The sequence below is a fragment of the Candidatus Tisiphia endosymbiont of Temnostethus pusillus genome, from assembly GCF_964264675.1.
Lineage (GTDB): Bacteria > Pseudomonadota > Alphaproteobacteria > Rickettsiales > Rickettsiaceae > Tisiphia.
This window is the reverse complement of record NZ_OZ183472.1, coordinates 864,181-921,851: the sequence shown is the minus strand read 5'-3', so window position 1 is coordinate 921,851 and position 57,671 is coordinate 864,181. Positions and strand designations below refer to the sequence as shown.

The 57,671-nt window shown below is 34.2% G+C and carries 43 protein-coding genes, 1 tRNA gene and 2 pseudogenes (1 of these 46 running past the window's edge); 26 read left to right on the top strand and 20 right to left on the bottom strand.

The genetic code is table 11. From position 1 onward, the window contains the following. The first annotated feature begins 68 nt into the window (after nucleotides 1–68). The 4 genes from ACFEL2_RS04375 (at nucleotide 69) to ACFEL2_RS04360 (ending at nucleotide 3,464) form a co-directional block, all read left to right on the top strand. Entirely contained in the window at nucleotides 69–500 is a 432-nt protein-coding gene (locus ACFEL2_RS04375) for a DUF2670 domain-containing protein (protein WP_375332343.1), read from the top strand. A 328-nt stretch (nucleotides 501–828) separates the two neighbouring features. Further along, nucleotides 829–1,356, top strand: a complete 528-nt coding sequence (gene petA / locus ACFEL2_RS04370; protein ID WP_341752008.1) for a ubiquinol-cytochrome c reductase iron-sulfur subunit — start codon at nucleotides 829–831, stop codon at nucleotides 1,354–1,356. A 6-nt stretch (nucleotides 1,357–1,362) separates the two neighbouring features. Beyond that, the gene (locus ACFEL2_RS04365) at nucleotides 1,363–2,559 is read left to right on the top strand and encodes a cytochrome b (RefSeq protein ID WP_375332342.1); all 1,197 of its coding nucleotides are present in this window, start codon (nucleotides 1,363–1,365) and stop codon (nucleotides 2,557–2,559) included. 134 nt (nucleotides 2,560–2,693) lie between these two features. Continuing rightward, a complete protein-coding gene (locus ACFEL2_RS04360) occupies nucleotides 2,694–3,464 on the top strand; it encodes a cytochrome c1 (RefSeq protein WP_375332384.1) in 771 nt (256 codons plus the stop codon). Between the two features lie 93 nt (nucleotides 3,465–3,557). Here the strand turns inward: ACFEL2_RS04360 and ACFEL2_RS04355 are convergent, their stop codons facing one another. The 3 genes from ACFEL2_RS04355 to ACFEL2_RS04345 all read right to left on the bottom strand — a co-directional run bounded on the left by ACFEL2_RS04355 (nucleotide 3,558) and on the right by ACFEL2_RS04345 (nucleotide 5,993). Further along, the gene (locus ACFEL2_RS04355; protein WP_375332341.1) at nucleotides 3,558–4,484 is read right to left on the bottom strand and encodes a S49 family peptidase; all 927 of its coding nucleotides are present in this window, start codon (nucleotides 4,482–4,484) and stop codon (nucleotides 3,558–3,560) included. Between the two features lie 3 nt (nucleotides 4,485–4,487). Next, the gene (locus tag ACFEL2_RS04350) at nucleotides 4,488–5,183 is read right to left on the bottom strand and encodes a TlpA family protein disulfide reductase (protein ID WP_375332383.1); all 696 of its coding nucleotides are present in this window, start codon (nucleotides 5,181–5,183) and stop codon (nucleotides 4,488–4,490) included. A gap of 183 nt (nucleotides 5,184–5,366) precedes the next feature. After that, complete coding sequence (locus ACFEL2_RS04345; protein ID WP_375332340.1) at nucleotides 5,367–5,993, bottom strand: dioxygenase; 627 nt, start codon at nucleotides 5,991–5,993, stop codon at nucleotides 5,367–5,369. 476 nt (nucleotides 5,994–6,469) lie between these two features. On the opposite strand from ACFEL2_RS04345, the gene ACFEL2_RS04340 reads away from it, so the two are divergent. The 13 genes and pseudogenes from ACFEL2_RS04340 (at nucleotide 6,470) to ACFEL2_RS04285 (ending at nucleotide 20,418) form a co-directional block, all read left to right on the top strand. Continuing rightward, nucleotides 6,470–6,994, top strand: a complete 525-nt coding sequence (locus ACFEL2_RS04340) for a DUF3576 domain-containing protein (protein ID WP_375332339.1) — start codon at nucleotides 6,470–6,472, stop codon at nucleotides 6,992–6,994. A gap of 38 nt (nucleotides 6,995–7,032) precedes the next feature. After that, nucleotides 7,033–9,552 carry a leucine--tRNA ligase gene (gene leuS / locus ACFEL2_RS04335; protein ID WP_375332338.1) on the top strand — a complete coding sequence of 840 codons (2,520 nt, stop codon included), beginning with the start codon at nucleotides 7,033–7,035 and terminating at the stop codon, nucleotides 9,550–9,552. A 16-nt stretch (nucleotides 9,553–9,568) separates the two neighbouring features. After that, nucleotides 9,569–10,588, top strand: a complete 1,020-nt coding sequence (locus tag ACFEL2_RS04330) for a DNA cytosine methyltransferase (protein WP_375332337.1) — start codon at nucleotides 9,569–9,571, stop codon at nucleotides 10,586–10,588. Beyond that, nucleotides 10,588–10,932 carry a hypothetical protein gene (locus tag ACFEL2_RS04325; RefSeq protein WP_375332336.1) on the top strand — a complete coding sequence of 115 codons (345 nt, stop codon included), beginning with the start codon at nucleotides 10,588–10,590 and terminating at the stop codon, nucleotides 10,930–10,932. Before ACFEL2_RS04330 ends, ACFEL2_RS04325 begins: the two co-directional genes overlap by 1 nt. Nucleotides 10,933–11,053: 121 nt before the next feature. Continuing rightward, nucleotides 11,054–11,455: a hypothetical protein gene (locus ACFEL2_RS04320; protein WP_375332335.1), complete on the top strand. Its 402-nt coding sequence runs from the start codon at nucleotides 11,054–11,056 to the stop codon at nucleotides 11,453–11,455. Nucleotides 11,456–12,376: 921 nt separating this feature from the next. Further along, nucleotides 12,377–12,490: pseudogene (locus tag ACFEL2_RS08435) on the top strand (AAA family ATPase); the annotation flags it as partial. Between the two features lie 951 nt (nucleotides 12,491–13,441). Then, the gene (locus ACFEL2_RS08430) at nucleotides 13,442–14,452 is read left to right on the top strand and encodes a DEAD/DEAH box helicase (protein ID WP_410521671.1); all 1,011 of its coding nucleotides are present in this window, start codon (nucleotides 13,442–13,444) and stop codon (nucleotides 14,450–14,452) included. Between the two features lie 323 nt (nucleotides 14,453–14,775). Continuing rightward, a complete protein-coding gene (gene thrS / locus ACFEL2_RS04310) occupies nucleotides 14,776–16,689 on the top strand; it encodes a threonine--tRNA ligase (RefSeq protein ID WP_375332333.1) in 1,914 nt (637 codons plus the stop codon). A 97-nt stretch (nucleotides 16,690–16,786) separates the two neighbouring features. Then, nucleotides 16,787–17,362 (top strand): translation initiation factor IF-3, encoded by a 576-nt coding sequence (infC, locus tag ACFEL2_RS04305; RefSeq protein WP_375332382.1) that lies wholly within the window; start codon nucleotides 16,787–16,789, stop codon nucleotides 17,360–17,362. A gap of 8 nt (nucleotides 17,363–17,370) precedes the next feature. Continuing rightward, on the top strand, nucleotides 17,371–18,618 hold the full coding sequence (locus ACFEL2_RS04300) for a pyruvate dehydrogenase complex dihydrolipoamide acetyltransferase (RefSeq protein WP_375332332.1): 1,248 nt from the start codon (nucleotides 17,371–17,373) through the stop codon (nucleotides 18,616–18,618). 57 nt (nucleotides 18,619–18,675) lie between these two features. Continuing rightward, complete coding sequence (gene prfA / locus ACFEL2_RS04295; protein WP_341752019.1) at nucleotides 18,676–19,743, top strand: peptide chain release factor 1; 1,068 nt, start codon at nucleotides 18,676–18,678, stop codon at nucleotides 19,741–19,743. Nucleotides 19,744–19,753: 10 nt separating this feature from the next. Beyond that, nucleotides 19,754–20,023 carry a hypothetical protein gene (locus ACFEL2_RS04290; RefSeq protein ID WP_341752020.1) on the top strand — a complete coding sequence of 90 codons (270 nt, stop codon included), beginning with the start codon at nucleotides 19,754–19,756 and terminating at the stop codon, nucleotides 20,021–20,023. Nucleotides 20,024–20,341: 318 nt separating this feature from the next. Beyond that, nucleotides 20,342–20,418, top strand: a tRNA-Ile gene (locus ACFEL2_RS04285). A 705-nt stretch (nucleotides 20,419–21,123) separates the two neighbouring features. On the opposite strand, the pseudogene ACFEL2_RS04280 reads toward ACFEL2_RS04285, so the two are convergent. From ACFEL2_RS04280 to ACFEL2_RS04230, 11 genes and pseudogenes are all read right to left on the bottom strand, one after another. Next, nucleotides 21,124–21,351 (bottom strand): annotated as a pseudogene (locus ACFEL2_RS04280) (recombinase family protein); the annotation flags it as partial. Continuing rightward, a complete protein-coding gene (locus tag ACFEL2_RS04275; protein WP_375332096.1) occupies nucleotides 21,332–21,820 on the bottom strand; it encodes an IS3 family transposase in 489 nt (162 codons plus the stop codon). The pseudogene ACFEL2_RS04280 and the gene ACFEL2_RS04275, both read right to left, overlap by 20 nt. A 43-nt stretch (nucleotides 21,821–21,863) precedes the next feature. Then, entirely contained in the window at nucleotides 21,864–22,232 is a 369-nt protein-coding gene (locus tag ACFEL2_RS04270; RefSeq protein ID WP_375331962.1) for a group II intron maturase-specific domain-containing protein, read from the bottom strand. 141 nt (nucleotides 22,233–22,373) lie between these two features. Continuing rightward, nucleotides 22,374–23,126, bottom strand: a complete 753-nt coding sequence (ltrA, locus tag ACFEL2_RS04265; RefSeq protein WP_375331963.1) for a group II intron reverse transcriptase/maturase — start codon at nucleotides 23,124–23,126, stop codon at nucleotides 22,374–22,376. Nucleotides 23,127–23,624: 498 nt separating this feature from the next. Then, nucleotides 23,625–24,374: an IS3 family transposase gene (locus tag ACFEL2_RS04260; protein ID WP_375331964.1), complete on the bottom strand. Its 750-nt coding sequence runs from the start codon at nucleotides 24,372–24,374 to the stop codon at nucleotides 23,625–23,627. Between the two features lie 48 nt (nucleotides 24,375–24,422). Continuing rightward, nucleotides 24,423–25,838 carry a hypothetical protein gene (locus tag ACFEL2_RS04255; RefSeq protein WP_375332331.1) on the bottom strand — a complete coding sequence of 472 codons (1,416 nt, stop codon included), beginning with the start codon at nucleotides 25,836–25,838 and terminating at the stop codon, nucleotides 24,423–24,425. 170 nt (nucleotides 25,839–26,008) lie between these two features. After that, entirely contained in the window at nucleotides 26,009–26,545 is a 537-nt protein-coding gene (locus ACFEL2_RS04250) for an SMI1/KNR4 family protein (protein ID WP_341755622.1), read from the bottom strand. Further along, nucleotides 26,535–28,238 carry an HNH endonuclease gene (locus ACFEL2_RS04245; RefSeq protein WP_375332330.1) on the bottom strand — a complete coding sequence of 568 codons (1,704 nt, stop codon included), beginning with the start codon at nucleotides 28,236–28,238 and terminating at the stop codon, nucleotides 26,535–26,537. The genes ACFEL2_RS04250 and ACFEL2_RS04245 overlap by 11 nt, the downstream gene beginning before the upstream one ends. Nucleotides 28,239–28,354: 116 nt before the next feature. Next, a complete protein-coding gene (locus tag ACFEL2_RS04240; RefSeq protein WP_375332329.1) occupies nucleotides 28,355–28,777 on the bottom strand; it encodes a hypothetical protein in 423 nt (140 codons plus the stop codon). Nucleotides 28,778–28,790: 13 nt separating this feature from the next. Then, on the bottom strand, nucleotides 28,791–35,837 hold the full coding sequence (locus ACFEL2_RS04235; protein WP_375332328.1) for a hypothetical protein: 7,047 nt from the start codon (nucleotides 35,835–35,837) through the stop codon (nucleotides 28,791–28,793). Between the two features lie 149 nt (nucleotides 35,838–35,986). Next, nucleotides 35,987–37,429 carry an ankyrin repeat domain-containing protein gene (locus tag ACFEL2_RS04230; protein ID WP_375332327.1) on the bottom strand — a complete coding sequence of 481 codons (1,443 nt, stop codon included), beginning with the start codon at nucleotides 37,427–37,429 and terminating at the stop codon, nucleotides 35,987–35,989. A 1,377-nt stretch (nucleotides 37,430–38,806) separates the two neighbouring features. Between ACFEL2_RS04230 and ACFEL2_RS04225 the strand changes: the two genes are divergently transcribed. The 3 genes from ACFEL2_RS04225 to ACFEL2_RS04215 all read left to right on the top strand — a co-directional run bounded on the left by ACFEL2_RS04225 (nucleotide 38,807) and on the right by ACFEL2_RS04215 (nucleotide 42,997). After that, nucleotides 38,807–40,618 (top strand): ankyrin repeat domain-containing protein, encoded by a 1,812-nt coding sequence (locus ACFEL2_RS04225; protein WP_375332326.1) that lies wholly within the window; start codon nucleotides 38,807–38,809, stop codon nucleotides 40,616–40,618. A gap of 190 nt (nucleotides 40,619–40,808) precedes the next feature. Next, nucleotides 40,809–40,991 carry a hypothetical protein gene (locus ACFEL2_RS04220; protein ID WP_341752025.1) on the top strand — a complete coding sequence of 61 codons (183 nt, stop codon included), beginning with the start codon at nucleotides 40,809–40,811 and terminating at the stop codon, nucleotides 40,989–40,991. 152 nt (nucleotides 40,992–41,143) lie between these two features. Beyond that, complete coding sequence (locus ACFEL2_RS04215; protein ID WP_375332325.1) at nucleotides 41,144–42,997, top strand: AAA family ATPase; 1,854 nt, start codon at nucleotides 41,144–41,146, stop codon at nucleotides 42,995–42,997. Nucleotides 42,998–43,222: 225 nt separating this feature from the next. Here the strand turns inward: ACFEL2_RS04215 and uvrA are convergent, their stop codons facing one another. Continuing rightward, nucleotides 43,223–46,087, bottom strand: a complete 2,865-nt coding sequence (gene uvrA / locus ACFEL2_RS04210) for an excinuclease ABC subunit UvrA (protein ID WP_375332324.1) — start codon at nucleotides 46,085–46,087, stop codon at nucleotides 43,223–43,225. 110 nt (nucleotides 46,088–46,197) lie between these two features. Here uvrA and ssb point away from each other — a divergent pair, with 110 nt between their 5' ends. From ssb to ACFEL2_RS04185, 5 genes are all read left to right on the top strand, one after another. Next, nucleotides 46,198–46,641: a single-stranded DNA-binding protein gene (gene ssb / locus ACFEL2_RS04205; protein WP_342260249.1), complete on the top strand. Its 444-nt coding sequence runs from the start codon at nucleotides 46,198–46,200 to the stop codon at nucleotides 46,639–46,641. A gap of 211 nt (nucleotides 46,642–46,852) precedes the next feature. Continuing rightward, complete coding sequence (locus ACFEL2_RS04200; RefSeq protein ID WP_375332323.1) at nucleotides 46,853–48,607, top strand: leucine-rich repeat domain-containing protein; 1,755 nt, start codon at nucleotides 46,853–46,855, stop codon at nucleotides 48,605–48,607. Between the two features lie 428 nt (nucleotides 48,608–49,035). Further along, entirely contained in the window at nucleotides 49,036–49,962 is a 927-nt protein-coding gene (locus ACFEL2_RS04195) for an alpha/beta hydrolase (protein WP_375332322.1), read from the top strand. Nucleotides 49,963–50,014: 52 nt separating this feature from the next. After that, nucleotides 50,015–50,722 carry a 7-cyano-7-deazaguanine synthase QueC gene (queC, locus tag ACFEL2_RS04190; protein ID WP_375332321.1) on the top strand — a complete coding sequence of 236 codons (708 nt, stop codon included), beginning with the start codon at nucleotides 50,015–50,017 and terminating at the stop codon, nucleotides 50,720–50,722. Continuing rightward, nucleotides 50,715–51,263 (top strand): GNAT family N-acetyltransferase, encoded by a 549-nt coding sequence (locus ACFEL2_RS04185; RefSeq protein ID WP_341752031.1) that lies wholly within the window; start codon nucleotides 50,715–50,717, stop codon nucleotides 51,261–51,263. The genes queC and ACFEL2_RS04185 overlap by 8 nt, the downstream gene beginning before the upstream one ends. 251 nt (nucleotides 51,264–51,514) lie before the next feature. Here the strand turns inward: ACFEL2_RS04185 and cysQ are convergent, their stop codons facing one another. Genes cysQ through ACFEL2_RS04170 form a run of 3 tightly spaced genes read right to left on the bottom strand, consistent with a single transcriptional unit; the run spans nucleotide 51,515 to nucleotide 54,000 of the window. Beyond that, nucleotides 51,515–52,276 (bottom strand): 3'(2'),5'-bisphosphate nucleotidase CysQ, encoded by a 762-nt coding sequence (gene cysQ / locus ACFEL2_RS04180; RefSeq protein WP_375332320.1) that lies wholly within the window; start codon nucleotides 52,274–52,276, stop codon nucleotides 51,515–51,517. Between the two features lie 10 nt (nucleotides 52,277–52,286). After that, nucleotides 52,287–53,120 carry a DUF2608 domain-containing protein gene (locus tag ACFEL2_RS04175; protein WP_375332319.1) on the bottom strand — a complete coding sequence of 278 codons (834 nt, stop codon included), beginning with the start codon at nucleotides 53,118–53,120 and terminating at the stop codon, nucleotides 52,287–52,289. Continuing rightward, nucleotides 53,104–54,000, bottom strand: coding sequence for a DUF2608 domain-containing protein (locus ACFEL2_RS04170; RefSeq protein ID WP_375332318.1), 897 nt, complete (start codon nucleotides 53,998–54,000; stop codon nucleotides 53,104–53,106). Before ACFEL2_RS04170 ends, ACFEL2_RS04175 begins: the two co-directional genes overlap by 17 nt. A 626-nt stretch (nucleotides 54,001–54,626) precedes the next feature. On the opposite strand from ACFEL2_RS04170, the gene ACFEL2_RS04160 reads away from it, so the two are divergent. Beyond that, nucleotides 54,627–55,007, top strand: a complete 381-nt coding sequence (locus ACFEL2_RS04160) for a DNA cytosine methyltransferase (protein ID WP_375332317.1) — start codon at nucleotides 54,627–54,629, stop codon at nucleotides 55,005–55,007. A 74-nt stretch (nucleotides 55,008–55,081) separates the two neighbouring features. Here the strand turns inward: ACFEL2_RS04160 and ACFEL2_RS04155 are convergent, their stop codons facing one another. After that, a complete protein-coding gene (locus ACFEL2_RS04155; protein ID WP_375332316.1) occupies nucleotides 55,082–57,031 on the bottom strand; it encodes a hypothetical protein in 1,950 nt (649 codons plus the stop codon). Nucleotides 57,032–57,331: 300 nt separating this feature from the next. Beyond that, a protein-coding gene (locus ACFEL2_RS04150) for a DNA polymerase III subunit delta' (protein WP_341752037.1) crosses the window boundary here: on the bottom strand, nucleotides 57,332–57,671 show its final stretch. The gene runs 461 nt beyond the window's last position; 340 of the gene's 801 nt are visible here — the last part of the coding sequence; its start codon lies beyond the right edge, outside the window; it ends in the stop codon at nucleotides 57,332–57,334.

Genomic DNA, 57,671 nt, shown 5'->3' with positions numbered 1-57,671 from the left:
AAATTGTTATTTTTTTATTATTCATGTAATTTAGTCGTAGTTTTTTAACCATTTTTTGGTAGTTATATATGTGGCAAGCTTTAAGAAGACTAATAGCAGCTAACCCTATGGGGGTGTTTTTATGGAGTATCATAGCTAAATGGTACTTTATGATAGCAGTTGCCTCTTTGATAGTATTATTTTGGGTAGCCAAGGGTCTTGAACAAATTGGATTTATAAAATATATGACCAATGCTACAATTGAAATTCTTGATACATCTAAATCAATTGCACAAAACTGTACTACAAAATTAGGTCCCAACTTTGAGAGCTTAACCAATTTTTGGAAATGTTTAGGAGACCCGCCAAAATACGAGATTAAAGAAGAAGAAACAGGTGAAAAAGCTTTAGAGGAGGGATTAAATAAGTTACTACCTAAAGACGGAACTGTACCGGAAATGCTTCCATATCGCAATCCTTATGATTCTCCTAGCGATTCTACAGATAGTGATGGTAAATAAACCAAATTAATATTTGGCTAAAATCATGTTTTTAGCTTTAGAAAGGTTTAAAATGCATTCGTGTTAGCCGCTTTAAGAATGCATTTTTCCTTATAAGCAAAATTAGGGTAATACTTCACTGTTAATTGTTGAAGCTGCCCTTGATTTTTTGTTACTTTTCCAGTAGTCTATTATATTAAATATAATAATAAATATCAAATTTGTGCAAAAAGTGAAAGCCACTACTATAGAACCTAGCTTCTATAGTTGCACTCATTATAAAATAATTCCCTACTTCAAGTAGTTGTGAAAACAACTATTGAAGTAGAAGAGGTATACTAGTCAGTTTATGTCAAATACTAATGATTATGATAAGGCAACTCGTAGGGATTTTATAACCTTAACTGCCAGCAGTATGGTTGTGGTTGGAGCTGCATGTGCTACCTACCCTCTTGTTGATTCATTCAACCCTTCAGCGGATGTTCTTGCCCTATCTTCAATAGAAGTGGATTTATCTCACATACAACCAGGTCAAACTCTTACTGTTAAATGGCAAGGTAAACCGGTTTTTATTACTAACAGGACTCCCGAAAAAATTGCTGAAGCAAGAAATGTAAACCTTTCCGAGTTAATAGATCCCGAACTTGATCAAGTACGAGTTAAAGCTGGACATGATAAATGGTTAGTAACTATTGGCATTTGTACACATTTAGGTTGTGTACCACTTGCAAACCAAGGAGATTATGATGGTTGGTTTTGTCCATGCCACGGCTCTCAATACGACTCATCTGGTCGTGTTCGTAAAGGACCAGCTCCTTTAAATTTGGCTGTCCCACCATATGAGTTTATTTCCGATACAAAAATTAAAATCGGATAGTTATTTATGAATGAAACTAATGATCCTAAAAAATCAAATCCCGTTATAGAATGGATAGACTATAGACTACCTGTTTTCTCGTTCCTTAAACATTTAGGCGAATACCAAACACCCAAAAATTTAAGTTACCTATGGAACTTAGGGTCAATAGCTGGTATCGCTTTAGTAATTCAGATAATCACTGGCATTATTTTGGCTATGCATTATACTCCCCATGTCGATTACGCCTTCGAGAGTGTCGAGAAAATTATGCGTAATGTCAATTATGGCTGGTTAATACGTTATATACATTCAGTTGGAGCATCAATGTTTTTTGCTGCAGTTTATCTACACATCTGTAGAGGATTGTATTATGGCTCATACAAAAAACCTAGAGAATTATTGTGGCATATAGGCATAATAATTTTTCTTACCATGATGGCTACTGCCTTCATGGGATATGTGCTACCTTGGGGACAAATGAGCTACTGGGGAGCAACTGTAATCACCAATTTATTTTCAGCTATACCTATTATTGGCAAATCGATAGTTACTTGGCTTTGGGGAGGATTTTCAGTTGATAACCCTACACTTAATAGGTTTTTTGCTTTGCATTATTTATTACCTTTTATTATAGTAGCTTTAGTACTACTCCATTTAGTAGCATTACATATTCATGGATCAAATAATCCCAAGGGTATCGATGTTAAATCACCTAAAGATACTATTCCTTTCCATCCATATTATACTGTAAAAGATTTTGTTGGATTCAGTGTTTACTTTTTAATATTTGCCTTTTTTGTCTTTTATCAACCAAATTATCTAGGGCATCCTGACAATTACATACCAGCTAACCCTTTAGTTACTCCGGCTCATATAGTTCCAGAATGGTATTTTCTGCCATTTTATGCCATTTTACGTGCAGTACCGTCAAAGCTAGGCGGGGTAATATTGATGTTTTCTAGTATTTTGCTATTATTTGTCTTACCTTGGCTTGATAGCTCAAAAGTTAGGAGTAGCAATTATAGACCAATATTCCGCATTGCTTTTTGGCTGTTCATATTTGATTGTTTGGTACTTGGATATCTTGGAGGACAACCAGCAGAAGAACCTTACATTACCTTAAGCAGGTTCGCTGCTACTTACTATTTTTTTCATTTTTTAATTGCTGTACCTCTAATTAGTAAATATGAAAAAACTCTGCCATTACCGGATTCTATATGAAAGACCAAAAAATTATGGCTAACCCAATTAACATTACTCCGTCACTGCGAGGAGCTACTTTAGTAGCGATGAAGCAATCCAAAGGAATGATTAGGAATGGATTGCTTTGTTGGCTTATGCCTACTCGCAATGACATTAGTATTAAGTTTTTCCTGTGTTTATTAATTTTGTTAATATCAAATATTGTCACTGCCAATAACGATGCACTACCTACAAAAAAGATTGCTTGGCCATTTGATGGAGTTTTTGCTAGCGTTGATAGGAAAGCTGCACAGCGTGGCTTCCAAGTCTATAAAGAAGTATGTAGCGTGTGTCATGGTCTTTATAATTTATATTACCGTAATCTTAAAGAGCTAGGATTTTCAGATGAAGAAATTAAAGAAATAGCCAAAAATTATACTGTACAAGATGGTCCAAATGATGCAGGAGAAATGTTTGAAAGACCTGCCCTACCCTCCGATCCATTTGTTCGTCCCTACCCTAATGAACAAGCAGCAAGAGCTGCTAACAATGGAGCAGACCCACCTGATTTATCGTTGATTATCAAAGCAAGACCTGATGGAGCAAATTATTTATATTCTATACTCACTGGTTATAGTGATCCTCCTGAAAATTTTAAACTAATGCCAGGATTAAATTACAACCCATATTTTCCACATAGTCAGATTGCCATGCCAGCTCCTTTGTCAGATGGACAAGTAAAGTATATAGACGGAACAAACTCATCAGTCGAACAAATGGCTATGGATGTTACGATATTTTTACAATGGGCTGCTGAACCTGAAATGGAAAACCGTAAATCCATGGGTTTGAAAGTGACGATGTTCTTAGTAATTTTTATAATTTTCTTCTATATCTCTAAAAATAGAATTTGGAAGAATCTAGAAACAGAAGAGTATAAATAACAAATCTTTAGGTTCTTATATCTTAAAACATGTTATAACTACTTATAACATGTTTTAAGATATAAGAACCTAGTTATCCTGAATTCGCGTAAATTACCGCATATTAAACCTATCATAAGTAATCTTATTCTCTACCGATTCAATCAATGTATCAGAGAATTCTTGCACGAAATCTTGCCTTACCATACCCAACCTCTTCTTAAGCCACGATTGTTTAGCAGATATATATTTAATAGTTACATCACCATATTTCTGTTTTATGAAACTATACATATCATCTATACCATCAATTAAACCAAAATCAACAGCAGTTTCCCCAGACCAAAATGCTCCATTAAATAAAATATCATCTTCTTGCGTTAACTTACCAATACGACGCTCCTTAACATGATCTATAAAATGCTCGTGAATCTGTTTTTGTATATGCTTAATAATTTCAATATCTTCTTCTTGCACTGGTTGAAATGGATCGAGAATAGATTTATTTTTACCTTCTGCATAAACCCTCCTTTCTACTCCAAGCTTATTGATAGCAACAGGAAAACCAAAACCAGCCGAAACCACCCCTATACTACCAATAATTGAACTCTTAGATGCATATATTTGGTCACCAATACAAGCCAGCCAATATCCACCAGATGCTGCTACATCTTCTACAAAACTATAAATTGGTATTTTCTTTTCCCCAGCTAATGACCTTATACGTTTACTAATCAGTTCAGATTGTACAGGTGAACCACCCGGAGAATTGATAGTTAAACACAAAGCTTTAAGATTTTTGATCTCAAAAGCTTTGTCAATTAACTCATGTAGCGATTCTATGCTAAGCCCTGATTTTACTGAGCTTACTTTACCTATAACCCCACTAAGGCGAAGAACAGCAATTACCGGCTTTGATGCCTTAGAACCTATTCTAGGTAGTAATGAAAGTAATTGATCTAACTTACCTATTTGACGTTTAGCAATTACCTGATCAAATTTTGCCTCAGCAATTAAACTTTTATTATGTTCTATGTACATTAGTTACTCCTTATTATCGTTTTTAGAAGCATTATTTTCCTCATTATTCTGTTGTATTTTTGGTTTTTCATCTTTGTTTTCCTGCTCTTCAGCCTTTAACTGTTTATTAACCGGTTGATTAAGCGTTTGTTCCCGGTAACTATTTTTAGGTTCTGGGTGGTTTCCAGGAATATTTGACAAAATAATATTGCGAATTTCTTCATCATACCAATTAATAGTACCAACAAAACTTACTAACATTTTTCCATCTGGATTAATTAGAATAGCAGTTGGTAGACCAACTATTGAAAAAGCTTTAAATAGTTGATTCTTAAAATCATGGTAAATTGGCAGATATCTTATATCATAATCTTTATAATATTTTTGGATAATTTCTATTCCTTGATAGTCTTGTGATACAGGGATTATTGCAAATGGCAACTTTCTAAAATCTTTTTGCAATACATCTAAATCCGGCATTTCTTTAATACAAGATGCACACCATGTTGCCCAAAATACCAATAATATCGTTTTTCCTTCAAAATTATCAAGAGAATATTTTTCTCCTTTATCATCAAAAAAAACCACCGTATCAGGAACACTAGATAAATCAAGCATTTTAACACCTAATTTGATCTGATCTAATGCAAAACTATTAGTGCTGATCAACAAATATGTTACAATCAAAAAAAATCGTTTACTATATTTTCTAATATGCATATAAATAACAAATATATTTCCAATTAATTTATTGATCATCATGAAAAACAATATTTTTTTACCTCTAATATTATTAAGCTGCTTAATCTTAACTTCTTGTGGATTAAAAAAACCATTAGAAAACCCACCTTCAGAAAATCCAATTGCACAAGATTGTTGCGGAGGATGTGAAAACTAAAAACATTAATATCTTTTTAAAGTTCGTCCCGGCATTACTACGTCAAATTCGTACGTTTTAATGCCATCTAGTGCAGTGAACAAAACATGGCTAACTTCTCCGCAATTTTCTAAATTAGCTCTTGAATCAGATAAATATAGCTTTGTTTGTAGCTGTCCAAGAACTAGGTGGTCGACTCTAATGTTTACATTAGGTGTTTCACGCAAAATTCCACTAGGATATATAGTAATAAAATAAAATTCTCCTTTATTATTAGTAGTAGCAATGCCAGATCCGGTAAAACTTGATTTACTTACAAGGTTTAGCATCTTTTTATTGATACGAGTACGAAGTGGTATGTATGGATATTTTCCGTCACTTCCAACCTGCCATAAATATATTTTTGCATCTGCTACTGGAACGCAATCTTGGTCTAATAATCTACCCTTTACTATAATTTTTGTACCACGATAGACTGCTTGTTGTCCTGTCTTTCTAAGTAAGTTATTGGATAATTGGAATTCTTCCGGTTCGTAATCATTCATTGCACTCTTACTGATCTTACAACAATTAAGCTTATTAGGGTAAAACTTAGATTCACTGGCTATAGCAATAGTGGAATACAAACAGATTAAAAATAACAAATTTTTCATTTTTTACCATTTATGTTTAATAACTTACCCCATTTGGGATAAGAATTAGTTCATTCTTATCCCAAATTCACGTAACTTCTATTAGAAGATGGATATTCTACATTTTCTTATAGAGATTTAAATTATCGTATCCTTTATTCTTTTACAACTATATTAACCTCAGTTTTGGATTAAAATTTTTAATTTTAATCCAAAACTGGCTGTAATATCAGAAAAATACATTCTTGAAGCACTTACTATAAATACATTTTAATCTATTATCGCTAATAAAATATTTAACAATCAGGCGTCAAACCGCTTTAAGCCTGATTGTTTACATTCTCATTCCAATTTCGGATTAATAAAATTAATCCGAAATTGAGGTTACATTATATTTATTTTGTTAATTTAAAGAACAGGGCTATCCTTTACATCACGTGGTTCTTATGGTACACTAAAGCTAAACTACTTGAAATAGTAAAAAAATAAAATCATTTATGAAAACACACTTAAAACAAACTATTATTGGCACAATGTCAGCTTTATTTCTTTTTCCAACTGCCACAATTGCAAAGAATAGAGACTATCCCAAAACTGTGCAAGAAAGAAAGATGGATGAAATGGGGTCAATAGTTGGAGGAGAAGGCTTGGTGTTTAGACCAAGTAGAATCAAAAATGAATCTACCAAAACTGTAGGCTGTAACGTTAATAAATATTTATGGCAAGCTTCTATAGAAACTTTAAGTTTTGTGCCTCTTGCTTCAACAGATTCAGTCGGTGGAGTCATTATTACTGAATGGTATAGTCCAAAAGGACAAACAAATTTTCGATTTAAAATAAATATTTTTATTAAAGATAACGTTATTAGTCCGGATGCCATCCAAGTAAAAATATTTGAACAAACACTTAAAAATGGTAATTGGCTAGACAATCATACTACTTCGGACCTAGCTAATAGCATAGAAGATAAAATTTTAAGAAAATCTAGAGAATTATATATTAGTGCTGAAAGAAAAGAATGATATACTTGCTACAATAAGGATAGTTTACGATACAAATTATGAGAGATATTGAAAAGAAATGGCAAAGAATTTGGCTTGAGGAAAAAGCTTTTGCTGCAACAAACGATAGCGACAAGCCTAAATATTATGTACTTGAAATGTTACCCTACCCTTCTGGAAAGATTCATGTCGGGCATTTACGTAACTATTCTATCGGAGATTGCATAGCTCGTTTTATGAAATCGCAAGGCTATAACGTATTACATCCTATGGGTTGGGATGCTTTCGGCTTGCCAGCAGAGAATGCTGCCATTAACAATAACTCTAATCCTAAAGATTGGACTTATTCAAACATCGCAACTATGCGAGATCAGCTAAAATCCATTGGCTTTTCATATGATTGGTCACGAGAAATAACAACTTGTGATCCGGATTATTATAAGCATGAACAAAAATTCTTTTTAGAACTCTATGAGAGAGGCTTAGCTTATCAAAAAGAATCTTTGGTCAATTGGGATCCTGTGGATAATACTGTGTTAGCTAACGAGCAAGTAGTAGATGGTCGTGGATGGCGTTCAGGCGCTTTAGTTGAGAAGAAATATTTAAAACAATGGTTTTTAAAAATAACTAATTATGCTGAGGAGCTATTAAATGAAATTTCGAAATTGGATTTTTGGCCTGATTCTGTTAAATCTATGCAGGAAAAATGGATAGGCAAATCGGAAGGAGTAAATTTTAGTTTTAAAATTAAAGATCATCAAGCTAGTATTGAAGTATTTTCTACTAGACTAGAAACTATCTTTGGAGCAAGCTTTGTTGCGATAGCCTATAATCACCCAATAATTGAGCAATTAGTAGATAAAAATGATGCTATAATATCTTTCATTGAAAAATGTTCGCAATTAGACACTAATGTTGTAGTAGATAAAGCTGAAAAAGAAGGGGTATTTACTGACCTTTTTGCTATTCACCCATTTGATCCTACAATTATTATTCCTGTGATAATAACAAATTTTGTACTAATGGATTATGGGACTGGAGCAGTTTTTGGATGCCCAGCCCATGATGAAAGAGATCATGCATTAGCCAAGAAAATGGGATTACCAATAAAGCAAGTAGTAATTAATAAGGATGTTCCAATAGACGTACACTCGGAATCTTACACTGGTGATGGTATCATGATCAACTCAGATTTTTTGAATAATCTTGCTATCCAAGATGCTAAGCAAAAATCTATAGAAAAACTTGAAAAACGTGGTTTAGGCAAACGTACCATTAACTACCGACTAAAAGATTGGGGCGTGTCTAGGCAAAGATTTTGGGGCTGCCCTATTCCGATAATATATTGTTTGACTTGTGGAATCACACCAGTACCTAAAGAACAATTGCCGATAACCCTGCCAAACGATGTTACATTTGATGGCCATGGCAATCCTCTTGATTCACACCCTACTTGGAAACATACTAATTGCCCAAAATGTCAGAAACCAGCTATTCGTGAAACTGACACGTTAGATACATTTTTTGAGTCTTCTTGGTATTTTACCCGTTATTGTAATGTAGATGCAAAAGATATGACTGACAAACAAGCCTGTGATTATTGGTTACCTGTTGATCAGTATATTGGTGGAATTGAACATGCAGTAATGCATCTTCTTTATGCAAGGTTTTTCACTAAAGTAATGAACGAACAAGGCTATCTTAATATTCGTGAACCCTTTACTAGTTTGCTGACTCAAGGTATGGTGTTACATGCTACCTATAAAGACGCCAATAATAATTGGTTGTATCCAAATGAGGTAACAAAACAATCTAATAAGTGGGTTCATAAGAATACAGGGGAAGAAGTATTTCAAGGGCGAATAGAAAAAATGAGTAAATCCAAAAAGAATGTCGTGGATTTAGAGTCAATATTGACCAACCATAGTGCTGATGCTATTAGGCTATTTGTTCTCTCCGATAGTCCGCCAGAGAAAGATTTTGAATGGTCGGCAAATGGTCTTGAAGGGTGCAGCCGTTTTATCAGTAAGTTAGAAAATATGGCTGAGATACTAATTAATAATAAAATAACAGAGACTCCTAGAAATAGACTGGATAAACTAACAAAGCTTACTCATCACACTATCAAACATGTTACCGAAGAAATAAGAGATTTTAAGCTAAATAAAGCCATAGCAAGGATGCGGGAACTATTTAATGCTTTGTCAGATGAAATATCTAAGGGTAAGGAAGCCAATATTACTAGCGTTAAAGAGGGTTTTAGTATCTTGATTAAGTTACTTAACCCATTTATTCCACATATTACAGAGGAAATTTGGCAAAAATTAGGCAATAAGGAAAGATTATATCAAACTTCTTGGCCTTCTTTCAACGAATCATTCTTAGAACTAGAATCTTATACTATGGCCATTCAAGTTAATGGTAAACTGAGGGCTACGCACGAATTTGCTAATGTAACGAGCAATATTGAAATTCAGAATATGGTAATGCAATTACCCGAGATACAGAAACATTTAAGCGGTAAAGAGCCTAAGAAAATTATCATAATACCCTCGAAAATAGTAAATATCGTGGTGTGAATAAGGATGAAAGAAAATGTTAATAAAAGATGCTACTGTTAAAACACCGAAACAAAAAGAATCTGCGTTAGACAGTACGCTTGTTTCGTTATTTGCCGGTGCAGGTGGTATGGATATTGGTTTTGCAAAAGCTGGGTTCAAGACAATTTGGGCAAATGAATATGACAAAACAATTGCTCCTTCTTATCAAAACTACTTTCCTGAATCAAAGTTTGATGGGCGTTCTATTTTGGATATTCCAAATGAAGATATTCCATTTGGTGCAACGGGTGTCATTGGTGGCCCGCCATGTCAATCATGGTCAGAAGCTGGTGCTAGGCGTGGAATTGACGATTTAAGAGGTCAATTATTTCATGAATATATAAGGATTATTAGACATGTACAACCAAAGTTTTTTGTTGCGGAAAATGTTCATGGAATAATCCATTCAAGAAATATTAAATCCTTTATGAATATCATAGATATGTTCAAAAAAGAAAACTATGAGGTTAGTTGGAAATTGTTAAAAGCAAGTGACTATGGTGTGGCACAAGATCGAGAGCGTGTTTTTATAATTGGCTATCACAAATCTTTGAACAAAAAATTTGAGTTTCCTAAACCTTTGGGAAACAAAGTTACTTTAAAACAGGTGATAGGTGACCTAGCTGATCTAAAAGTTGGAACAACTAGAAAAGTTAAAAATCATGAGCTAATTGATTCTGGTTATTCCCCAATTTTTATGTCGAGAAATCGAGCGCGAGGTTGGGATGAGCAATCATTTACTATTTTAGCAACAGATAGGCACATTCCATTTCATCCGCAAGCTCCTAAAATGATAAAAGTTGACGGACAAGAGTTGAGAAAGTTCGCTCTTGGTTATGAAAACAAATATCGAAGATTAACCGTTCGAGAATGTGCACGAATTCAGACATTTCCAGATGATTATGAGTTCATTTATACCAATATCAGAAATGGCTATAAAATGGTTGGTAATGCTGTACCAGTAAATTTAGCATATTGGGTAGCCAAATCAATTAGAGAAGATTTGGGGGGGTAATGGCTACGCAGACAAATAATGGCAGAGCTTTTGAGTGGGCAGTGGGTTTAGTACTTAAATTACAAACCAATATGCCAATTGCAGAAAATGCCTATTCAGAAATTAATAAGAAACCATTTCATGAACAGTCTTTTGTATTTAAAGTACATTCACATAGCCTATCTAAAAATAAAGAAGTAATATCAAAGGAACAACACTTAACTTTCCATTGGGAAAAATTTAGCAACCTAGCACATAAAAATTTTTTGCCAACCGGTATGTATGATTTCTTAAAAGAATACGAGGAACAAAAACAACCAAAGTTTCTTTCTCTTATAAAAGATCAATTTACTACCAATTATTAAGCAATTTGTAATTGAGACTATTTTGTAACAAAAAAAGCTCTCCTTAAGGTTTTCTACTAATACTCCTCCCAAAAACTTGAAAAATAACTTAGTGTTCTCAGGTTTTAGTAATACACTAAAAATGGACTGTGTAATAAAGTTACGTAAGAAGTTTAATACAAAAACTTGGAAAGCGATTAGAGAGATGAGTGAAAAAGTTCAAGAAATTGTAAATGCTGCTTTCCAGTATATCTTGTTTTTCATATTTGAAGTGTGGCAAGTAGTCAAATATTTTATACGACGACTATATGTTTGGCATATATTTTCCGTACGCAATAGGTGGTATCTTAGTAGAAATGGAAATTACTATAACCCAATACTAGAAGCTACCGTTTATCAATGGTCACTAGGATGGAATATAGCAAGATTTGGTATCCACTACCAAGGATATACCTCTAAAATACATGCTCAAGAATCTGCATTTAAAATGTGGATGAAAGAACGATTTCTTAAAAAGAACTCAACAAACTTCTTAGAACATTAAATTGCTAATAAAATGAAAAAATTAACTACGCAAGAAGCATGTAACGTTTTATCAGCTTGGACTGTCTTGGAAATATTAACGCCCCAAACATTTAAAAAACCAGAGGATTTAGTAGGAGGAAATAAAGAATTAGTTGTTTTATTAGATAATAGACTACCTTGGGAGAATGGCGGCGAACAATTGCCTCATTATCTCCAATTATTCTATCAAATAATAATAGGTTCAATTAATCTTAAGAATGTATTTTCCGCTCTAACTAAAAAGTATGGTGACACAAATGTAGAAGCAAAATATGTATCAGGGGAAGCCATTATGGGTGTAATTATTGTAGATCAATATGGTCATCTTATTAAAAACGACAGTTCTGTTAGTATTTCAAGTTTTGCATGGGGTGCCCCTCAAGCTTTAAAAGGAAATCTTAAAAACTTAGGTAAATGGTCATCAACTGAAAAAGATACCGAAATAGCTCTTGAAACAATCTTGTGTAAAAGAGATAAAAATGGTCAAAAGCTTCCCTTGAATAAAATAGTAATAGATGAGGCTCTTAATTACCTTACTAATACTTTTGAGATACCAACAGAAATACTAGTAAATAAACAATTTGCTATCAAAACTTATGAATCAAGTAAAAAAGATACCCCTACTAAAACTTTACTACTTAACAGCTTTTACCTAAATGATCTAATTAAAGCTAGTAGTTTAATTCAAAAGCCAAATGTTCAAACAAACCTCTTGCAGTATTTAGGTGTGAATATCCCATTAAAGCGTTATAATATCCTAGATACTTCTGTTTTACAAAATATTCTTTCTCCCAAAAACATTCCTACAGCAAGGTGGCCTGGATTAGGACGATATCCTTTAGTATTACTTCAACAGGCTGTAGTTAATTTATCCATGACTGAACTAAAAGACAGTGGAATTCTTGCAATTAATGGACCACCAGGAACAGGAAAAACAACTTTATTACGTGATATTGTTGCAAAATTAGTTACAGAGCGAGCAGAAACGTTACTGAAGTTTGCTGATCCTGAAAAAGCTTTTACCGATTCAGGACACAAAATAAAAACGGGACAGAGTTGGTTAAATTTTTATAAATTAGATAAGAGTCTAAAAGGTTTTGAAATATTAATTGCATCTTCTAACAATAAGGCTGTTGAAAATATTAGTGCTGAATTACCTAGTTTAAAAGCTATTGCAAACGATGCGAATGATTTGCGTTATTTTACAGTTCTATCTGATTTAGTATTTGGATGCAAAAGTTGGGGTTTGATTTCAGCAGTACTTGGAAATATTGCTAATTGTAATAATTTTAGTAAAAATTTTTGGTGGAATAATGATCTTGGGCTTTTAACATATTTAGCAGAAGCAAGCGGAATACCACAGATATTTGAAATTACAGAACCAAAAACCGGCAAAATCCTTGAACGTAGAAAACCGAGAATTATTGAAGAAAGTGATCCCCCACATAATCATAGTGATGCTTTAAGACGTTGGAGACAAGCTAGTACAGATTTTAAACATGTATTACAAGCAAGCCGAACTAGACTTGCTGAATTACAGGAAATAAAAAATCTAGTTCAAGATTTAGCAAATCTAGAAAGCGGATCAGAACAGGGGCAAACGTTAGAAGAACTTTTATTAGAACATTATAAATCAAAACCACATGTTATTTGGCGTATTCTAAATACTCCTTCATTTCGTGCTTGGCAAAAAGAAGGGCAAAGGATCGCCCATAAAGAAAGCCAAAAACTTGTTCATTTTGATTATGTAAAAAGAATTGTACCTAGATTTTCTAACAAACTTGGATCTCATTTTATTGATAATAATTTATTTTCAAAATCCCATGAAGAAAGGCATATAGTTTCCCCATGGTGTGACACGCAAACACAATCCTTACGCGATGAGGTATTTATTTCTGCTATAAAGCTGCATAAAGCTTTTATAGATGCAGCAGCAAAACCTTTACGTCACAATCTTGGAGTTCTGATGAGAAATTTTGGTGGCTCTTCTAGTGAAATAGATAAAAAAACCGTGGAACTTTTGCCAGATTTATGGTCATCTTTTTTCCTTGTAGTACCTAGTGTATCAACAACTTTTGCATCTGTAGGAAGAATGTTAAAGGATCTCCCTACAAATTCTCTTGGATGGCTTCTTATTGACGAAGCTGGGCAGGCTTTACCGCAAACCGCTGTAGGAGCTATAATGAGAACAAAACGTGCTATAGTTACAGGTGATCCTTTACAGATAGAACCAGTGGTTACGTTGCCTAACAATTTAACAAAAAGTATCTGTGAACAATTTTTGGTAGACCCAAACCGTTTTAATGCACCAAAAGCATCAGTTCAAACCCTATCAGATACTGTAACTTCATATTTTTCGGAATTTAATACCAAAGACGGAATTCGTTTAGTCGGTGTACCTTTATTGGTTCATAGGCGTTGTGCAGATCCTATGTTTAGTATTTCCAATGCAATTGCCTACGGAAATTCAATGGTACAAGCAAAGAGTCCCAACAATTCTCCAATACGTAACTGTCTTGGTCCTTCTATGTGGTTTGATGTTCAAGGTCAAGCACTAGATACATGGTGTCTAGAAGAAGGAAAAAAGGTAGTTGAACTATTATATAAATTAAAGAGTGCCTCAATATTCCCAAACCTATATATTATAAGCCCTTTTAAACTTGTTGCAGGTAATTTACGCAAAATTATAAAAGATCATCATGTTTTAGATTGTTGGATAACTACGGATACGAATCTTTGGCTTAATGAACGAATTGGAACAATACACACTGTACAAGGACGAGAAGCTGAAGCAGTAATTCTAGTATTAGGGGCTCAAGCACCAAACCAAAATAAAACTCGGATATGGGCAGGTAAATCTCCTAATATCTTAAATGTGGCAGTTACACGTGCTAAAGAAGTTATCTATGTTATAGGAAATAAGAGTTTATGGAAAGAAACAGGAGTATTCAGAGAACTAGACTGCAGAATAGATTGATGTGTTCAGCCCATCAGCTTCAACTTGTTGCTAATTGATAGTTGTTTTTAACGTTTGATTTTAGATTTTTAGATTTAAATGCTGTGTGACTCTGCACAAAAACTTTTCTGTTACTTTTCTATTGGTTTTCTATTGCTCTTACACCAAACTTGCCGAAATACGACCACAAAAAAACTATCAATTCTTTAAACAAAAAAATAGGCAAGACGAAATCGATCATTAATATAGAAACCTTCACAACCTAAAAATTAAGTTGAATATAAACTATTAACAAGCTAATATGCAAGGTACTAAAAATTAGATACAATATTAGATAAAATAAAATGATTACTATTACTTTTCCAGATAGAACGCAAAAACAATTTGAAAAAAATATTACGGGATTGGAGATAGCTAGTCAAATTTCTACTTCTCTAGCAAAGAATGCTTTGGTTGTTGAAGTAAATAACGAGCTAAAGGACTTAAGTTTACCTATAGAATCTGATTGTAATTTGAGTATTCTAACCTATAAAGATTCTGAATGTTTAGAGGTAATACGCCATGATGCTGCTCATATAACGGCAGAAGCAGTTAAAGAATTATTTCCAAATGTCCAAGTGACCATAGGTCCAGCTATCGAAAATGGCTTTTTTTATGATTTTGCTAAAGATAAACCGTTTACCCCGGAAGATTTAGTGATGATAGAAGCAAAAATGCATGAAATCGTCAAGAGAAACGAAAATATCACTAGAGAAGTATGGAATCGCGATCAAGCCATAGAATTCTTTAAGTCAATAGGTGAGCATTATAAAGCCGAGATAATTTCAGAGATTCCAGCAAGTGAGGAGATTACATTATACCGCCAAGGTAACTTTGTTGATCTTTGCCGTGGTCCGCATAGCCCGTCAACTGGCTTCATCAAACATTTTAAACTAATGAAAGTGGCTGGAGCGTATTGGCGTGGTGATAGTAAAAATCCTATGTTACAAAGAATCTATGGGACAGCTTGGGCAACAAAAGAACAGTTAGACAACTACCTTTATATGATTGAAGAGGCAGAAAAGCGTGATCACAGAAAATTAGGTCGAGAGCTGGGATTATTTCACTTTCAGGAAGAAGCTCAAGGCATGGTATTTTGGCATGATAAAGGTTGGAGTATATATCGCATTATCGAGCAATATATCAGAAATAAAATCAGAAAAACTGGATATATCGAGGTGAAAACTCCTGTGCTTGTTGATAAAAGCCTGTGGGAAGCTTCTGGTCACTGGGAAAAATTTAGGGAGGACATGTTTGCTCTAAATCTTGCTGATGATAAAACATTAGCCATGAAACCAATGAATTGCCCATGTCATGTGCAGATTTTTAAGCAGGGTATCAAAAGTTATCGAGACTTACCACTACGTATGTCTGAATTTGGTTTATGTCATAGAAATGAAGCATCTGGTGCATTGCATGGTCTGATGAGAGTAAAGGCTTTTCGACAAGATGATGCACATATTTTTTGTACTGAGGAACAAATTAACAGTGAGACAGTAAAATTTTGTGGTCTCTTAACCGAGATTTATAAAGATTTTGGTTTTTCTGATATTAAAATTAAATTCTCAGATCGTCCTAAAGTACGGGCTGGCAGCGATGAAGTTTGGGATAAAGCAGAAAATGCTCTGAAAGAAGCAGTAAAAGAAGCCGGTTATTCTTACATATTAAATCCCGGTGATGGTGCATTTTATGGACCAAAACTAGATTTTTGCCTTAAAGACTCAATAGGTAGAGAATGGCAATGTGGTACTCTACAAGTTGATTTTGTCTTACCAGAACGTCTTGATGCTTACTATATTGCAGCGAACGGTGAGAAAAAAAGACCCGTAATGTTGCATAGAGCTGTGCTTGGTTCTTTTGAACGGTTCATTGGCATATTAATTGAAGAATATGCTGGACGTTTTCCTTTATGGTTAGCCCCTGTACAAGTAGCTATTGCCACCATTACAAGTGACTTAAATGACTATGCATTGGAAGTACACAAATTGTTGATTAGTGAAAGAATACGGTCAGATGTCGATATTTCGCCTGAAAAGATTAATTATAAAATACGCTATTTTTCTAATAATAAAGTACCTATAATAGCCGTTGTTGGTAAACAAGAAATGCTAAATAATACTGTGACTATAAGACAACTAGGATCAGATCAGCAGGAAATTATTTCTCTACAAAATCTAGTAAAGCTTGTAAAAGATCAGAATATTCGCTATTTAACATAAATACGCGAATTTGGGATAAGAATTTGTCAATTCTTATCCCAGGGGTATAATGGAAGCAACTGTGTCGTACGTGTAAAAAGTACACAAAAACACAACAATAACTAATAACAATTTTTATGGAGAAAATATCATTTCTGGAATTAAGAATAGTAATTTTCCGAAGGCTAATAGGGAAATTAGGGCTAGTCAAGTTCGTTTAGTCGATGAGAATGGTGAGATGCTTGGCATCGTTAGCATCAAGAATGCTCTAGAACAAGCTGAAAAAGCTGGTTTAGATTTGGTAGAAATTTCACCAAATGCCGAACCACCTGTTTGTAAGATTTTGGATTTTGGTAAATTTAAATATGAGAGTAAAAAGCGTGTCCAAGACAGTAGGAAAAAACAAAGGGTTGTTGTCCTTAAAGAAATGAAGTTTAAGCCAAACATTAGTCAAGGTGATTTTAATGTGAAACTTCGTAAGATCAAAGATTTTTTGAAGGAAGGTGACAAAGTAAAAATTTCTCTATGGTTTAAAGGCAGAGAGATTATCCATAACGATATTGGTATGAAGTTATTTGACCGCATATCGTTAGAACTAGAGGGCTTAGCTAAGATTGATTCCGCTCCTAAAATGGAAGGTAAACAGATAATTATGTTAGTCAGCCCTGATCCAAGTAAAATACCAACTAATTAGAACTATTTATGCCAATTAAAATTCTAATGCCTGCTTTATCTCCAACTATGACTGAAGGAAATATTGCAAAATGGCTTAAAAAAGAAGGGGATAAAGTTGTTCCAGGAGATGTTGTAGCAGAAATAGAAACAGATAAAGCTACTATGGAAGTGGAAGCTGTAGAAGAGGGAATTTTTGCTAAAATAATTGTGCCGCAAGGTACAGACAATGTGCCGGTGGGTTCGCTTATCGCTGTATTACTTGAAGATGGTGAAGATGCAAACTTATTGGATAGTTTTATAGCAAGTAGTGATAATTCTGCTAAACCATCTACAGGAGCAGTAATATCTATAGAAGAAACTAAGCCGGTTAAGTACGATCAGCAACCACAAACAATGAATGTGAAAGCTTTAGGCAGGATATATGCTTCGCCTTTGGCTAAAAGACTAGCTGCTATTGATAATATCGATCTGTCAAATATTCAAGGTAGTGGACCTCATGGCAGAATAATAAAAAAAGATGTGTTATCATACTTAGTGCAACCAACAAATAGTGGTAAGATTAGGGCGGTGAACAGAAATCACGAGGAGTACAGATCAGTCCCCAATAATAATATCCGTAAAATCATCGCTAAACGTTTGCTTGAATCCAAACAAACCATCCCACATTTCTATCTTTCAATAGAATGTAACATGGATAAGTTATTGGACATTAGAGAAGATATAAATAAATCACTTGTAGAAGAGAGGAAAATTAAAATTACAGTTAATGATTTTGTTATTTTAGCAGTGGCAAAAGCTTTAAAAGCTGTACCGGAAGCAAATGTTAGCTGGGATGAGTCTGCTATTCGGTATTATAATAATGTTGATGTATCGGTTGCTGTGGCAATTGATAATGGTCTTATAACGCCTATAGTCAGAAATGCCGATCAAAAAGATATAATTACATTATCGCAAGAATTACAAACTCTTATAAAAAAGGCTCGAGATAATAAACTAACTCCTGAAGAATTTCAGGGTGGAAGTTTTTCTGTCTCTAACTTAGGTATGTACGGTATTAAGAACTTCAGTGCTATAATAAATCCGCCACAAAGCTGTATCCTAGCAATAGGAGCAAGCTCAAAACGTGCAATAGTTGAAAATAATCAGATAAAAGTCGCTACTATCATGGATGTTACTCTTTCTTCTGATCATAGAGTCGTTGACGGTGCTGTTGGAGCTAAATTTTTAGCTTCATTTAAAAAATTTATGGAGAGTCCTGCGTTAATGCTCATATAACGTTTGATTGACAGCCTACCCTCACCATAACTTAAAACTTAAATCATAGAATAAATTATGAGTTTTTCCGATAATCTAGCAAAAATCTTGAATAAACATGAAGAATTATCGAAAAAGTTGGCCACTGGTATAGTCGGAGATGAGTTTATAAAAGCATCGAAGGAATATGCCGAGCTAGAGCCTATTGTTCAAACAATTAATGAATATAATAAATCTGTATCTGAATTGCATGACATCAAAGAGATGGCTCAAGAAGCAAATTTGGACAATGATACACAGACGATGATATATGATGAGGTGCATCGTTTAGAGATACTGATGCCTAAATTAGAAAGGGCAGTAAAACTCTCTTTGTTGCCAAAAGATGAAGCTGATAAAAAAAATGCTATTATTGAGGTAAGAGCTGGTAGTGGTGGAGAAGAAGCAGCGTTATTTGCTGCAACTTTATTTAATATGTATCACAGATACGCCGAATTAAAAAGCTGGCGTTTTGAAATATTATCAATCTCAGATACTGGTATTGGTGGGTATAAAGAAGCGTCAGCACTAATTCAAGGACGAGATGTGTTTTCCAAACTTAAATTCGAATCAGGTGTACACCGAGTACAAAGAGTTCCTGAGACTGAGTCAAGTGGGAGAATACATACTTCTGCGGCTACCGTTGCTGTCTTACCTGAAGCAGAAGATGTAGACATTAAGATCGATGACAAAGATTTACGAATTGATACATATCGGGCATCGGGTGCTGGCGGACAACATGTCAATACCACCGAATCAGCCGTAAGGATTACCCATTTACCAACTGGTATTGTTGTTGCCTTACAAGATGAAAAATCACAGCATAAAAATAAAGCTAAGGCTATGAAAATTCTTCGTTCTAGAGTTTATGAAGCAGAGCGATATAAAAAAGATATGGAAAGAGCCGAAGTGCGTAAAGGTCAAGTTGGTTCTGGTGATAGGTCAGAAAGAATTCGCACCTATAACTTTCCACAAGGTCGAGTTTCTGACCATAGAATTAACTTAACTCTTTATAAAATAGAAGATATTGTAAAAAACGGGCAATTAGATGACTTTATTGAAGCTTTGATATCGGCTGATGAAGCAAGAAAACTTTCAGAAGTTTAGGTTATATACAATGCAAATCTTATATTTTTTAAAGGCTACACCATTTTGGGTATACTTATTATTTGGTTACTTAATTTTTAGAGGGATTAGAGCAACTAAGCAAACAGTTATATTGCCATCAAGATTATTTATTGCTCCTGTTATTTTCTTGTTACTTTATATAAAAGGATTTTCTAATAATGTACAAGACTTAATATTATTTTGTATATTGCTAATTATCTCAATTATTATTAATTGGCGATTTTGTGACAAACCTCTTATACAGGTTAATAATAATTAAATAATTATTCCAGGTTCATGGCAACCTCTTATATTGATACTTATCATTTTTTCAATAAAATATTTTTTTGGATATATGAGAGCTGTAAATCTAGAACTAGCCCCAAAATATAAAATAATGGAATTAATAATATCAAGTTGGGTGCTGGGGATCATGTTTTTTAAAGCAATATATTGTTATAGCTATGCAAACAAAATAAATAATCAGAAAAATTGGACCAAAAAGTCCTAAATTAATTAAAACTTTTTCAAGTGTTATAAAATTTTTACTAGACTTAGAAAGCTAATAATTATATAAACCTTAACGACCATTATAAAAGGGCCTGTAGTTCAGTTGGTTAGAACCCACCGCTCATAACGGTGTTGTCGCAGGTTCAAGTCCTGCCGGGCCCACCATTCTTCGATTTTAGTGCATTTCACGAATGTATCAAATGGTGAACGTAGCATAAAGTCTAGCTTTCCGTCTTTTAATTCTAGGTTACCAAACACTAACTTTATCAATTTACGTTTTCTCTCAATAGTAGCACCTTTGAAGGCTACGAACGCTCCAGAAGCCAGTTCTACTAGGTTAATCAAGAGTTCTGAAAATTTATCATCAGCATTTGTATGATTCTCTATTTCTCTAATAATATCTTTACGTTTTTGTATTAATTGTTTATGTTTTGCTTCATAAGTATTTTTGTCAATATCACCATCTAAAAATAAATCAGTCAATTTATCCACACGTGTCGTAATCTTTGCATGTTCACAATTAAGTTCCTTAATACGTTGTTGATAATATTCTTGCTCCGCATTGACACCGCTTTTAATATGTGATATCACATTAGCTAACACCTGTGGTTTCAAATGCATAGATTCAAAGACTTTTTCTACTTCTTCTAATACTTTTTCTTCTTTTACGTATATTATCTTATTAGAATTAGTGGAATCCCAAGTTCGTAAATATGTCCATTCTCCAATCTGACCATTAATGTAGGTTTTCTTTTTAGTAGCAGCAGTGACTATTCGGTCAGTAGCAGCACATTTTATTAACCCCCTAAATATATACTCTTTTCCTCCATATTTAAACGGTTTTTTATTCCAACCAAGGCGTATTGCTTGACAAGCATCAAATAACTCCTTACTAATGATTGGTGGATAAATATGCGGGTATTCTTTTTTAGTTTTTAGTACTCGCATTACTCCGTAATAAAATGGATTGGTAATAATAGAATGAAGATGAGAATGACACAAATAACCTTGATGACGATACTGGACTGAAAAATCAAGACAAAAAAAATAATAATTTTGTTTCCCATTTTTGCATTTTTCAAGCTGCAATTTGTTCATAATTTTGCATAGAATTTAGATAGACATTCATGTGCTTTTTGTAACCAATACTTGAATGAAATCTTCTATAATTATAGTGATTGATGTAATCATCAATACCACGCTTTAGCTCTTTAACATCTTTAAAATCATTAATAAATATACAATTATATTTTAAAGTTCGGAAAAATCTCTCCATTATTATATTATCAATACTTCTTCCTTTACCATTCATCGAAACTTTAATGTTATGCTCTTGTAAAATTTCAATGTGTTCATGACTAGTATATTGACTGCCCTGATCACTATTAAATATCTGCGGTGCAGGATATTTGTTAAGTGCATCCCGCAATACTTCAGTTACCAAACTTACATCCATACTATTTGACAATTTATAACTCAACACAGCTCTACTATGCCAATCTATAATTGCCGCCATGTACATAAATCCCGAATTAGTTCGAACATAAGGGTGAGTAGACTGAAGCATTGCAGCTTCAGCCCCTCTCAGAACGGTGCGTGAACCTCTCAGCTCACACCGCTCCCACCATTTTAGCCTTTGGATATATTCCTAATTTCCAATGTATAAAAGCTTCAGGATTAAGATTTGCTAATCTATTTAGATATTCTCTTGCACGTCTTTTATGCCATGCAAGTTTCTTATATTTTCTTCTAACCCACCGCTCCAAATACCAATTCAGGTGCTTCCATATGTTGTGCATTGCCGATGGATAAAACTGCCCATAATAGTTATACCAACCTCTTAACTCAGCTTTAAACATTTCCGAAAGTTCAGATAAGGACTTGTCATTCTTAAGCTGAATGTGCCAACTCCTTATGGTTTGTATGATTGCTTTCTTAGAGTTATTACTTATCGCAGGTAAGAAATTTGGATGAACCATGCCTTGTTTGTTTACACATCTTCTTGGTCTAAAACTATATCCGAGAAAGTCAAAGCTGATTCGTTCATATTCATCACGACGATTATTGTCCTTACAATATATAATACCCGACTTATCAGGATGTATCGTAAGGCCACATTCCTAGAATCGTTGTCTAATAACTTGTAACACATATTCTGCCTGTTCTTGACTCTGACAATGGAGTAAACCATCATCAGCATAACGACAAAATGCTACACTTGGCATTTCTCTTCTTACCCATGCATCAAATACATAATGTAAAAATAAATTTGCTAATATTGGACTTATCACTCCTCCTTGAGGTGTTCCCTTATCGCGCATAATAATATTTCCATCTTTATCTTGCAATGGTGCTTTAAGCCACCTTTGTACGTAAAGTAGTACCCATTTGCACTTACAATGTTTCTCCAATGCTTTCATTAATAGTTTGTGATCGATATTATCAAACAAACCTTTGATATCAAATTCAACAACAAAGTCATATTTCCAGCATCTTGCTCTTGTAACTGCTATGGCATCATGTGCAGATTTCTTTGGGCGATAACCATATGAATCTTCGTCAAATATGGGCTCAACTAATGGCTCAAGTACCATCTTCACTACAGTTTGTGCTATTCTATCCGAAATAGTTGGAATCCCAAGGATTCGTTCTCCACCTGATTTCTTTGGAATAGGCACAGCTTTTACTGCAGGAGGAAAATAGCTGCCTGAGGACATACGATTCCATATCTTATACAAATTATCTTTTAGGTTTCGCTCAAATTCTTCCATAGTTTGTTGTTCAACTCCTGCTGCACCTTTATTATTCTTAACACATTGGTATGCTTGCCATACATATTGCTTAGAAATTTCAAAAGGCTTTACTGTCTTCATAAGCTCCTCCTAAATAAATTTAGTTGACACTGTGATGAACAGCTAAAATGGTCAGACACCTTCACTCCATTGCCATTACAGCAACTTCATCATTACTACATGTCTGTCCGCCCCTGTGTATACGCATCAGTACTATCAGCCTCACGGTTTTATTTCCGCTTGTACCTTTCCTTTAACATCGTTGCACAGGTTCCCGTGTTCAGCTTGAAAGCCTTGACTTAAGCTCACGCCACCTCTATGCCGGATGCCACCTAGCCAGTAAACAGGTTCCCGCTAAATTTATCCCAAAGCAACATCACCTCCTTGGTTTTGACATCATCTGAAGCACTTTCGACACTTGAACGGTGGTTCACTGTTGTTCGTCTTCTTAAGTCTATACCTGACACCTCAAGGATGCCTTTTCTGCATCGCTCACGACAATGCCCTTAAACAATTGCCGCATGCAGTGGTTTGCAGCCTATTCCTGTAAATCGACTGCGAAGGACCTACCTTCATCTCTCAAGCCGCTTGGCACGGCACACTGATATCTCCGCTCCAAACCTCGTTAGCGTTAGGTACGTGTACAGTCCTAGTTGTACCTAGATTAGTCCAATATTTATCAAGCAAATAACTATAAATTTTATGCTGTTTATCTTTTCCAGATGTTAACTTTTTCCTCTTTGGATAAATAGCCTCTATGCCAATCATGTTCATATATTTTAGAACCCGATCCTTACCAATAAACAAGCCATCTTCTAATAATTGTCTATGGATATAACGATAACCAAATTCAGGATTATCAGTATATATTTCATCTATTTTATTTAAAATATTTAAGTTATACCCACTAAATGGTTTTGCTTTATAGTACATTGAAGAACGATTAATCTTTAATAATTCATATTGCCTTGTCTTTGGTAACATTGCTAGCTTGGAATCGACAAGTTCTTTTCTATTTGATAAGTCCAAGCTTTGTAGCTTTCCCACAGCCCAATCTCTCTCTACTATTGTTTTTCCAAGCGTTTTCGCTAATTCATCATTTTGTTCTTTCAGCATATTAATTTGTTCCTGATATTTACTTACCAGTTTTGCTGGTTCAAAAGCCAATGCTGCATTTGATATAAATTGTTTCTTCCAATTACTAATTGTCTTGGAGTTTATCTCATATTTTGATGCTATCACTGATAATGGACTCTCTTCTTTCAGCACTTCTAATACTATCCTAGTTTTTTCTTCAGCACTAAAAACTCTTGCTTTTTCTTTTGTCATTTTTCCTCCTAATTTTTTCTTATTATTTTATCTTAATTAGGAAACTTTTTACTCTATTTTCTTGTCCATTTTCTTCAGTCCATTATATCTATTTATGTCATTTATGGGTCTAGCATGTCCTACACCAGCTATTACAGTACCTTGTTCTTGTGATGCTAGTTTTGCATAAAGAGCTGCTAATTCACGAGAGGTACCAGAAATCATAGGTTTAGTACCTACTATCTCTTGTATTATAGCATTACTCTCAAATTCAGCCAATCCCAAATCACCAACTTCGGATAGTATCGATGCTGTAGGCTTAATTTCCAGTGGGATTGGTTTGGTTGGGACATTCTCACCAAGCCCAGTAGATATTTCACTAGCTCCAGCCACACTCCTTAAAATGCTACCTTCGGCAGCTGCCCCTTTAAAAGCATTAATAACTTCACCACCCGCGAGCTTTGCAACCTTACCTACTCCACCTAAAATACCACAATCTCCAACAAATTCTGTTGCTATTTTTGCTCCGCGTGGCAATTTATTGTAGTTCTTTGCTGCATTTTCATATGCATCGTTAGACAATACAGATTTTGCAACACCCTTAGCTACATCCTTGACCCCATCAACTACACCACCAACAACCGTACCTACAGCTAGCAACGTTTCCAGCCCACCTTCCACACATGATATCCCATAAGCAAGATTACTGCCTGCCAATTCTATTGCCTCTCCAGCTTGTGCTATACCTTTAATTATTTGGTTGTTAGCATATTTATTATTTGGATTATCAAAATACTCAGAAATATTTCGATCAGTATCTGCAGTGGTTTTACGTCCCTCCATTGGTGCAACAAGTCTAGGTATAGACCCCATATCCCCACCGATAGCATAAGCTTGCTGCATTAATGTATTATCCTTGCTTTTACTAGCGGCAAGCAAGTGTGCCACGCCTTCTTCAGTCCATTTAAACTCGCTTGGGTCAGCAGTTGCCTTGTTGCTAGGTATTACATCTTTGGGGACAGTAATGGATGGTACGGGTTTTCCTAATAATTCTGGTGGTAGAACTATCTCACCACTACCAACTGTGTTAAAGCTATAGATAGGTTGCCCACCTGATGCCGAGCCACTTGGTGATTTTGGTAGTGTCGGTGGCGGAAACAGTGGAGTTCCTGAAGATGTACTTGCCGGGCAAGCTATGCTCTGCAAGATATTCGCTGAGTATTTACCATTACTACTAGCAGATATTGCTTCAAATATACTGCCACTGTTACTCGAGCCTTTATTGGTAAAGCCAAAATATTGCTGGTTTTTACTGTCATATCCTATAGTAATTGGTGTGCCTCCTAAACCTTTGCCGTATGATTGTAGGAACTTACCATTTTCAAACACATAGATTGGCTGTTGCATGGCGGATGACAGTAGTAATATCGAATTGCTACCCCCAGCACCGCTACCTGGTTTTGGTAATAGTGAAGCTAATGCCAAATCAGCGCCTGTTAAACCAACAAGCCCTGTACTCTCCGGTTGAGGAGCAAGGTTAGACCCAATATGTTAACTCTTAGTTGCTTGCATAATAACCTCTTCTTTAATGTTTATTGGATTATCATAACATATTTATTACTTGCACTAAGTGTTTATGAGAAAATAAATTTATTTCACTTAGGTTTTTGCAATGGCTCTATAGTTACAGTGCCATCTTGGTAGCGTCTGATGATATTATTATCCTTTACATTCAATTCATATAAGCCATTGATAAAATCGGTGAAACTATTACTTACAAAATAAAGATAATTTAAATCATCCTCACTCCAAAAACTCCAATTAGTGGTCCAATAATACAAACTTCCGTAATCATCACCCCTTATACCAAGACATAAATCCCCACCATCATCACATGCAATCGGTAAAAATTCATCTGGTATTTTCCCGCGTGACCGTTGAAACTCGAGAACTATATTAGATACTTCTTTATCGTGTAAAGCATAAAACCATTCAACTAATATTCCTGTATTTTTTTTATTAATTGGTTCACTTAGTTCAAAAGCGTCAAATACTGGATGTCCTCCATTATGTTTTAATAGAAACTGTTTATAATCACTAGGAAGTTTAGCTTGTATTAGATGCTCAAATTTTTCTATTTCTTCCAAATTTGTTGATTCGTGAGATTTTATTACTTTAATGTCATTTAGCATTTTTCTTCTCGGCTCTTTTTACTGCTGCCCCTCCAGTATGTTTAATTGCTTTATGTAAATCGGTAGGAATAGCAATCATTGTTCGACCGTCCTCTATATGATGCCATGTATAGCCTTCAGGGTTCTCCTTTATACCCATTATTTCATTAGCTATTTTAGAATCCATATCACGTTTTCCTGTAAGATTATCTGATTCTATTCTGTAAACTCTTTCCAACTTGTCAGTAAAGGTATAAGGCTCAAACCTCATAAGTCCCTTTTCATCAACCATTACGCTATCAGGATATTTGGCTTGAATATGTTCAGGGAGTTTATTCAGCGGATATTTCTGCCCTGCTAAGTCAGCGTTGATTGGGAAGCGTTCATTGATTTTCTCAACTGTATCAGGATATTGTTTTTTATACAATATATTCATTGAATCTGCTATATCACTATGATCGGGGAAAGATTCAACTAAACCTCCGGTAAGTTCGGAAGGTGCGAAGTCAAATCCCGGCAATGTCCCGAGTTTTCGTAGCAATTCACCTTGATCAGGTGTAGATATTACAGTTACAGGTTTTTCACTTGGTATAGGAGTAGTTAGTATTATTGGTTTGTTGGCATCCAAATCTATAATAGCACAAGGGTTAATATTAGTAGGTAATGGTTTGTTGACATCCCAAATTTTTACTGGTTGTGTAGGTGTTAGAGTCGTTGGGTTAGCAAATTGATTCCATAACTCCTTTATATTGTCATCATTTGTAGCTTTAAGAGCAACTGCTGCCGCTAGAGGTATAGCACTAGCTCCAATTACAAAATTTGGGTTTGGTAGTACGGCAGTTGTTGATGCAGAGAATCTTGTAACAGTTGCTGCCGCAGCCCCAGCTGATTCATTCATAAAAAATGCATTAGCAAAGCGTGATCCACTAAAGATCGATGATCCACCGCCACCTTCAGCCGCGATAGTAGGAAGTAAACGGGCAGCAGCACTAAAGCCAATTTCACCCAATAGTCCTACCCCCATTCCTACATATGGTGCGGCTGCCAATGCTAAGGCTGTTCCTGGATTTTCTTCAATGAATTTTTTGCCTCTTGGATCATAATCAAGCCCCATCTCCCCGCCAATGGCATAAGCTTGCTGCATCAAGGCTCCATCCTGTGCTGGCTTCTTAGTTGCAGAATCATGCATATTTTGTTTAGCGATTTGCAGGATATTTCTGTGATACTCGTTTTCCTTCGCTTGTAGTTGTCGTTTATCCGCCGTTAAAGTATCAACCAAAAATTGTGCAGCTGATAACTCCGACTGGCTTAAGGGCTTTGGTTGTGGAGTTGGCTGGGATGGCGGTTTTGGCGGAGTGGTATCGGCAACTGGAATCGGCTGAACTACGCCTCGTAATATATCGGCTGAGTATTTACCATTGCTACTAGCGGATATTGCTTCAAAGATACTGCCACTATTACTCGAACCTTTATTGGTAAAGCCAAAATATTGCTGGTTTTTACTGTCATATCCTATAGTAATTGGCGCGCCTCCTAGACCTTTGCCGTATGATTGTAGGAACTTACCATTTTCAAACACCAATCTTGCGTCATTGCGAGGAGCTACTTTTGTAGCTCCGAAGCAATCCACAAAAGTGATTAAAAATGGATTGCTTCGTAGGCTTGTGCCTACTCGCAATGACGTTTGTGAATTTGTATGAGTAAGATTTAACATAGCAACTAATTTTCTGAACTTGCTATAATATACACCATAAAATCACCAGCACTAAGTATTCAGAATGAAAAAAATATAATAATTTTAGGAAATTATTTTTAATCATCTTGCTACAATCACCCATCTTCTTTATCGATATTTCTTTCTATTACCTCTTCCGTTAATTTACGGCAAAAACCACGCTCCTCTGCTTCTTTCTGATACCACTCCAAATATTCCTGTGTATTAATTTCTATCTGGGCAATTACTCTTTTTGCTAAAGATTGTAGCTCTTCTTTGTGTCCTTCCACTAATTCTAAAATTGACTGATCTTTTTCTTCATCAGTTATTGAATCCATTTCTAAAATGTCGTCTATTAGTATATTTACTATTGTACTAACATGTGCCTCATTTTCTAATTCAGGTAATAACTCTACAACAGCCCAATCTAATGTACCAATATTATTTTTTATTTCCTTAACAGTAAAATTGCCAGCAATCCATCTGTTACAGACTTCTTTAATATTTCCTCTAGATTGTTTGGCTAATAACTTTATCATTCTTCCAATCTACTCATTCATTGCTAAATTTTGGTTTAATTTCTACTATTTGATCAGTTCTTACATTTTTATAATAATGTACCTGTATTTTTGTTCCAGATGGCAATACAAATCTCTCCTTCAATATAATATGTTCACTAGTCATCTTAACCCAGTCTTGTGGAGAACCACCATAGGTTTCAACAAGTCTATTAATGTCTTTTATCGGAACTGTGCTACCAGCCCCTGCCATAGGTTTACCTACACCTGATGCTGCTAATTCTTCACAAGCCAATTTTATTTCAAGAGCCTGTAATTCTTTCAGGCTACCAGCAACAACCGGTTTATTACCTAAGGCTACCTTTATCTTATCATAAATACCTGATTCAGCCAATCCCAAATCACCAACTTCAGATAGCATAGATGCTGTAGGCTTAATTTCCAGTGGGATAGGTTTGGTTAGGACATTCTCACCAAGAGTCCTCCCTGCATCAACAGGTATTTTACCCACCCCGCTAGTTGCTGATATTTCACTAACTCCACCTTCGATAGCAAGTAGTGACTTTGACGAACCTTCGATTGATGGAATTTTTACCCTACTATTTTTTGCTATATCAAAAATCTTGACGGTGTTGCCTAAAATAACACCGTCGCCAAGTATTTCTGCTAGTAGCTTAGTACTGTCGGGTAGTTCATCATATTTTTGTGAAAATTTTGTAAACTGTTCTTTTGAGCAGTTTGCTTCGAACTCAGATTTTATAAGCCATTTGACGGGGGAAACAACCAGCAAATCAACAGTTGAAGCCATTGCTCCTAGAGCTTCTGGTAACCATTCTATACGGCTGACAGGATGCATAATATTCTGTGTACCATACTTTACTAACTCACCGGCAACTGCTGTTGAAGCCACTAGAAAATTACCAACACCACCACGATATTGGTATGTTGCCTCAGGATTCACGACTTCCTTATAAAGATGATTCCTGACATCATTTAGACTCACTGGTTTCCAGTTCGGTGAGACAATTTGGATAGCATTTGAATTAAATGTACCAGTAAGGTCAAACATGCCTGCTATTTCTTCAACTGTTCTCTCATCAGACCTTTGTGGTGGTATATCTGGGGGGATAGAGAGTGGTGCTGCTGTATCTCCCATTGTTTTTGCTTGCCATCCAGGTTCTACCCTTTTAAGTGGTAGATATGGCTCCCCGCCAATGGCATAAGCTTGTTGCATTAATGCATTATCCTTGCTTTTACTAGCGGCAAGCAAGTGTGCCACGCCTTCTTCAGTCCATTTAAACTCGCTTGGGTCAGCAGTTGCCTTGTTGCTAGGTATTACATCTTTGGGGACAGTAATGGATGGTACGGGTTTTCCTAATAATTCTGGTGGTAGAACTATCTCACCACTACCAACTGTGTTAAAGCTATAGATAGGTTGCCCACCTGATGCCGAGCCACTTGGTGATTTTGGGTTAATGCTTAACATATTTTTTTGTGGCGGATTTATTTGCAGTACATTGTTTAGGTAATTGAGAGTATCTAGAGACATTGGTACTTTTGGTGGCTGAATGATAGAGGTAGTTAACAAAGAATATCTGTCATAATCTAACGACTCAATGTCATCCTTCCTGCGAAGAATGGAATCTACCGTACCTAATTGTCTAGATGTTCCTTGTGCTGACTCTTCACCTGTGCCAAAAAGACGTTTATCTAGCTTCTGCGGCTGCCCGATGGTTAGTCCAGGCTGAACATTAGTGTTGTGCGGATCAAGTTTTAAAGCATGCTCTCTATTGCTGTTCTTATTTTTACCATGCATCATTATAGTGCCATCATCATCACCAGCTGCTATTGCTACTCTTTTTGAACCAGCTAGATTTATCACTTTATGACCATTTCGGCTTTGTATGTCTCTTATAGCATCATTCAAACGATAAGAATCGCCAAGAAGTGTATCACTGATTTTGTCAGATAAAGATACTTGATGCATTCCTTCCTGTATTATCGGATTAGCTAGCTGATGTTGGTAATGACCCATCAAACTCTTACTAACCAGTGCTGATTGTTGAGTAATTAAATGATTAATCGCTGATTTGTAATCTTTCGCACTACTTGCAATCATTCTACTGGCAAATGAGCTGATTTTAGCTCGATATTTTTCACCTACTCCAAGTTGGTTTTGCTTAATAATTTCTACCGCATTTGAGCAAAACTGATTATTGTTGATTGCCCCAATTCGTTCTAATGTTTTTACTATATCAGCAGCATCATCCATAGAGATTACAGGGTTTGAGGAACTATATAGTAGCTCAACTAGGCTAGGCAGATTACTCTCAATATAGCGTATTTTCCCTTCTAAACTCTGGCAAAAACTATCGGCAAAATCTTGTAGCTTTGACACATCATATGCCGTATTAGTTGTTCTAGCTGCGTAAGCCACTACTTTGACTGTAGTATAATTACTATGACTTAAGCTAGTTAATAGCTTGCTGGCAATCTCACCAATAATATTGCGTTTACTGGTCAATATATCTGCTACTCCTTGATTAATGGCATTTTGCCCCTTAGCATTATGATTGAAATCATCGACCATCATGATGTGACTTATGTTGCGTACCATGTACTCAGATAACAGGCAATTGCTGATTTTGTTGTTAACAATATCACGTATTTCATCTTTAAATTCATTAACTACTGCTTTAGAGAGACCTGTTGCGGCGTAATCAAGACCAATATTCACTACAGTCTTTATGGCAGATTCTTTTATAGCTTTCTTGACTAGTTCCTGAGTTGTTAGTTTTTTTACTTCTTCTTTGACCCCTATTTTTATTCCTTCTTTAGTCAGCGTTTTAGTTGCACCAAGTTTACCAGCTAGATTCTCACATCCCATCATCGCTAAGGTTACTGCTAAAGTAATGCCTTTTTCAGTCCAATAATTACTCCAGTTAAAATGTCCCGATTGAATAGCGTTTATTGATTTATATAAATCCTGCAGCCCTTCGGTAATAAAAGCTACGCCCCATTTATAGTTACCAGCAACGACACATAATGCTCCAACAAAAATTTGAGCCACACCAAGTGCCGCAACTAACAAGCCATCAAATATCGATGATTCTGGTTCAACTGTATCCAACTCAAATAATTGCAGAATACCAAACATGTTGAGTTCAAGAATCTCATCATCTGGTACGTCGCTAGTAAATAAGTCTGGCAATAATATTCGATTGGAAACTTGGGTAACACAACCATTCTTACAATTTTCAATGGTCTTGGCAGCTGATTCAATATAGTTAATCTGCTCTTTTAGCAGATTGATTTTGGTTCGTATTTGCTTAGATAATTCGCTATCTGGCTTATGATTTGAGATTACTTGGATAGATACTAATCCTGGAATAATAACTGATTCAATTTGAGCTTTAGCCGCCATTAAATCAGAATAAGCACTTGCCTGCCAGCTAGTATCAAATTTACCACTTTGCATCGATAAAGTATAACCTTGACTGATTTTGGCATAAGCTCTGTTGTAATAACCAGCAAAACTATAGGATGCATCCAGATTAATCGCCATATCAAATAAATCGATCGATTGTTGATAGCGATTACCCTCACCAAGTTTGTTAACGCCTTCCCTAACCAAATAGGCTGGATTCCGCATGATACTATGGCCATTAGAATATTGTACCCTCATCTCGGCTTTGAAGTTGTTTAGTTCCCTAAAGGCATATTCCTCTATAGCACTGTTACAACCAGTCTTCTCTAATTTTCTACATTGCTCACTAATTTGCTGTAGCTTAATCCCCCATAATTCTTCTAATTGAGCTAATTTAAATTCATTATCATTGCTATTCCGCAACTCATTAGTGAATTTACAAAAATCGCTAAATAGTCTATCATTTCTTCGAATCTTATCTGCTCCACTAGTCTTGACTTTCTCTAATTTATTATGTTCAATGACATCACGTAAATTCTTTAGGTCTGTGATATTATCAATACAATTAGCTTCTGAGCCAAATTTTGTCTCAAGTTCTGATTGATCAATGATTAGTTGACCACTGCCATGGTTACCTTGCCTCGATGTTCTACCAAAAGCTTGCTCTTCTACCCGCAAGTTATCTGGTAAGAATGTCAGGCAAACATGTAACCCTCCAGCAGCTTCAACTTCTTTAGTAGTTCTAACATCAGTACCTCTACCAGCTAAATTAGTCGCGATAATAACTTGTCCAGCCTCAATACTAGTTCCAACGGCTAAATATTCATCATTATCATTTCTTGAGTAAAGTTTAATTTTATTGCTTGGATAACCAGATTTCAGCAAATTCTCTTTGACTTTGTATACATCGCTAATTGTTTGGCAAATGACCAATACAGCTCTACTTTTGCTAGTTTCTTCAATAATAGAATTACCGATTTTGGCTAACCATTCTTCTGAGTTATGTGCTAATATTCCAGTTAGTTCAACAAATTGTTTTGGCTTATAAGTTGGTACAACAGCTAAATCAACTGGATAGATTGAGCTGAGCAAATCTTGGGCATCGTGTGAACCTAATGTACCAGTCATACCATAGATTTTACAACCATAACGCAGAAAATACTCCATATTTGAGATAAAACAGGTAGTGAAGTTTTCAGCCGTCAATCTTAAAGCATGTTTTAACTGCAAGAATTGCTGTAGACCATTTTGCCAACTTGTTTTATCCTGTACAATACCAGTATTGTAGTAATCTACTGGTGCTATAACTGAATAACCAGATTTGTCTTTAATAACATAATCTTTGTTCTCCGTCATATTCTTAGCATTAATCGCTGCCTTTGCCCAGTTCTCTATTTGGCTTATAGCAAACTCTTGTAAATATTCAGGAATGAAAACGGATTTTTGTTCGATTATTTGACGAATATAATACTCAATATGTTCTGTGCAAAATAAACTAGCATCATTAATTGGATATGCTACCGACTCTTCACCATCCTCGTTATTAAATAATGTTAGCTCGCCATTCTCATATTTAAAAGCTCCTTGAATAAAGTAATGTGATTGTTGTTCTGCCGAATATATTAAATGATTATCTAGTCGTCCTAACTCTGACCAGATGGCAGCTAGTAAAGTCTCTAAATATTCCATACCAGCTATATGACCAGCTAACCTCACTAGCTTGCTATTATCGTCAATCAGCATTGAATCTACTTCATCGATGATCACACTGTTAAAAGGTCTACCTCCTCTAGTCTGGTAAGCTTGATACTCATCTCTTAATAAGTCAGCTTGAAAATTAGCAACATCTCCATAAACTACATTAGCTGAGTAACAATACCGAGGAAGTTTACCTTTCTCTTCACCAGTATTATGATCAACTTTTAAATTAAACATGGCAAAAAATTCTTTTCTCTCTAAGGCATCTCTTTGAGCTAGAACTTGCGAACTAGTGATAATATCAACTTCCTCTCCTCTTAAAGCTAAAACTACGGCTAACATGGCACTAGTAGTTGATTTACCTTCACCAGTAGCTACTTGAATTAAGCGCCCTTTATCTGGTTGATGTAATAGCAACATTAAAACAGATAAAATTTGGGCAAGACGTGGATCGTTATTGGTGTCTATCAGATTGGCTCTTTTAATCACTGCCATCATCTCAGGCAGAAAATTATCATCTACTGCTTTACTGTGGTTTTGCAGTAAATTATTAGACCAATTAGTAATATCATCTCTTTGCCATTGGCTGATCTTCTTACCTAATGGAGTTAAATTAGAATCATGATCATAGGCAGATAAAATTTCAAGAAATTTAGTCTCTAATAGTTTATTAGTCAGTAGAGAATCTGCTATTGTCGGATTATTTTTATTAAGAGTTTCTATCTCGCCTAAAAAGCTTTCTAAATCTTTCTCTTGACTTAAATTCTCAGTACTCAGATTATCAGGTTGTTGGTTGACACCTTCAGTAGAGGTATCATATTCTGTTAATTCACTATTAGATTGTTGTTGCTTTAATCTATCAATAAAGTTTAAACAATAATTAATATCATCTTTAGTTTGTCTATTTTGTAAGAATATAGGCGATGAACTTACTAAACTGTCTAATATATTATTTGGTAATTTAATCCCTCTCCCTAAACTAATCTTTAATATCTTCAAGCTTTTGCCGGCGATAGATTGATTTTCATCCTGAAGATTATTACTTAAATAATCAAACCAACCAAGCTCTGATATATTGTTAGCTATTTGTCGCTCTAAAATTCTTAAACCAGCTTCACGATCTTTCAAGGCAGCATAATGGTTGCCACTTATCTTACTGAACTCATCTAATATTTTACTTGCTATCGGTTTGCCAGCATTCGCAACATTTTCTAAGATTTTATAAATCCAGCATTTTGTTTCATTGTCTCCGGTCAATAATATTTGATGTAAACCTTCAAAATTAGTAATCAAATCCTGTGGTCTATTCGCCAGAATTCTCATACTTAAATTTCCACGTTCCCCAGTATCATCTAATAATTGATTCAAATGAGAGATTGTTGAATTTTGTAAGTGCATTATGTTTTTACAATCAGCCGATCTATTTAATACATGTAATGCAAAATCCTTCAATGCTGGGATATATAATGCTTTTTCTATCGCCTGAATATTTTGAAAAGGATAGCCAGACAATATAAACCTATTCATTATTATTTTTTGAATCGTTATATTTTCATCGTCTAGATGATAATCTAATTTTGCCATTAATGATGAGTGATCTTGACTGGCAATAGACAGAACTCTAGCTGAATTAACACGGGTAGTTGCTTCAATATTTGTATCTTCGAACAGGTGACTAAAAATATTAATAACTGGTAAGGATAATTTATTTCCATTTTTGACAGACTCTAATATATTGCTGCTGGCTAATTGCCTTTTAGCTGGATCTAATAATTCTCTTTCTTCTGCGGATAAACCAGCATAAGGATTCTCTATTACCCCATTATCAATTGCTACGTTATTACAATCAGTAACAAGTATAGTTGACTCAGTAATGTTCAAAGGTAATATTCCTATTACTTCTGCACTTTCTCCTTCATGGTTTGTTACTGCTGTGCCTTGTAAACTATTTGGCATAGTTAAAATTAATATTTCTGAAGTTAAATGTTTGAAATGTAAGCCTTTATGTGGATGATAAGATAATCTAAAGGTTTTAAAAATCCTTTAGATCACCTGTGATACTACTGAAGACACACTTACCCTGGGTTATAAAATTATGACAGCAATCAATCTGCATTATCACCTATTAGATGTATTTTATCAAATTGGGATTCTAAGGATTCAATATGTATTACTTCTTGCAAGCTCGTACTGTTTACTAGCTGTTCATCATTACAATCTTGTTTTTGTTGTTTTGCCTGCTTCATTGTTTCTAGCCTTGCTTCTTCCCCAACCGTAACAACTCCTTCTTCAGTAGTTCTGCTATGGTTCTGTTTGGTAAGCAGATATTGCTGCAGTGATATTTCTTCACCTCTCAACAGTTTAATTACAGTTTCAATATCTTGGTATTCTAATATCTTATCTTTTAGAGCCTGCTCAACTTTTGGACCAAGCTGTGCTATTTCTACTTGCAGATTAGCATGCTGAGCTACCATTTTGATAATCTCATCATTACCACTTCTTACAGCAATTTTTAGAGCTGATTCAGCGTTATTAGTTAAAATTTCTACACTGTTACTACCTAGTTGTAAAATCTTCTGCACTATTTCTGTTTTTTGAGCAGATATGGCAATTTGTAGCAATGTGTACCCAGCAAATTTTTGTGATAGAAGGCTACTATCATAAGATGATAATTTACTGATGGTAACAATATCATTTTGACCTATTGCCTCCACTACCGTACTAGCTAAATCCTGTCCTGTTGCCAGAACCTTTTTAATAAAGCTTTCATTACCACTATGTATCAATTGTTGTAATAAGGTTTTACCTGCAACCGAATAATTACAACAATTAGCTCCATAAGATAGAGCTAAATCAAATAATCCACTATGTGTTTTCTTAATGGCATAATATGCTAACTCATCAGCATCAACTCCTAGAGATTTTATTATACTAATCATCGTCATTGATTCATTATCAGACTTACTAAATAGTTCAGATAAGAAAAATGCCCGTTGTTTGCTATTAAGTGATTGAAACATATCAAAATTAGCTTTTTGCTGCTTGCTAATATTAGCACTTATTACATCATTGCCATGTTTTACTGCATCTAATCTTGCTTGTTCAGCAGCTTCAGCAGCCAATCTTGCTTTTTCAGCAGCTATTTTTTGCTGTTTCTCCTGCTCAATAGCATCTAATCTTGCCCTTTCAATAGATTCTAATCTTGCTTTCTCTTCAGCTATTGCTCGTTGCCTTGCCTGTTCAACTGCCAATGCTTGTTGCCTTACCTGTTCCTCAGCAGCTTCTTGTTGTCTTAAACTATTAATTCGTGTTTCTAGGTTGTTAATTCTCTCATTTGCCGCTGTTATATCCCGATCATAGTCCCCTTGCCTAAATCTTCTTATCTTATCGTAAGTCCAATAATTACTTTCCCATACCCTCAACCAATGGTGATAATGTTTTGTTGCTATTGTGTCATAATAATAATACGATTCCTTATTAATATTGTTTCTATGATTAACCGCTTCTGCTCTTTGGTTACAAAGCTCTTGTATATGTTGTTTTGTCAAAATAGCCTCCTATTTAATAGAAGATTAAATATTCTTGTACCTTTCAGTCTAGATCAGAAATTACTTATATGTACGCCTAGGATTCCGCCTGCCACTTGCACTTCTAGCTAACTCTTAAAATTCATCGAGTATACACAAAAGCAGCGAACTAATATTATATAAAATAATATAATATTTTTATATGTAAAGTACTTTTGATAAAAAATAATGACCTATTAATTAGAATCTTAGATTCTAGAAGGGATCGGGTTATCTACAAGGGGAAATTCTTAAAAATAGAAACATTATCATTAGCATACGATATATTTTCTATACTAGAGATAGTAACTTTTTGGAAGAAAATGAAACGGCCTGTCTATACTTTCTTGCACCATTATAGCCTATTGTTATGCTATCTACAATAAATGTAACAGAATAGTAAGAGTATCATTAATAACATTTTCTACTTTTCTTATCAAAAATACTTTACATATAAGATATGCCTTGTATTATAAAAAGCATATTATTTTAGAGATAAAGGTAAAGCTTTCCTAGTAGCTTGAAAGTACCTTGTTATAGATAAGATAACACAGTTCAATCCCCTAGAGCTTGCCAACCTTATACATCTCAAAGAGATTAACAAATATTTGCTATTAAGTGATTGAAACATATCAAAATTAGTTTTTTGCTGCTTGCTAATATTAGCACTTATGACATTTTTTTACAAAATTTTATCTAATTGGCTACAGGTATCTAGAAAAACTTTTACTGTGATAGATTTACAACCTATAAAATAAATATTATGATAAATAGTATACAAATTGTTATTATTAAAGCTAGAAGTGTGTAAAGATAATTAATACCATAGTAGTAATGGATGTTGAAACAAACAACCTAACTCTGAAGAAATAGATCAGCTAGATTAACACAATAAAATATGGGAGTAATTTTATGAAAATAAGGAAGTGAATATGAAAAATGTGTGGTTATCAAACAACGTTCTAATACCAAACTATAGCTAAAGTATATTATAAACATGATGGTAATTGTGTTGTTGATGGAAATCCTTTTGGGGCTGGTGGTGGTGCAGTATCATTTGGTAACAAATCAGTTTCAGTTCCATCTCATCTCTATACGGAAGACATAACATATCCAACTGCCATTCAGCAAAGTTTGATGGGGGATAGTTCACATCATAACGGATAGTTTAAAGATTCTTTGAATTTATAATTTATTCACTATCTCAAAAATCATTTTAACAATTTTTGAGATAGTGGGCTATAAAGCATCTTTAGAATTACACGATGATGCAATGATTATGTATGGATTCATACTAATTAAATGAACCCTACTGATATTATTTATAGATATATTTAGGATGGTATTTAAAAGGAATTTATGAGTAAGAGTAACCATTTATCTAATCAATTAAGTCAGGCTCTAACACAACAGGCTACTTTAAATAGTCAACTACAAAAGCAAGTAAGTATTTATGAGACTTTTAAGTATTTATTCAATTCATATCGAGAATTAAAGAATATTGCTTTAAACCCCTTGATAGTAATAACTAAAACTATTTCTGCAGAAGAATTAGCTCATACTGATGTACTTAAAGAAGCAAGTAAATCTAAACACACAGCCGCTTTTGATCTAGCACTTGCCAAAATTACAGATTTAGATTATCAAGATAGCGATGGCAAAACCGTTTTGATTCATGCGATTATTAATGGGTTTTATTATGGGGTTGATAAACTTTTACAATTACAACGAGGAGCGGATGTTAATTTAATAGATAAGCAAGGTGCGAATGCTTTGATATATTGTGCTCAGATTCCTCATATAAAATATATAAAACAAATTGCTGAGAAAACTACTGATATTAATTATAAGGCTATAGGTTTTAGTGGTAACACTGCCTTACACCTTTTAGTTGCTAACACAAGAGAGATAATGTTTTCTAGTGAATTAAATAATGAGTTACGGGATGCAAATCAAGTATATATAGGTGGACAAAAATTGGTAGTAGTTGATGAAGATCTTACCCTAGCTGGACTTGGTGGTATTAGGTTATCTGATGGTTACACTGTAAATCAAGAAAAAACCTTAAGAATAACCAAATTCCTAACCGACAGAGGAGCTGATATCAATGCACAGAATGATAAAGGACTTACACCATTTTTTATGGCTTGTGTTCATCAATTTAGATATTTGGCTCATAAGCTTATAGATAACTATAAGTTAGATTTTAGTTTAGTGGATATATACGGTTATAATATACTTCTTTGGTCTTTAGAGATTAAAGATATTACATTAGTTAAAAAAATAATAGAGCAAGGAATAAACATTAATCAGCAGGATAAGCAGGGTAATACAGCTTTATTTTGGGCTGCTAAATATCTGTTACCTGATATCGTTAATTTATTATTCAACACCTATGATGCAATTGACATACCAAATGAGAAGGGTAATACAGCTTGGGATATAGCCACACTTAATTCACAGCAAAATTTAATTGACATATTAATTACCAAAAAACATGTAAAACTTGAAGCTGTAAAACTTTGGTGTGCAGCAAGGAATGGAAATTTAGAAATAGTAGAGCAGCAAATCAAGAAAGGAGTAGACCTTAATGCTTCTATAGCAAATTATGCTGATAGTACTGCCTTAATACAAGCAATTGCATTTGGACATTTTGGTATAGTTTCAGTTTTAGTTAATAATGGAGTGGATGTTAATAAAGCTGATAAAGATGAAGTATCACCGTTGTATTATTCTTTAGGCTATGCTGGACAACCAATACAACCAAATATAGTTAAGTTTTTAGTTAGCAAAGGGGCGGATGTCACACAATCAATGTATGATGGGGACACACCATTACATATGGCGTGTTATAGAGCTAATACTGGGGCAATAAAATTATTACTTGATCATGGGGCAAATATTGACACGGTAAATAAGCAAGGTAAAACCTCCTTACATGCGTTAATTGAGAAAAAGGATATCGAAACTCAGCAAAAGCTTACTGCAGTAAAATATTTATTAGCAAAGTCAGCTTCAACTACTTTGAAAAATAGTGAAGGGCGTGATGCAATTGATCTAGCAAAAGATAATTTCCCTGAAGCTGTAGCTTGGCTTGAACACCCGGAGAACTTGCCACCACTTAGCGAGTTTGAAGCAACTATTATAGGTTTAACCGATTTTACCATTTAATTAAGTTGCTTTCTGCCTAATACTTTTGAACAAGATAACCATTGTAGTTCATGGACGCTAATTTTTACTACAATTATTTTTTTATAAAACACTTAGTGCAAGTTATAATTATGTTACGATGGTCTTGTTTTATAATTTAATAAAAATATATAATGATTCTCATACCAATATTTAAAAGTTATTTGGAGTAGTGTTTTTATCGGAACGCTCTACTGATGTTTTGTCTGATAAAGTTATAGTATCGGGCTTGCGGCATTTTGGCAGAAGTTTTTCACCGGGTCGTTTATTTGACGTGCCTGTAAAAATGGGATGGATTAAGCAGCCTACTTTAGAAAAAGATATTAATCCTTATCCAATATTTTTTTTAAAATGAGTACAATATGACGTTTATTATGGATAAATTAGGCGATGTTGTCACGAGATGTAATTCTGTATTTGCTTAAATTACTAGTGATGCTAGCTTATTTGTGCTACAATTTGTTAGATATAAGGCTTTATGGTAATTTTCAAATATAATCAACTAGTATGATAGTTAAACTTTCTGATACTAATATACAATTTAAAGATACTGATCCTGTTAAGGATAATAGTAATCCACCTAGAATGAGGGTAGGTACTGATGATTTTAAAACATTATTGTTAAATAGTGATGTGTTTGTTGATAAAAGCTTGATGATTAAAGAATTGCTAGAAGACAATGGTGAAGTAGTTCTAATCACTAGACCAAGGCGTTGGGGTAAGAGCTTGAACATGGATATGATTAGGAGGTTCTTAGAAATCGAAATAGATGAACAGGGAAATCCGTTAGCATTAGAGTATCAGAACAATATCAAATTATTTGCTGGTGGAGAAGTAGATTTGGGGTTTGATGAAACCAAAGAGCTACAGCCTTTAAAAATATCCATTCATAAAAATATAATAAAGCGTCAAGGTCAATTTCCAGTAATATTTATCACTTTTAAAAGCGTAGAAGGCTCAAGCTATCACGATATCGAACAAGGAGTAAAAAGCCAGTTACGGAAATTATTTCAGTCACATAGGTATTTAGCTAATAGTGATAAGCTTGCATCAGATGAACGAGCAGATTTCAACCACTATTTATTTGAGGAAGTAACTCTAGACAATATCAAAAATAGTTTGGCTATTTTAAGCCACTTGCTGTACAAACATTACAAGAAAAAGCCTTGGGTATTGATTGATGAATATGATACGCCAATTAATAGTGCTTACAGGCGTTTTGGTACTAATGAAACAGAATTTCAAAATGTACTAGACATTTTTCGTGGAATCATGAAATCTACCTTTAAAAGGGAAAGTGGCGATCAAGAATTGCCAGTTGAACGGGGAGTTATTACCGGGATTTTACGAATTGCCAAAGCTGAATTATTTTCTAGTTTGAATAATGTTAGTGAATATAGCTTACTAGATGATGAGTTTTCTAAGTTTTATGGCTTCACCCAAGCAGAAGTTGATGAGTTACTAACCGTCGTTCCAATTGAAACGAATCCTGAAGAAATTAAAAATTGGTATAATGGTTATACATTTGGTGGAGAGGTCATTTACAATCCGTGGTCAATAATGCAATGTTTAGCACGCAAAGGTAAGCTTGATCATTACTGGCTAGATAGTGGTGGGACAGGTTTGATAGATAAAGTATTATTATCAGATGAAATGCAGGAAGATTTACAGAGCCTAGCTGCCGGGAAAAGTATTATTTCGCCTATTACTAAACAAATTAGTTTTGCTGACATCAATAAGCCAATAGGACTATTTAGTTTGTTATTATTTAGTGGATATTTAAACCCAGTACATAGACAAGATATAGAAGAAAATATTTATGAATTGTCAGCACCAAATCGGGAAGTAAGGCACATATATAAGGTACGGATGCTACAATGGGTAACTGATCAGTTAAAAATTGATAGTTCTAGATATTATTCGTTTGTTAGCTTGTTACCAGTAGGTAAAATAGAAGCATTTAAAGAACGGCTTCAGGAATTGTTATTAAATGCTACTAGTTTTCACCAAACAGGAAATAAAAAAGCTGAGTTATTTTATAGTGGTTTTATGCTAGGACTTGTTAACATGTTATCTTCTGCCTACATCATAACCAGTGAACAAGAGTCAGGCAGTGGACGAGCTGATATTATCATGATCCCCAAAGCTGGTAAAGGAGATAAGGCAATTATTATTGAGTATAAGATAGCTAAAAATGCAGAAGATTTAGCCTTGGTAGCCCAAATGGGATTAAAGCAAATTATAGATAAGCAATATGATGTAAAGGTTAAAGAACATTCTCACGTCAAAAAAATCATTAAACTTTCGATGGCTTTTTTCGGTAAGAATATGGATTTACAATATCAGGTTACAGAGCTTTAGTAATAGACTGTAAGCGTTTGAATAATCAGTAATTTTACGTCTATCGTGGTTCTGAAATTGTCCACTACGCCCCACCATTCTTCGATTTTAGTGCATTTTACGAATGCGTTAAAACTGACTAGAATATCAAAAAAATGCATTCTTGAAGCGACTGGCACGAATGCATTTTAATCTATTATCGCTAATAATCTTAGCTAATGAAAGTGGCGGCTCATCGTAGCTACCTTAACACTGGTCTAGATAATGCTTTAAATATTGTCCAGTATAGCTCTCACTACAAGCAGCGATATCCTTCGGAGTCCCAGTAGCTACTATACTACCACCTTTATCTCCACCCTCAGGTCCAACATCTATAACGTAATCCGCTGTTTTAATAACATCTAGGTTATGCTCAATAACTATAACAGTATTACCCATATCAACTAACTTATGCAGCACTTTAAGCAATTTATTAATATCATCTATGTGCAACCCTGTTGTTGGTTCATCAAGTATATATAAAGTTTTACCGGTTGAGCGTTTTGATAACTCTTTAGCTAACTTTATTCTTTGTGCTTCGCCTCCAGACAAAGTAGTAGCAGATTGTCCAATTTTTATATAACCAAGTCCTACCTCATTTAAAGTAACAAGTTTTTCGTAAATTAGGGGTACTTTAGCAAAGAAACTCATTGCATCCTCAACTGTCATCCTAAGGACGTCAGATATAGATTTATCTTTATATTTTATTTCAAGAGTCTCTCTATTATACCTGTCTCCATTACAAACATCACATTTTACATAAATATCAGGTAAAAAATGCATTTCTATTTTAATCAGACCATCACCTTGGCATAATTCACATCTTCCACCTTTAACATTGAATGAAAACCTACCAACTTTATAACCCCGTGCTTTTGCAGTTGGTAGTTCAGCAAACCAGTCTCTAATATGGGTAAACGCACCAGTATAAGTTGCTGGATTTGATCTTGGTGTGCGACCTATTGGTGATTGGTTTATATCAATAACCTTATCAATATATTCAAGACCTTTAATTGACTTATATTCTCCTGGAGAGTTTTTTGAAGAGGGTTCTAAAAATTTTAAAGCTGCTTTATATAAAGTGTGAATTATTAAACTTGATTTACCGCTACCTGATACCCCTGTTATTGCTGTAAAACTGCTCAGAGGAATTGTAATGTTAACATCCTGTAAATTATTAGAAATAGCCCCAGTTAATGCTATTACCTTACCCGCAGGTGATACTCTAGTATTTGTTGGTACTTCAATAGATTGTTTACCGCTTAAATAGCTACCCGTTATACTATTGGGACATTGTTTAATTTCCTCAATTGTTCCTTGTGCTATTATATGTCCACCGTGAATACCAGCACCTGGTCCGACATCTATGATGTGATCCGATTCGTACATTGTTTCTTCATCATGTTCAACAACCAGCACTGTATTACCAAGGTCTCGAAGATTCTTTAGAGTCTCTATTAATCTAGCATTATCACGTTGATGCAAACCAATTGAGGGTTCATCAAGTACATACAACACACCACTAAGACCTGAACCAATTTGTGATGCCAAGCGAATACGCTGACTTTCTCCACCAGACAGAGTTCCTGATTCTCTAGACAAGGCAAGATAATCAAGACCAACATTCATAAGAAATTGTAATCTTTCCTTGATTTCCTTTAATATACGTTCAGCAATAGTCATTTGTCTTTTATTGAGCTGTTTGTCTAATTGATTAAACCATTTTTGTAATTGTAAAATACTCATGGTAGATACTTGTCCAATATGCATATCAGCGATTTTAATACAAAGAGATTCCATTTTTAGTCTATAACCTTCACAAGATGTGCATTTGTACTCTGCTTTGTATTTTAATAATTCTTCTTTTACTAAGGAAGAATCAGCCCTACGCTCCTTTTCTTGTAAACTAGGTATTATTCCAGCAAAAGGTTGCTGTACCACCTGAGATTTAGAACCATCATGATATTGAAATTTTATAACATCGTCACCTGATCCATGGAATAATACTTGCTGTACAATATTTGGTAGTTCTACAAAAGGAGTGTCTAATGAAAATTCGTAATGACTCGCTAAAGCTTTTAATGTTTCTAAAAAAAACTTTGAGGATATTTTCCCCCAAGGTGCTATAGCTCCATCTTTAATACTAATTCTTTTATCTGGAACAATTAATTCTTTATCAAGACACAATTCTGTGCCGATACCCTCACATTTAGGACAAGCACCAAATGGGCTATTAAAGGAAAAAATTCTTGGTTCTATTTCAGTAATTTGAAAACCAGAAACTGGACAAGAATATTTTTCTGAGAAAATGATTTTTGAACCTTTAGTAAGGTTGGTTTCTAATCCATTTGGCAAGTCAACAATTTCAATATATACTATACCATCTGCTAGTTTAAGAGCTATTTCTAAACTATCTGCAAGCCTGTTACCTAAATCATCTTCTAGAGAAATCCTATCAACAATTACTTCAATATTATGTTTTTTATTCTTATCAAATTTTGGCAGATTATCAATCTCATAAATTTCATTGTTAATAAATAATCGCCCAAAACCCTGTTTTTTAAGATCAAGCATTTCACGTCTGAATTCACCTTTCTGCCCTCTTATAATGGGTGCTAAAATGTATAATTTACTTCCCTTAGGAAGGTCACGAATAGCATCTATCATCTCCGATATAGTCTGATTCTTTATTGGTAAACCCGTTGCTGGAGAATATGGCACTCCTACCCGTGCATATAGTAATCTCAAATAATCATAAATCTCAGTTATAGTACCAACTGTAGAGCGTGGATTTTTAGATGTAGTTTTTTGATCAATAGCTATTGCCGGCGACAACCCGGAGACTGACTCAACATCAGGCTTATCCTGAAGATGCAAGAACTGCCTAGCATAGGAAGATAGACTTTCAACATATCTGCGTTGTCCTTCAGCATAAATAGTATCAAAAGCTAGTGAAGATTTACCAGAACCACTAAGACCTGTAATGACAACAAACTTATTTCTAGGAATATCAACATTTACATTCTTTAAATTATGCTCCTTAGCACCACGAACTTTAATATATTCTTGCATAATGATTTTGTTATAAATTTTTAAGGAACTGTCAAAAAACTTGTAGCATTATAAGTTGTTTTGAATTACTATTGCAATAATAAAGTTTTAAATAAGTTAGGTAATGATTTGTGGCTGGTAGTTTAAATAAAGCAATATTAATAGGTAATTTAGGACGTGATCCAGAAATCAGGCACACGGCTGATGGTAAAGAGATAGCAAGCTTTAGTGTTGCTACTTCTGAGACGTGGAAAGATCGTGCTACTGGAGAAAAGAAGGAAAAAACTGAATGGCATAGAGTAGTAATATTTAATGAGGGGTTGGTATCTGTTGTAAAGAATTATGCCAAAAAAGGAACTAAAGTTTACTTGGAAGGTAATTTACAAACTAGAAAATGGGTGGATAACCTTGGGCACGAAAAATATACAACAGAAATAGTGCTGCAGAATTTTAACTCACAATTTATATTGTTGGATTCTAAAGGGGGGGGTACTCAAGCACTAGATTCTGTTGCACCAAAAAATATGGTTACTAATTTTGACCATAGTGATCTAGATGATGAAATACCTTTCTAACTGACCACCTTACGCACAACGTCATTGCAAAATCACATAGTGGTTGTTGGCAATCCAAATCCATTAGGATTGCTTCTTCGCCACTAAAGTATCTCCTCGCAATGACTCCAAGCTGCTTTCTCTATGGGTTTTAAATGCCATGCGTAAGATGAGTGATATAATTGAATAGTATCATTTTTAGTGTAGTAACAATTTTAATAGAGTAATGATTATGCCATCAACAAAAAAGATAAAAGCTTTTTCTCTATATTTAAAAGATGGAGTGCTAAATTTAAATAAAAAGGGTAACAAATTCTCCGGTTGGGAAGGGGGGATCAGATATTTTGAAGACATATTTGATATAGAACAGTTAGTTGAATTTATAATAAGAACTACCCGAGGTATTAAGGGATTTAAGGCAGCTAACTGGGGTATTGATGAGATAGACATACGTAATCTTCAGTTACTAAAGGGTGTAATAAATGATATTATTGCTCTTAATCAAAACAATATCTTACGCTCTGAAATGGTGGAGGAAATATCTGAGCTTTCTAAGCTTAATGATTTTCAGTCACTAAAGGAGGCAATAAATGATATTATTGCTCTTAATCTTGAAAACAATATCTTAAGCCCTGAAATGGTGGAGGAAATATTTGAGCTTTCTAAGCTTAATGATTTTCAGTTACTAAAGGATGCAATAAATGATATTATTGCTCTTAATCTTGAAAACAATATCTTATTAAGCCCTGAAATGGTGGAGGAAATATCTGAGCTTTCTAAGCTTAATGATTTTCAGTCACTAAAGGATGCAATAAATAAGAGTAATATTATTACTGCTCTTAATAATCTTGCAACCTTAAGCCCTGAAATGGTGAAGAAAATATCTGAGCTTTCTGAGCTTTCTAAGCTTAATGGTTTTCAGTCACTAATGGATGCAATAGGTAATCGTGATATTACTCTTCTTGATCTTGAAAAGAATCCCTTACCTCTTAAAATGGTGGAGAAAATATCTAAGCTTACTAATCTTACTGGGCTCAATCTAGGTTGCTGTGGCATTGATAATGAAAAAATAAGAGAAATAGTTAAGCTTCCTAATCTTTTAGTTCTTGGTCTTGAAAAGACTCCCTTAACTCTTGAAATGGCGAAGGAAATATCTAACCTTACTAATCTTACTGGGCTCAATCTAGGTTGCTGTGGCATTGATAAAAAAATAATAGAAATAATAGTCAAAGGGCTTCCTAATCTTTCAGTTCTTGGTCTTGCAAACAATCGCTTAACTCTTGAAATGGTGAAGGAAATATCTAACCTTACTAATCTTACTGGGCTCAATCTAGGTTTCTGTGGCATTGATGATAAAAAAATAATAGAAATAATAGTTAAAGGGCTTCCTAAGCTTTCAGTTCTTAATCTTGAAAACAATCCTTTAACTCTTGAAATGGTGAAGAAAATATCTGAGCTTACTGAGCTTACTGAGCTCAATCTAGGTTTCTGTGGCATTGGTAATAAAGAAATAACAGAAATAGTTAAGCTTCCTAAGCTTGAAGGGCTTAATGTGGAAAACAATCGTATAACTGATAAAGGAGTAGCTGAAATAGTTGACGGGCTTCCTGATCTTTTAGCTTTGTATGCGTCATCCAATTACATAACTAATATAGGAGCAAAAAGAATAGCTGACGGGCTTAATAAACTCGAGGATTTTACTATTGCTTATTGCAATGACATAAGTCCTGATCAATTTAAAGAAGTAGTTGAAAAACATAGAGAAACCCTTACTATGGTTGATTTATTCTCTTCTGTTTATACTAGTAAACAACTATCGGAAATAGTCAAACTATTACCGCCTAGTTGTAGAGTACAACTTGGTCCATACTGGACAAGAGGTGAAGATGACATTAATGATGCTCCCCTTAAACTTGTTGGAGCAGAATGGGAAATTCTTCCTCTTGTTGATCATGTTGAAGTAGTAGGAAACGTTTTAGAGGGATAGTAAGCAGGGTAATTTAAAAGTAGGGTTGCAGGCCTAATAGAGAAAGGAAAAAGTGCTTAATATGGGCATCGATGGTGGTTGAGTTTATATCTATAACAACTATTATAGCACTTATTAGTGCTAGGTTATAAGAACGAACAACCGTCATCGCGAGCCACGAAGTGGCGTGGCGATCCAAATAAACATCGTGCTGTTGCAACTCCGTCATTGCGAGAAGGCGTGAAGCCCGAACGAAGCAATCCACTTGATGGTTGCTTTTATGGATTGCTTCGTCGACCTTCGGTCTTCTCGCAATGACATTTCCCTGCCTAAAACAGCTTCCTCTTCTAACTTTCGACAGCTGTGGACATCGATGGTGGTTGAGGTTACATTTATAACAACTATTAATTGTGACCTTTAAATTACCCTGAGTAAAGGATATAAAGAAAATGTTAACATTTTTTGATGTTACATCAATCTGCACAAATGCTTTTTATGGACTAAGTTTGTCTGTGGCTAATCTTGTTAACATAGTCACTAAGCCTAGAATTGCTCTACTTTTTATCCCTCTTCTGCTTTCTTCTTGTGCTTCGTCTATAGAGACAAGGGTTAAGGAAGCAGAAAAGGTAGCTTCAATAAACAAGTTTGAGAAGAAACTTGTTAAGGCAGGGGATTTTGTTATTACAACTTACCAACGTGTTTCGGATAAAGATAGTCCTTACGTATTTTATATTGAAGGTGATGGGAGTATTAGTATAGGACACTATGCCATTGCAGACAATCCAACTCCTTCTAAGGTTATGTTATTTAAGCTTGCTACCCTTGATGCTAGACCTAATATAGTTTATATAGCTCGTCCATGCCAATATACACCAGTGGAGCTTAATCCCAACTGTAATCAAGCCTATTGGACAGACAAAAGAATGGCTGAAGAGGTGATAGAATCAACAAATATAGTAATAAATAGTATAAATAATGGTAATCCAGCTAGTTTGGTTGGTTTTTCTGGTGGTGGTGGAGTTGCTATCTTGGTGGCAGCAAGAAATAAGCATATTAAGGATATAATAACTATAGCCGGTAATCTTGATATTGAGAATTTCAGTAAACATCATGGAATATATGCATTAAAGAAGTCGTTAAATCCCATAGATTATGCAATAAAAATTAGCAATATTCCGCAATTGCATATTTCGGGAAGCAAGGATAAAATAGTGCCGAGTAAAATTATGCATGGCTATGTAAAAGCTAGTTCTTCAGATTGTATACAGCAAAAGATTTTCCCTAATATTACTCATACCAAAGGTTGGGATAATGTATGGCAGGATGTGCTAAAAATTAATCTTACCTGTGGGTATAACAAGAAAATTGGGACGTAAAATAACAAAGCCAATTCGATATAAGAATTAAGCTTACTTATAGGAGATTTCTATGCAGAAGGCAGTAGTTTTAGTTAGTGGCGGTGCAGATTCAGCTACAGTACTAGCAATTATAGAAAAAATGAATTACGAAATTCATGCCATAAGTTTTAACTATTCTCAACATAATAATATTGAACTTGAGAAAGTTAAAGAGTTAGTTAAGAACTATAATATTAAACAACATAAAATTGTAAATATTGATTTACGTAGCTTTGGCGGATCAGCTCTTACTGATGATGCCATAGAAGTACCAAAATATAAAGATCATAGTGATTTAGGGGATAATATACCAATCACTTATGTACCAGCACGTAATACTATATTTTTAAGTTATGCTTTGGGATTTAGTGAAATAATAGGAGCCTTTGATATTTTTATGGGGGTACACGCAACTGATTATGCTAATTACCCAGATTGCCGTCCAGAGTACCTAGACGCTTTTGAGAAGCTTGCTAATCTTGCAACTGCGGTAGGAGTATTGGGTACACGAATTACCATTCATGCTCCCTTAATAAATATGACAAAAGGGCAAATTATCAAAACTGGTCTAGAATTAGGAGTAGATTACTCTAAAACAATTTCTTGCTATGATCCATTAGATAATGGGTTATCTTGTGGAACATGTCATGCCTGCTTACTTAGACTTAAGGCCTTTGAAGAAAATAATACAATTGACCCGATTAATTATAAAAGTAAATTCGCTTCTACACATGCTTAATAGTTTTATATATCATCAATTTCCTATGTTAGACCTAGACAACATAGTACTGAGAGAATTAACTAGTGATGATTCAGAAGACTATTTTGGTTATATGAATAAATTAGAGATGAGTCCTTTCTTGACAGATAACAACATTCCATCAACTATTCCACAAGCTGCTGATGAACTAAAATATTGGTCTAGCTTATTTCATCACCAAAGAGGGTTTTACTGGGGTATTTCCCTTAAAGATAATAATAAACTTATAGGTACGGCTGGGTTTAATACTGTTTCTACAATGCACCTCAAAGCAGAAATAAGCTACGATCTTGATCCTGCATTTTGGGGTAAAGGAATTATGCTAAAATCAATCAAAGCTATTTTAAGATTTATAGAATATGCTGGTATTGTTCGAACCCAAGCTACTGTAATAAATGACAATATACGTTCAATTAATGTTTTAGAACGATGTAATTTTGTCAAAGAGGGTTTGCTTAAGAAATATGAAATTGTTCAAGGAGTACATAGGGATTATTATATTTACGCTAGAGTGCTTTAGATTTCTGTAAAGATTTTCAACCTAAAACAAATCAGTTTGATGTAAGACATCGGTTTAATAGCCTACGGTGTCGTCCTTGCAAGCGTTATGTCATTCCTGCGTAAGCAGGAATCTAGAAAAATGACCAAGATAGCTTGTGTTGAGTTATTTTAGCCCCCTGCCTACGTAGGGGTGACATCACCCCTAATGGCGATGATTACTTGAGCCTACTATTAATTTATTACATCAATACTTGAGATTATAAATCAATATCAAAACGAAGTAAAGATAGGGAAATATCGACTATAAGCATAGAAATGAGGATTTTGGAAGTTCTTCTTTTGATAAACTAATTCATTTCCATCTATATCCACAATATTTCCACCACTAGCTTTAATTAACGCATGTCCCGCTGCAATATCCCATTCCATAGTTGGACCAAACTTAGGATAAATATCCGCCTTCCCTTCTGCTACTAAACATAATTTAATTGAACTTGGTATAGTAACTATTTCAGTAATTAGATGTTTCTTTAGGAATTCCTTGATATCTGAATTTGACGAACGTGAGCTAACAACAGCCCTATAATGAGTTTTAGGTAAGGCATCGAAGTTTGTTTCTACGCCATTTTGTTCAATTCTTAAAGCATTATTAGCATCTGTATAATATAATTTCTGCACAGATGGTTGATAGATAAAACCAATAATAGGCATACTATTTTTTATCAATGCAATATTTACTGTATACGTATCCTCACCTTTTATATAACTTTTTGTACCATCAATCGGATCAATCAACCAAAATTGATTGTCATTCAGAGCAATTATATCTCTTTCTTCACAAACTACAGGAATATTAGGTGCTAGATCCTTTAAACCATTATATATAAAGCTACTAATTTCCTTATCAGCATTTGTCACGGGAGAATTATCATCTTTATAAGAAACTATTAACCCTAAATCTCTTCTAATTAAAGCAATCCCACCAGCTTCAGTAATTAAACTTTTTAAAGACTTAATTAAATTAAGCATCATTTGTTATTTATCATTTGCTATTTGTTATAAATTGTTTAGCCTCATCATCTTCTAACCACTTTCCTGTTTTTAATAATATTTCCTGTTGAAATTTCACTATATCCTCCTGTGGAGTACCTTGTAATTCTGTAACGGCTAAATATTCTACCCCATAACAATCTAGATCAATTGTTCTTAGAAAATTATCTATGTTATCTAATTCACTTTTTTTATTCTCAAAGATTATAATATTATTAGGTAAAATATTTGTGATACTCATAAACTCACGTAGTGCCTGAGCTTTATTTAGATAGTCGGTAAATATTATACCTTTATAAAAAATTGGTGACCTTTTATCAGTTTCATCAAATTTTAATATTTCTTTATTATTAATTTTATCAGTAAATTTAATACCGAGTCTACTTAGCTGCTCATATTGCCATTCCTCATAATTTTTAATCAGTCTACATGCTGGGTTAATTTTAGTAAACCCAAAAACCAAAGCCCCTGAACTTTTCAATTTATCGATAAATTTTGGCCAACTAGCTTCTACTAACATAACTTGTCTTTGCAATAGCAACTTAGCAATTATCTCATCCACATTAGGATGATATTTTGCCAAACTTGCCAGCTCTTCAACAAACCCTCTATAAGGATTAGCATAACGAAACATCTTAGACTTAGGCGTAACTATTGTATCATCAATATTGATTAGCACTAAGCTAGATGCATCAATTTTTTCAAGTAAATTTTTTACCGTAACAGAATCTATAGAATAAGTGGGAATAATTATTGCATAACCTGTATGTGGTAACATGATAAAAATTAATAATAATTTTAATAAAAAGTTATTTTTTATTATCATATGGATTTACACTCTCTTGATTCTTAACTTTGATTTTGTCATTGCTTCTCTTTACTGCATTTACCTTATTAACCAATTCATTAAGTGATTTTTTTAAATCACGAGAATTGAATATTGATTCTTTTTGGTCAGATAATTTATAATTATAGCCAATAAACATCACATTATCGTCATAATTTCTTAGTTGACTTTCCATTGCAGTCAACTCACTGGAATTTCCATCAACCATTATTAAAACTTTTGGCATAAACTTCACTTCTATTAAAAAATTTAATATCAACTGAAATGAAGCATTATTATTACTACTCAATATACCCTGATAAAACGTCGGATAAGTATTATCAAAAGGCTTCATATTATTAAAAATAAGATAATTATGTTGTGGAAAACTATTGGACAAATCAATATTAAATTTCTCTAAATACTCAGCCTCCCATATTTCTAGCTTCTTTATATTGTTAAAGTTACCAGTTAAACCATGATCACTCACAATTACGGGGCTACCTTTATCCATTATATTCTTTATAAAATTAGGCAAATTGACATCTAATAACTCATTTTTATACTCTGTAAGCAGTATTGTATCAAAATAAGCATCCTTTGAGGGTCTAACTGCTTTGAATATTTCATGTAGCTTAGATAATTCATTTTTATTCAATTGGATAATTGGGGGGAAAAATGATTTGAATATAACTTTTTCTCTACCCAAGACCACTAAGATATCTTTAGGGGAATAATTATTGCATAATTCTTCGTAGTCCTTATTTATTTGGTCTAAACTATTAACATCAATAATCTTACCATTTGCTATTAAAGGTAGTAGCAGTATTATGTAAGAGAGGAGTTTATATGTTTTAAATTTAATTTTTCTAATTAGCATAGAAATTGCTCTTATTTTTTGTTTATAACAAAAGTAGTTGGTCTACATCGTTTTATGTCATACGCAGGTAATCTAACTCAATGTCATTCCCGCGTAGGTAGAGGAATCCATATTATCTAACGACCTTTGCAGGTTATTTTTTGGATTGTATCTTGAATATTAGCTCTTTATGGAGTTAATATGGTCAGGAAGGAATGACACAGTTTAAATTAGATAGGTCCTTAAAGACCGAAGGTATCTTGATGACCTCCTCCCTTGAATCACAAAGTATGATACGAACGGTAGCAGAATCCTTTAGAGATCAAATTTATAATCATGTATCAAAACTTTGCAAAACAACCACTAATTATAGGTAAAGCAAATGACTAAAAAAAGCAAGATATTTATGGGAATAGATGTTTCAAAAAATACGCTTGAGATATCTATGAATAATAGATATCTTTAGCAAACTTGCTTATGCTGAGGAATTTAAAGAAACCACGAAACCTCAGCCCGCAGCGGACTATGATGCACGTGAGAAGCAGAGTACCGGTAGCACAAATAAATTACCAGCAGAAGTAGAATTTCGAAAAATATCTATTGAATATATTTGTAATATTGTGGTTAATTGCATTATAATGAGGTTTATGTATAATAACTTTACTTTTATTGACTTATTTGCTGGGATTGGTGGTGTAAGAAGATCATTTGAGTCTGTTGGTGGTAACTGCGTTTACACTAGCGAGATTGATACATCGGCATTAAAAACATATAGAGCTAATTTTAGCTGTGATCATAAAATTGATGGTGATATAGTCAATTCAGGAGGATTTGGTGCTAGGAGCGATGGAGCGACGCCTATATGTAATAGGCGAGCGACGAGTGACGACGTCACCAACTTCTCATCAATTGACTATATAACACAAGTACACGAACAAAATGTACCCCCTCACGATATTTTATGTGCAGGATTCCCGTGTCAACCATTTAGTATAGCTGGGGTTTCAAAATGTTTAATAGTCTTTTAGGCTATTTTTTTAGATTCCCGCCATTGCTTAGAATGACAGCTACTGTGTAGTAACTACAGTTAGCTATATAGTCTTTAAATTACAAGATTGCTGAAATATTTTACACTTTCTAATAAGGCTGGATTCTCCCCTATTAGGCTTGCCTCTTCTCCTAGACCATGACTTTTATAAGGATGACCTAAGTCATAACTTCCATAGTGATGATGATCCCACTGCTTTATAGAAGTTAGTACGGTATCACTAATTTCATGTAATGTACTACTAACATATGATTTAACTGCAGTCCACATAGCCCATATATTCCAACTAGACATGTGACTTATAACCATGGGGCTTTCTACTAATTCTGTATTATTAGCTTCTAAAGACTCAATCTCAGATTTAGTGCTATCAATCACTGTAGTAGTAGCTTCCGTACTATTTATATAAGATGCTTCTGTAGCTACATCACAACCTCTATCATTTGGTGATATATCAGATTGATTACTATCAACAGTATGTTGTTCATTTAAAACTGTTACCTCTGTATTATCAAGATTATCGCTTGCTATATTAATAGAGCTAGTTTTTTCTTGTTGATCATTACAATCTTGAAACTCAGTTAGGGATTCTTGCATAGGGCTAGATTGCTGTTCTACATCATGTTGTTCTACCGCTTCTACATCACAACTTAATTGATCAGTAGCTATGTCCATTTGAAACTCTCTTGTTTCAGGATAAGTTATTGTTATATTTTTTAGCTCCTCAACATCAGTAATAGACTCTATCTTTTCTTCTTCTATTGTTTCTTCATAATTTTCTACTACATGAAATATCTCAGTAGGCACAGGTTGCTGTTCTATATCATAATCTAGTTGATTTATTGGCTCATCAATATCTGTAATATGGTCTTCATCTTGAGACTCCATTGCTTCAAGGAAAGTTATTGATATATCACTTGACTCATCATTAATATCTATAGAATCCGTATTTTCTTCTTTAATATAAATCCCTTTTTCCTTATTATATGATTCAGTTATTCCTTTAGATATCTTTTCTAACTTTTTAGTAGAAGTATCGACCCATTTACTATACTTCCTAGTAAGATTTGCAGTAAGTTGTACTACAATTTTATCCTTATTGTTCTCTAAATATGTATCATTAAAATCAGCTAATACTGGCAATAATTTAGCTATCAGTTTTTTACTTTGTGTTGTTTTGGTTATTTTTAACTTCTGAATTGATAATAATATTATTTCCATAGAGGTAACAATACTATTCACAGAATCAGCAAATTTATGAATATTCTTTGAAGTGAACTTCTCCTGATCAAAATAACCCCACTCTCCCCCCTTTTTGCCTTGGTTTATTTCTACTGCAAAATGCTTAAGTCCGGTTCTATTAATGACTGTCTTAAAAGATGGAGACACACCATAACCATTTTTTAACATATAAGTTTGCACTTTATCAGGGATTGTTATATATTTCGTAACTTCCGAAGCAATATCTTTTGTACTAAATCTAGCCTCTTCATTCGAGTCTCTTAAAACTATCATACTAACAAGATCATCTTGTAAACGTCCAGTAACAATATCTGCGATTCCTTCATTAGTTGATAATTTTTTAATTACATCTGCTCTATATTGCTCAATTTCCTCTTTAAACTTATTAATTTTTTTTGCACCCTCTGATGTTGTCTCTATTTCATCAAGTCTTTTCTTTATATCTTTTATCGTCATAAATAGACTTAGTGCACCTTTCTGCTCATTATATAATAATGAGTGACACATTATCTGAAAAATATCCTTTGTTATATCAACTTCACCTTGATTGCCAGCTACTGTGCTAAAAAACTCTTTACGTAAATATTTCTCAAAAACATGCAGACTATTTTCCCTCAGCTTACTAATAATATCATCCACTTGTTGTGGCGTTTTAGATACACCTAATTCGCTTGAAGATTCTGTGTTATCTACTTCCTTTGTTAAAGGAAAAGCTTCCTGAACAAGTGTAACTGTATTTACTGTTAAAATATCTTGGGACATGTTCTTATATTTTTCTATAAAATTAAAAAAACTTACCTCCGTATCAAACGGATATTACGATTGCGACGGATTATAACATACTTATTCAAACAATGCAAGATAAAAATATATCTTCTGCTTCTCAGGGCAGTTTCAAAGCCACAATCAAGAGTTGGCATTGTAGTAGTATTAACTATTAAGGATGTCATCACCCCCTGCAAAAGTAGCTTACTATAGGCTATTTTTTTAGATTCCTCACCAAAGCGGGAATGACATACTAGTGATCCTGAATAAGAACGGAAGCAAATTTTGACGACAAAATTACCATAACTCTTCTATTAATGCTATGGTATTAACCCTTAGATCTAGGTCATAATCTATGGTATTATTTATTATTCGTTTGATATTTGCAAATTTTGTTATCAAATAATCAGGGGAATTAGAACGCAATTGATTAAATATTTTATTCTCTAATTCATTGAATTCAATATTGATATTGAGAGATTTTTTAGTAATTCTATTAACTAGATATAGCATGCTACAAGCAAAATCTCCCCATAATTCCTTGTTTTTACTGGTAAATTCTTCGATAAGATCTAACTTCACTTTAGGATTTGCATAGTTAGCAATGTACGTCGTAAATTTAACATATATATCGCTT

Bases quoted from the DNA above. Each gene is read 5' to 3' on its own strand.
- ACFEL2_RS04185 (WP_341752031.1), top strand. From the start codon at position 50,715: ATGCTTAATAGTTTTATATATCATCAATTTCCTATGTTAGACCTAGAC.
- ACFEL2_RS04355 (WP_375332341.1), bottom strand. From the start codon at position 4,484: ATGTACATAGAACATAATAAAAGTTTAATTGCTGAGGCAAAATTTGAT.
- ACFEL2_RS04365 (WP_375332342.1), top strand. From the start codon at position 1,363: ATGAATGAAACTAATGATCCTAAAAAATCAAATCCCGTTATAGAATGG.
- ACFEL2_RS04200 (WP_375332323.1), top strand. From the start codon at position 46,853: ATGCCATCAACAAAAAAGATAAAAGCTTTTTCTCTATATTTAAAAGAT.
- ACFEL2_RS04155 (WP_375332316.1), bottom strand. From the start codon at position 57,031: ATGTCCCAAGATATTTTAACAGTAAATACAGTTACACTTGTTCAGGAA.
- petA (WP_341752008.1), top strand. From the start codon at position 829: ATGTCAAATACTAATGATTATGATAAGGCAACTCGTAGGGATTTTATA.
- ACFEL2_RS04175 (WP_375332319.1), bottom strand. From the start codon at position 53,120: ATGATAATAAAAAATAACTTTTTATTAAAATTATTATTAATTTTTATC.
- ACFEL2_RS04170 (WP_375332318.1), bottom strand. From the start codon at position 54,000: ATGCTAATTAGAAAAATTAAATTTAAAACATATAAACTCCTCTCTTAC.
- ACFEL2_RS04325 (WP_375332336.1), top strand. From the start codon at position 10,588: ATGGCTACGCAGACAAATAATGGCAGAGCTTTTGAGTGGGCAGTGGGT.
- ACFEL2_RS04290 (WP_341752020.1), top strand. From the start codon at position 19,754: ATGCAAATCTTATATTTTTTAAAGGCTACACCATTTTGGGTATACTTA.
- ACFEL2_RS04375 (WP_375332343.1), top strand. From the start codon at position 69: ATGTGGCAAGCTTTAAGAAGACTAATAGCAGCTAACCCTATGGGGGTG.
- queC (WP_375332321.1), top strand. From the start codon at position 50,015: ATGCAGAAGGCAGTAGTTTTAGTTAGTGGCGGTGCAGATTCAGCTACA.
- ACFEL2_RS04350 (WP_375332383.1), bottom strand. From the start codon at position 5,183: ATGCATATTAGAAAATATAGTAAACGATTTTTTTTGATTGTAACATAT.
- ltrA (WP_375331963.1), bottom strand. From the start codon at position 23,126: ATGAAGACAGTAAAGCCTTTTGAAATTTCTAAGCAATATGTATGGCAA.
- ACFEL2_RS04340 (WP_375332339.1), top strand. From the start codon at position 6,470: ATGAAAACACACTTAAAACAAACTATTATTGGCACAATGTCAGCTTTA.
- ACFEL2_RS08430 (WP_410521671.1), top strand. From the start codon at position 13,442: ATGAGAAATTTTGGTGGCTCTTCTAGTGAAATAGATAAAAAAACCGTG.
- leuS (WP_375332338.1), top strand. From the start codon at position 7,033: ATGAGAGATATTGAAAAGAAATGGCAAAGAATTTGGCTTGAGGAAAAA.
- ACFEL2_RS04160 (WP_375332317.1), top strand. From the start codon at position 54,627: ATGTATAATAACTTTACTTTTATTGACTTATTTGCTGGGATTGGTGGT.
- ACFEL2_RS04240 (WP_375332329.1), bottom strand. From the start codon at position 28,777: ATGATAAAGTTATTAGCCAAACAATCTAGAGGAAATATTAAAGAAGTC.
- ACFEL2_RS04345 (WP_375332340.1), bottom strand. From the start codon at position 5,993: ATGAAAAATTTGTTATTTTTAATCTGTTTGTATTCCACTATTGCTATA.
- ACFEL2_RS04270 (WP_375331962.1), bottom strand. From the start codon at position 22,232: ATGGTTCATCCAAATTTCTTACCTGCGATAAGTAATAACTCTAAGAAA.
- ACFEL2_RS04235 (WP_375332328.1), bottom strand. From the start codon at position 35,837: ATGCCAAATAGTTTACAAGGCACAGCAGTAACAAACCATGAAGGAGAA.
- prfA (WP_341752019.1), top strand. From the start codon at position 18,676: ATGAGTTTTTCCGATAATCTAGCAAAAATCTTGAATAAACATGAAGAA.
- ACFEL2_RS04260 (WP_375331964.1), bottom strand. From the start codon at position 24,374: ATGACAAAAGAAAAAGCAAGAGTTTTTAGTGCTGAAGAAAAAACTAGG.
- thrS (WP_375332333.1), top strand. From the start codon at position 14,776: ATGATTACTATTACTTTTCCAGATAGAACGCAAAAACAATTTGAAAAA.
- ACFEL2_RS04215 (WP_375332325.1), top strand. From the start codon at position 41,144: ATGATAGTTAAACTTTCTGATACTAATATACAATTTAAAGATACTGAT.
- cysQ (WP_375332320.1), bottom strand. From the start codon at position 52,276: ATGATGCTTAATTTAATTAAGTCTTTAAAAAGTTTAATTACTGAAGCT.
- ACFEL2_RS04195 (WP_375332322.1), top strand. From the start codon at position 49,036: ATGTTAACATTTTTTGATGTTACATCAATCTGCACAAATGCTTTTTAT.
- ACFEL2_RS04320 (WP_375332335.1), top strand. From the start codon at position 11,054: ATGGACTGTGTAATAAAGTTACGTAAGAAGTTTAATACAAAAACTTGG.
- ACFEL2_RS04225 (WP_375332326.1), top strand. From the start codon at position 38,807: ATGAGTAAGAGTAACCATTTATCTAATCAATTAAGTCAGGCTCTAACA.
- ACFEL2_RS04300 (WP_375332332.1), top strand. From the start codon at position 17,371: ATGCCAATTAAAATTCTAATGCCTGCTTTATCTCCAACTATGACTGAA.
- ACFEL2_RS04245 (WP_375332330.1), bottom strand. From the start codon at position 28,238: ATGTTAAATCTTACTCATACAAATTCACAAACGTCATTGCGAGTAGGC.
- ACFEL2_RS04250 (WP_341755622.1), bottom strand. From the start codon at position 26,545: ATGCTAAATGACATTAAAGTAATAAAATCTCACGAATCAACAAATTTG.
- ACFEL2_RS04330 (WP_375332337.1), top strand. From the start codon at position 9,569: ATGTTAATAAAAGATGCTACTGTTAAAACACCGAAACAAAAAGAATCT.
- ACFEL2_RS04275 (WP_375332096.1), bottom strand. From the start codon at position 21,820: ATGCTTCAGTCTACTCACCCTTATGTTCGAACTAATTCGGGATTTATG.
- uvrA (WP_375332324.1), bottom strand. From the start codon at position 46,087: ATGCAAGAATATATTAAAGTTCGTGGTGCTAAGGAGCATAATTTAAAG.